This is a genomic window from Paenibacillus thiaminolyticus (genome assembly GCF_003591545.1).
In the GTDB taxonomy this organism is placed as follows: domain Bacteria; phylum Bacillota; class Bacilli; order Paenibacillales; family Paenibacillaceae; genus Paenibacillus_B; species Paenibacillus_B thiaminolyticus_A.
The window spans coordinates 1-57,671 of record NZ_QYZD01000009.1 but is presented as its reverse complement, the minus strand read 5'-3'; the positions used below and the strand labels follow the sequence as shown (position 1 = coordinate 57,671).

The 57,671-nt window shown below is 49.7% G+C and carries 52 protein-coding genes, 1 tRNA gene and 1 pseudogene (1 of these 54 running past the window's edge); 9 read left to right on the top strand and 45 right to left on the bottom strand.

The genetic code is table 11. The annotated features are described in order from the left end of the window. Positions 1-26, top strand: the end of a protein-coding gene (locus DQX05_RS12050; RefSeq protein WP_119793845.1) for a sterol desaturase family protein. 607 nt of this gene lie to the left of the window's left edge; the window shows 26 of its 633 coding nt (coding positions 608-633); the start codon falls outside the window, past its left edge; the stop codon is at positions 24-26. 121 nt (positions 27-147) lie between these two features. On the opposite strand, the gene DQX05_RS12045 is transcribed toward DQX05_RS12050, so the two are convergent. The 3 genes from DQX05_RS12045 to DQX05_RS12035 all read right to left on the bottom strand — a co-directional run bounded on the left by DQX05_RS12045 (position 148) and on the right by DQX05_RS12035 (position 2,537). Further along, positions 148-828, bottom strand: a complete 681-nt coding sequence (locus DQX05_RS12045) for a type 1 glutamine amidotransferase family protein (protein ID WP_119793843.1) — start codon at positions 826-828, stop codon at positions 148-150. 83 nt (positions 829-911) lie between these two features. After that, positions 912-1,874, bottom strand: coding sequence for a helix-turn-helix transcriptional regulator (locus DQX05_RS12040; RefSeq protein ID WP_119793842.1), 963 nt, complete (start codon positions 1,872-1,874; stop codon positions 912-914). 75 nt (positions 1,875-1,949) lie between these two features. Beyond that, a complete protein-coding gene (locus tag DQX05_RS12035; protein ID WP_119793981.1) occupies positions 1,950-2,537 on the bottom strand; it encodes a uracil-DNA glycosylase in 588 nt (195 codons plus the stop codon). A gap of 313 nt (positions 2,538-2,850) precedes the next feature. Here DQX05_RS12035 and DQX05_RS12025 point away from each other — a divergent pair, with 313 nt between their 5' ends. Continuing rightward, complete coding sequence (locus tag DQX05_RS12025) at positions 2,851-3,621, top strand: IS4 family transposase (protein WP_119793838.1); 771 nt, start codon at positions 2,851-2,853, stop codon at positions 3,619-3,621. Positions 3,622-4,064: 443 nt separating this feature from the next. Then, positions 4,065-5,471: a DNA cytosine methyltransferase gene (locus tag DQX05_RS12020; protein WP_119793836.1), complete on the top strand. Its 1,407-nt coding sequence runs from the start codon at positions 4,065-4,067 to the stop codon at positions 5,469-5,471. Between the two features lie 28 nt (positions 5,472-5,499). Here the strand turns inward: DQX05_RS12020 and DQX05_RS12015 are convergent, their stop codons facing one another. The 4 genes and pseudogenes from DQX05_RS12015 to DQX05_RS12000 all read right to left on the bottom strand — a co-directional run bounded on the left by DQX05_RS12015 (position 5,500) and on the right by DQX05_RS12000 (position 15,211). Then, positions 5,500-6,717, bottom strand: a complete 1,218-nt coding sequence (locus tag DQX05_RS12015) for a hypothetical protein (RefSeq protein ID WP_119793834.1) — start codon at positions 6,715-6,717, stop codon at positions 5,500-5,502. Beyond that, complete coding sequence (locus DQX05_RS12010; RefSeq protein WP_182914716.1) at positions 6,717-8,807, bottom strand: ATP-binding protein; 2,091 nt, start codon at positions 8,805-8,807, stop codon at positions 6,717-6,719. Before DQX05_RS12010 ends, DQX05_RS12015 begins: the two co-directional genes overlap by 1 nt. Positions 8,808-8,992: 185 nt before the next feature. Next, positions 8,993-9,472, bottom strand: a complete 480-nt coding sequence (gene rlmH, locus DQX05_RS12005; RefSeq protein ID WP_119793830.1) for a 23S rRNA (pseudouridine(1915)-N(3))-methyltransferase RlmH — start codon at positions 9,470-9,472, stop codon at positions 8,993-8,995. A gap of 364 nt (positions 9,473-9,836) precedes the next feature. Continuing rightward, positions 9,837-15,211 (bottom strand): annotated as a pseudogene (locus DQX05_RS12000) (phosphodiester glycosidase family protein). A gap of 366 nt (positions 15,212-15,577) precedes the next feature. On the opposite strand from DQX05_RS12000, the gene DQX05_RS11995 reads away from it, so the two are divergent. After that, positions 15,578-16,207: a nitroreductase family protein gene (locus tag DQX05_RS11995; protein ID WP_119793828.1), complete on the top strand. Its 630-nt coding sequence runs from the start codon at positions 15,578-15,580 to the stop codon at positions 16,205-16,207. A 506-nt stretch (positions 16,208-16,713) separates the two neighbouring features. On the opposite strand, the gene DQX05_RS11990 is transcribed toward DQX05_RS11995, so the two are convergent. Beyond that, complete coding sequence (locus DQX05_RS11990) at positions 16,714-17,676, bottom strand: DMT family transporter (protein ID WP_119793827.1); 963 nt, start codon at positions 17,674-17,676, stop codon at positions 16,714-16,716. 259 nt (positions 17,677-17,935) lie between these two features. Here DQX05_RS11990 and DQX05_RS11985 point away from each other — a divergent pair, with 259 nt between their 5' ends. After that, positions 17,936-20,086, top strand: coding sequence for a YhgE/Pip domain-containing protein (locus tag DQX05_RS11985; RefSeq protein WP_119793825.1), 2,151 nt, complete (start codon positions 17,936-17,938; stop codon positions 20,084-20,086). Between the two features lie 111 nt (positions 20,087-20,197). After that, positions 20,198-21,511, top strand: a complete 1,314-nt coding sequence (locus DQX05_RS11980; protein WP_119793823.1) for an MFS transporter — start codon at positions 20,198-20,200, stop codon at positions 21,509-21,511. A gap of 774 nt (positions 21,512-22,285) precedes the next feature. On the opposite strand, the gene DQX05_RS11970 is transcribed toward DQX05_RS11980, so the two are convergent. Both DQX05_RS11970 and DQX05_RS11965 read right to left on the bottom strand, forming a co-directional pair. Beyond that, positions 22,286-22,456 carry a CxxH/CxxC protein gene (locus tag DQX05_RS11970; RefSeq protein ID WP_119793820.1) on the bottom strand — a complete coding sequence of 57 codons (171 nt, stop codon included), beginning with the start codon at positions 22,454-22,456 and terminating at the stop codon, positions 22,286-22,288. Between the two features lie 125 nt (positions 22,457-22,581). Beyond that, positions 22,582-23,829, bottom strand: a complete 1,248-nt coding sequence (locus DQX05_RS11965) for a S1C family serine protease (RefSeq protein ID WP_119793818.1) — start codon at positions 23,827-23,829, stop codon at positions 22,582-22,584. 267 nt (positions 23,830-24,096) lie between these two features. Here DQX05_RS11965 and DQX05_RS11960 point away from each other — a divergent pair, with 267 nt between their 5' ends. Beyond that, a complete protein-coding gene (locus tag DQX05_RS11960; RefSeq protein WP_006678707.1) occupies positions 24,097-24,303 on the top strand; it encodes a hypothetical protein in 207 nt (68 codons plus the stop codon). On the opposite strand, the gene DQX05_RS11955 is transcribed toward DQX05_RS11960, so the two are convergent. The 17 genes from DQX05_RS11955 to rpsF all read right to left on the bottom strand — a co-directional run bounded on the left by DQX05_RS11955 (position 24,275) and on the right by rpsF (position 42,367). Continuing rightward, on the bottom strand, positions 24,275-25,096 hold the full coding sequence (locus DQX05_RS11955) for an MBL fold metallo-hydrolase (RefSeq protein WP_119793816.1): 822 nt from the start codon (positions 25,094-25,096) through the stop codon (positions 24,275-24,277). The two genes, DQX05_RS11960 and DQX05_RS11955, sit on opposite strands and share 29 nt — an antisense overlap. Continuing rightward, complete coding sequence (yycI, locus tag DQX05_RS11950; RefSeq protein ID WP_119793814.1) at positions 25,093-25,839, bottom strand: two-component system regulatory protein YycI; 747 nt, start codon at positions 25,837-25,839, stop codon at positions 25,093-25,095. The genes DQX05_RS11955 and yycI overlap by 4 nt, the downstream gene beginning before the upstream one ends. Before the next feature lie 54 nt (positions 25,840-25,893). Continuing rightward, positions 25,894-27,201, bottom strand: coding sequence for a two-component system activity regulator YycH (gene yycH, locus DQX05_RS11945; protein WP_119793813.1), 1,308 nt, complete (start codon positions 27,199-27,201; stop codon positions 25,894-25,896). Further along, positions 27,198-29,051, bottom strand: coding sequence for a cell wall metabolism sensor histidine kinase WalK (gene walK / locus DQX05_RS11940; RefSeq protein ID WP_119793811.1), 1,854 nt, complete (start codon positions 29,049-29,051; stop codon positions 27,198-27,200). Before walK ends, yycH begins: the two co-directional genes overlap by 4 nt. Beyond that, positions 29,052-29,786: a response regulator YycF gene (gene yycF, locus DQX05_RS11935; RefSeq protein ID WP_119793809.1), complete on the bottom strand. Its 735-nt coding sequence runs from the start codon at positions 29,784-29,786 to the stop codon at positions 29,052-29,054. It lies immediately after the preceding gene. 272 nt (positions 29,787-30,058) lie between these two features. Then, the gene (locus tag DQX05_RS11930) at positions 30,059-31,591 is read right to left on the bottom strand and encodes a peptidoglycan DD-metalloendopeptidase family protein (RefSeq protein WP_119793808.1); all 1,533 of its coding nucleotides are present in this window, start codon (positions 31,589-31,591) and stop codon (positions 30,059-30,061) included. Positions 31,592-31,980: 389 nt separating this feature from the next. Beyond that, positions 31,981-32,646, bottom strand: a complete 666-nt coding sequence (locus tag DQX05_RS11925; RefSeq protein ID WP_119793806.1) for a spore coat protein — start codon at positions 32,644-32,646, stop codon at positions 31,981-31,983. 162 nt (positions 32,647-32,808) lie between these two features. Next, complete coding sequence (locus DQX05_RS11920; RefSeq protein ID WP_119793804.1) at positions 32,809-34,092, bottom strand: adenylosuccinate synthase; 1,284 nt, start codon at positions 34,090-34,092, stop codon at positions 32,809-32,811. A 175-nt stretch (positions 34,093-34,267) separates the two neighbouring features. Beyond that, positions 34,268-35,623, bottom strand: a complete 1,356-nt coding sequence (gene dnaB / locus DQX05_RS11915) for a replicative DNA helicase (RefSeq protein ID WP_119793802.1) — start codon at positions 35,621-35,623, stop codon at positions 34,268-34,270. A gap of 1 nt (position 35,624) precedes the next feature. After that, positions 35,625-36,068: a 50S ribosomal protein L9 gene (gene rplI, locus DQX05_RS11910; protein ID WP_087442700.1), complete on the bottom strand. Its 444-nt coding sequence runs from the start codon at positions 36,066-36,068 to the stop codon at positions 35,625-35,627. Next, positions 36,065-38,023 (bottom strand): DHH family phosphoesterase, encoded by a 1,959-nt coding sequence (locus tag DQX05_RS11905; protein ID WP_119793801.1) that lies wholly within the window; start codon positions 38,021-38,023, stop codon positions 36,065-36,067. Before DQX05_RS11905 ends, rplI begins: the two co-directional genes overlap by 4 nt. An 11-nt stretch (positions 38,024-38,034) precedes the next feature. Further along, on the bottom strand, positions 38,035-38,970 hold the full coding sequence (locus tag DQX05_RS11900; protein ID WP_259391928.1) for a YybS family protein: 936 nt from the start codon (positions 38,968-38,970) through the stop codon (positions 38,035-38,037). Positions 38,971-39,088: 118 nt separating this feature from the next. Further along, a complete protein-coding gene (locus DQX05_RS11895) occupies positions 39,089-39,511 on the bottom strand; it encodes a CBS domain-containing protein (RefSeq protein ID WP_119793797.1) in 423 nt (140 codons plus the stop codon). A gap of 117 nt (positions 39,512-39,628) precedes the next feature. After that, entirely contained in the window at positions 39,629-40,606 is a 978-nt protein-coding gene (locus DQX05_RS11890) for an LCP family protein (protein WP_119793795.1), read from the bottom strand. Between the two features lie 623 nt (positions 40,607-41,229). After that, positions 41,230-41,505, bottom strand: a complete 276-nt coding sequence (gene rpsR / locus DQX05_RS11885; protein WP_119793793.1) for a 30S ribosomal protein S18 — start codon at positions 41,503-41,505, stop codon at positions 41,230-41,232. A gap of 20 nt (positions 41,506-41,525) precedes the next feature. After that, positions 41,526-42,032, bottom strand: a complete 507-nt coding sequence (ssb, locus tag DQX05_RS11880) for a single-stranded DNA-binding protein (RefSeq protein ID WP_087442693.1) — start codon at positions 42,030-42,032, stop codon at positions 41,526-41,528. Positions 42,033-42,079: 47 nt separating this feature from the next. Next, positions 42,080-42,367, bottom strand: coding sequence for a 30S ribosomal protein S6 (gene rpsF, locus DQX05_RS11875; RefSeq protein ID WP_119793791.1), 288 nt, complete (start codon positions 42,365-42,367; stop codon positions 42,080-42,082). Positions 42,368-42,647: 280 nt separating this feature from the next. Between rpsF and DQX05_RS11870 the strand changes: the two genes are divergently transcribed. Beyond that, positions 42,648-42,842, top strand: a complete 195-nt coding sequence (locus DQX05_RS11870; protein ID WP_006678725.1) for a YjzC family protein — start codon at positions 42,648-42,650, stop codon at positions 42,840-42,842. A 619-nt stretch (positions 42,843-43,461) separates the two neighbouring features. Here DQX05_RS11870 and DQX05_RS11865 read toward each other — a convergent pair. From DQX05_RS11865 to DQX05_RS11850, 4 genes are all read right to left on the bottom strand, one after another. Further along, a tRNA-Ser gene (locus DQX05_RS11865) sits at positions 43,462-43,552 on the bottom strand. 61 nt (positions 43,553-43,613) lie between these two features. Then, positions 43,614-43,817 carry a DUF951 domain-containing protein gene (locus tag DQX05_RS11860; protein ID WP_087442692.1) on the bottom strand — a complete coding sequence of 68 codons (204 nt, stop codon included), beginning with the start codon at positions 43,815-43,817 and terminating at the stop codon, positions 43,614-43,616. After that, positions 43,807-44,736 (bottom strand): mechanosensitive ion channel family protein, encoded by a 930-nt coding sequence (locus DQX05_RS11855; protein WP_119793790.1) that lies wholly within the window; start codon positions 44,734-44,736, stop codon positions 43,807-43,809. Before DQX05_RS11855 ends, DQX05_RS11860 begins: the two co-directional genes overlap by 11 nt. Before the next feature lie 4 nt (positions 44,737-44,740). Next, complete coding sequence (locus DQX05_RS11850) at positions 44,741-45,016, bottom strand: putative Se/S carrier protein (RefSeq protein WP_119793788.1); 276 nt, start codon at positions 45,014-45,016, stop codon at positions 44,741-44,743. A gap of 106 nt (positions 45,017-45,122) precedes the next feature. Here DQX05_RS11850 and yyaC point away from each other — a divergent pair, with 106 nt between their 5' ends. Then, positions 45,123-45,710, top strand: coding sequence for a spore protease YyaC (gene yyaC / locus DQX05_RS11845; RefSeq protein WP_182914715.1), 588 nt, complete (start codon positions 45,123-45,125; stop codon positions 45,708-45,710). Here the strand turns inward: yyaC and DQX05_RS11840 are convergent. From DQX05_RS11840 to DQX05_RS11775, 14 genes are all read right to left on the bottom strand, one after another. Next, positions 45,707-46,234, bottom strand: coding sequence for a DUF4446 family protein (locus DQX05_RS11840; RefSeq protein WP_119793784.1), 528 nt, complete (start codon positions 46,232-46,234; stop codon positions 45,707-45,709). The two genes, yyaC and DQX05_RS11840, sit on opposite strands and share 4 nt — an antisense overlap. A gap of 27 nt (positions 46,235-46,261) precedes the next feature. Further along, on the bottom strand, positions 46,262-47,431 hold the full coding sequence (locus DQX05_RS11835; RefSeq protein WP_119793782.1) for an aminotransferase class V-fold PLP-dependent enzyme: 1,170 nt from the start codon (positions 47,429-47,431) through the stop codon (positions 46,262-46,264). Between the two features lie 220 nt (positions 47,432-47,651). Continuing rightward, positions 47,652-48,506, bottom strand: a complete 855-nt coding sequence (locus DQX05_RS11830) for a ParB/RepB/Spo0J family partition protein (protein WP_119793780.1) — start codon at positions 48,504-48,506, stop codon at positions 47,652-47,654. Further along, positions 48,499-49,260 carry a ParA family protein gene (locus tag DQX05_RS11825; RefSeq protein ID WP_119793778.1) on the bottom strand — a complete coding sequence of 254 codons (762 nt, stop codon included), beginning with the start codon at positions 49,258-49,260 and terminating at the stop codon, positions 48,499-48,501. The genes DQX05_RS11830 and DQX05_RS11825 overlap by 8 nt, the downstream gene beginning before the upstream one ends. A gap of 194 nt (positions 49,261-49,454) precedes the next feature. After that, complete coding sequence (gene noc / locus DQX05_RS11815) at positions 49,455-50,270, bottom strand: nucleoid occlusion protein (RefSeq protein WP_119793774.1); 816 nt, start codon at positions 50,268-50,270, stop codon at positions 49,455-49,457. A gap of 669 nt (positions 50,271-50,939) precedes the next feature. Next, positions 50,940-51,674, bottom strand: coding sequence for an Eco29kI family restriction endonuclease (locus tag DQX05_RS11810; protein ID WP_119793772.1), 735 nt, complete (start codon positions 51,672-51,674; stop codon positions 50,940-50,942). Between the two features lie 3 nt (positions 51,675-51,677). After that, on the bottom strand, positions 51,678-52,841 hold the full coding sequence (locus DQX05_RS11805; protein ID WP_119793770.1) for a DNA cytosine methyltransferase: 1,164 nt from the start codon (positions 52,839-52,841) through the stop codon (positions 51,678-51,680). 459 nt (positions 52,842-53,300) lie between these two features. Further along, positions 53,301-53,663 carry a hypothetical protein gene (locus tag DQX05_RS11800; protein ID WP_119793768.1) on the bottom strand — a complete coding sequence of 121 codons (363 nt, stop codon included), beginning with the start codon at positions 53,661-53,663 and terminating at the stop codon, positions 53,301-53,303. Beyond that, positions 53,660-53,827, bottom strand: coding sequence for a hypothetical protein (locus DQX05_RS30685; RefSeq protein ID WP_182914714.1), 168 nt, complete (start codon positions 53,825-53,827; stop codon positions 53,660-53,662). Before DQX05_RS30685 ends, DQX05_RS11800 begins: the two co-directional genes overlap by 4 nt. Positions 53,828-53,961: 134 nt before the next feature. Then, entirely contained in the window at positions 53,962-54,219 is a 258-nt protein-coding gene (locus DQX05_RS11795; RefSeq protein ID WP_119793767.1) for a hypothetical protein, read from the bottom strand. 184 nt (positions 54,220-54,403) lie between these two features. Then, complete coding sequence (locus DQX05_RS11790; RefSeq protein ID WP_119793765.1) at positions 54,404-55,270, bottom strand: hypothetical protein; 867 nt, start codon at positions 55,268-55,270, stop codon at positions 54,404-54,406. A gap of 131 nt (positions 55,271-55,401) precedes the next feature. Further along, positions 55,402-55,749, bottom strand: a complete 348-nt coding sequence (locus tag DQX05_RS11785; protein ID WP_119793763.1) for an aspartyl-phosphate phosphatase Spo0E family protein — start codon at positions 55,747-55,749, stop codon at positions 55,402-55,404. Between the two features lie 179 nt (positions 55,750-55,928). Further along, complete coding sequence (locus DQX05_RS11780; RefSeq protein WP_119793761.1) at positions 55,929-56,150, bottom strand: hypothetical protein; 222 nt, start codon at positions 56,148-56,150, stop codon at positions 55,929-55,931. Next, positions 56,147-57,424: a helix-turn-helix domain-containing protein gene (locus DQX05_RS11775; RefSeq protein ID WP_119793759.1), complete on the bottom strand. Its 1,278-nt coding sequence runs from the start codon at positions 57,422-57,424 to the stop codon at positions 56,147-56,149. The genes DQX05_RS11780 and DQX05_RS11775 overlap by 4 nt, the downstream gene beginning before the upstream one ends. Between the last annotated feature and the right edge of the window lie 247 nt (positions 57,425-57,671).

Below are 57,671 nucleotides of genomic sequence, written 5' to 3'. Positions count from 1 at the left end.
GCGATAGTAAAAAGCTCGACCTGTAAAGAAAAACAACCCGCCAAACGCCAAAGTTTGCGGGTTGCTTCGATAAGCGATAATCGCATTTTTCTTCCGAGACAGCCTCACGGAAAAACCAGCTCGTCATCGATGATGCGAAACATTTCCCTAGTCCGTGCCGGGTACCGGGCGTCCAGTTCCTCCTCCTGTTGATTCGGTAAATTTGATAGAATTCATTAACTCGAAGAAGTATTTTGGTTCATGAGTCTGATAGAGATTGAACCATGAATGTAATGTTTCTGGTGCAAATACATCCAGCACTTTCAACACATGCATCGTAAATTCCAACGGAGCTATTCCTGAAGCCGTAACTAAATTCCCATCAGTTACTGCTGGTTCCATTTCATAATATTTTTCTCCAGTATAATTGGGACAGATCATTTTCATATAATCTAGATTGTTGCTTGTATGCCTTCTTGAGTTTAGCACTCCGATCTTTGCAAGTCCCAGTGTTGCACCACAAATCGCCGCAACCACAGTACCTTCTTTTAAAGATGCAGAAGCTTTTTTCAATAAAGGTTCGTGAATTGCTTCTGTCCAAGTATTGCCGCCCGGAAGAACTAGAACATCAGTACGTTCCAAAATACACTCATCAATAGAAATACTAGGCAGTATTTTCAATCCTCCCATTGTAGTAACCGGATTCTTATCAACGCCTACTGCAACCACCTCTAAAGGCGCTAATTCCTCTTTGAAATACCTTCCCGAGTTGAGCTCCGCAATTAAATAACCTACCTCCCAATCTGACATCGTATCAAATACATAAAGATACACTTTCTTTGTATGCATGATACACACTCCTTTTGTAATGGATTAAGCGATATACCCTAATATAAAAAAACTTCACTGACATCCTCCGTCAGTAAAGTTCATCAAGCTTGATAATAATCAATTAACTCATAAAGAACTTCAATAAGCTTTTGCTTCAAACTTAGTGGTTCAAGTACTTGAATAGATTTGCCGTAAGGTAAAAGTAAATACGGTACAAACGTATGCATTGCTTCTTCTTCTAGTAGAAATATCGCTTTCTTTGAAGTCCGTTCTTTGAAATGATGCCCTAAAAACCAATGCTGGCATAAGTTATCCAACGCACTTGTCGTACCACCAACAACGAAAGGGATAAGTACTTGCTTATCTTCTACTTCGGGAAGCAGGCTTTTCATAAAAAATTCACCTGCCGAAAAAGGCTTTGGACGATTGAAGGTAATTTGTGTTTGCATAATATTGATAATTCGCCCTACTCTAAAACTGCGGATTTCATTCCTTAAATGACAAAATGCAGTGACATACCAGTTACTATTCCAATAAATGATTCCATATGGATCAACAATCCTGCGCTTGGGTTGCTCTTCACGACTTGTATGGTATTCAATTTCTACAGATGATTCGTTTACAATACCTTGCTCCAATTCCTTCAATATTGGCTCCATAGATGATTTTCCAGTTGGACTTATGACTTCAAGCCCTTTTACATGTTGTTTGATCATTCTTTCCTGCTCTTGATTGGAGTACATTGTTAGCTTTGATGTTGCTCGGTTTAATGCCTCCCCTAAAAAATAGCCAGCTTCTTGGGCAAAAACAGCAGCATGCAGTAATGCGGTTTTCTCATCAACATCAAAAAGAAGAGGACTTTTAATAAAATTATTCAACAGGGTATACCCCCCATGATGACCTGTGTCCGATATAATCGGCACACCACTGGCAGAAAGCGCATCAATATAACGGTAAACCGTCCTTATATTAATCTCTAACTTTTCAGCTATTTGTTTTGCAGTAATTTTCCTGCCTGAATTCAACATCCATAGAATCGCCATCATATTATCAATTTTAGACATAATGCTTTACCTCAATTCATTTTGCTTAACACATTTTGATACCGCCAACCACCTACCACATAAAATGTAGACCGCTTATGTATGCGGTGTTGATCTTCCCTTCCACTTCTCCTTCAATGCTTTCAAATCCTCTACGAAGAACCTTAGTAAATTGGGTCTCCTTCTTACGGCAAGCGGGTGATAGGTAAAGCTGATCGGGATACCCTGAAACTCGTGCCAGCTCCCTCGCATTTCCTTGACACTGGCATTCTCCTTCTGTGGGAAGACTGCTTCCGCCACGACATTCCCAAATCCAAATAATACCGACGGCTGCTTCTGAAGGATCTGTAGCTGTAGATGGGGAAGACATGCTGCTCTGGCCTCAGGTTTATTGTAAGCACGCATCGGTCGGCATTTCAGCAAATAAGTAACATAAACCGAGTTCGTATCTATACCCGCTTCCCTCATGCCGAGTTGGAGTGTTTCCCGGGTGCCGCACAAAAACGAGCTTCCTTGCCGATCCTCACGGGCTCCCGGGTTATCCAGGATCAACATAAGGTTGGCTTTCGGATTTCCTTCACCCCAGATAACACGAGTCCGTTGCTTAGATAGTTCGCAACATTCACAATGCTGAATACCTTCGGGCGCTTGTTCTTCAGGCAAGATGACAAAGGGATGATCCATTTCCGTGTCATGCAACTCCTTCCTTTCTTTTGCACGCAATGATTTCATTATGCCCACCCAAAGAGAATGTTCATTCTACTCGTCACGAGTATTGGATTACCAGGCCCAAAAGTTGTTTGTCGGCGCTTCGACACTCTTATTTGTAGAGGCACAACTCCAGCAACGAGACTCATACAAAGTCATGTCAGAACATGTAGCGGCTAACCCTGAGTTTCAAGACCTTCTTGGTCTCAAGAGCATAAGCGCTTCTCAACTATCGCGGAAGGCTGAAACGGCTGCCTAAGAAGTATCTTCAGACGCTCTTTTTCTACTCATTGATCGAATCAAGCAACTAACAAAAGGTAAACGGGCCATTACGCCTGGTATTGGCAAACTCAAGCTAATCGATTCATCGGGACTTACACTGCCTCCCATTCTCGCAAAATGGTCCTATTGTTCCAAGAGTAGCCATGGCGTGAAGATGCACACCTCCTTGGTCGTTGTGGACTCCAAAACGATGTATCCAGACAAGATCGTCGCTTCAACCAAAGATGTAGCCGATCATGAAGTCGTGTTGGAATTTACAGTCGATAAGGATGCGACCTACGTGATGGACCGAGGATACCAGGTGTACGACCATTTTCAGAAATGGGTAGAGGATAAGATTAAATTTGTTTGCCGCGTCAAGCAAAATAGCCGATTAACGATTATCAGAGAAAGAGAACTGCCCAAAAGGCGGAATGGATTTATCCTTGATGCCGATGTGACGACGCCGGAGCTGCCAGCGGTTCTGCGTTTGATTGAGTTTAACGATGACCAAGGGCGCACCTATCGAATTGTAACGAATCGATTTGACTTATCCGCACATCAAATTGCCGAGATTTATCGAAATCGCTGGCACATTGAGTTGTTTTTTAAATGGGTCAAGCAGCATATTCGATTGGTAAAACCCCACGGTTATACGGCCGAAGCGATTTGGAACCAAATGTATATTGCTTTAATCGCGTATGCTCTCTGTTTGCTAATTAAATTAACACTGGACTGTAAAAAGTCGACATGGGACCTCCTCCAGTTGATTCGCATCTATGCGGAAAAACCATGGTAAAATCTGATTGCTGCACTCAACCGCAAGCCGACTCGAACATCTAGAGGTCGACCAAAACGAAATGGGAGACGTCCGAAAAGCAACGAAGTCGATGAAACCAAGACTGATTATGAAGTAATGACAAATGAAAAAGATGTTTTGCATATAATGGATAACGCGTCGAGTCTATTTCCATCTCGATTTTTTAGACTTGGCACGGACATTGTAGATTTAAATATATATCATATATTGATGTTAATAGAAATTAGGTTATGAACTAACCGCTCGATGCAACGCTAGTGTTATTTCTTGTTCTTTGTTACGTTTTCAGATATATTGTAGGATGGGGATTTTTTGCATCTGATTTCTTTCTCAACATTATTTAATTGATTATTTGTTTAATTTTTTACTGCTCTGATACCTGAGATAGTTGCTATCCAAAATACTTCAGGTGGTGACACTATATGAAGAAGACTATTAAGGAGTATAAAATACTTGATTTATTTGCGGGTATAGGAGGTTTTTCTCTTGGCTTTAAGAAGTTTCAAATAGAAAAAATGAAAGTTTTCAAAATAGTAGCTGCATTAGAAAAAGATAAAAATGCCGTGAACACCTTAATAAAAGCATTAGTTAAAGATGGTATCCCATATGAACAAGCCGTCAGCATGATTATACAAGGTGATATTTCTTTACCAGAAACTAAGAAAAAACTTTTTGACACATGTAAAGATGTTGACATTATAATTGGTGGCCCTCCGTGTCAATCTTTCTCTATGATAGGACCACGATCAGGAGATAAAACACAACAGGAAAAGTATACAAATGATGATCGTGATAATTTATTCGAGCACTATCTTGAAATAGTAGAGCATTACAATCCTCAAATGTTTGTTTTTGAGAATGTTAAAGGTATATTGTCTAAAAAAAATAATGATGGAATAAAATATATTGATATTATCATTGATCGTTTTGAACAACTTGGCTATCGACTTCAATTTAATAATGATGTAAAAGAAAAAAAATATACTGTATTAAATGCAGTAGACTTTGGTGTGCCTCAAAATAGAGAAAGAGTTATTATAATCGGGAACAAATATAGGATAAACAATTTCAGTCCAATAGTGACACATTGTTCTTTAGAAAAAGTGCCGACTACTGGTTTATTGCCCTACGTTAATTTACAAGATGCAATTGGTGATCTTCCTAAAATCGTTCCCAAATTAACTTATACATTACCAAATCAAAAGTTAGATAAAAAGGTAAAAATCGATATCCCGCAGCAAAGAAAAGAATCCATAGATGTTTTAAATTTATCAAGAAATAATGGTGAAGATAGAACACCTTACCATTGGGACAACTTTAATTATCACTACAAAAATGGAACTATTAGTCGGAGGATATTTTTAGATTTCATTAAACCAAGTGAAAATTCAGAACTTATAGGACATAAAGCACGATCTCAGCAGGAAAGTGATGTTATATTATTTGAAAATATGGCTGAGGGAATGACCGCAAATGATATAGTGTCATCGACAAATGAGAATCTTAAGAAGCTTGCAATATTAATAAAATACAATATGAATAGTTTTAAGGATAAGTACAAAAAACTATCTTGGTCCAAACCCTCAAACACTATCATTGCACATTTACAAAAAGATGGAAATAGATATATCCATCCAGACAGTCAGCAGGGGCGGACCATAACAGTTAGAGAAGCAGCTAGAATTCAATCCTTTCCTGATGACTACGAAATAGACGCAATTGGAAATTTGCGGTTTAAGTATATTGGAAATGCTGTTCCTCCATTGTTAGGATTAGCTGTTGCAGATGCTGTTTATAGAACAATTACATCTGTGAACCCAAAAGAGTAAGGCGAGACAAAAGTCCCGCCTTACTCTTTTATAGGGCGAAGTATCCAGGTCTTGCAATATGCCCAGCGACTTTAGATTGGATATCAACCAAAAAAGGATGGCGGATTCTAAATAACGGTAGCATTTTTGCTACATCCTCAAAATTACGTGTTGTAAGATAACGTAAATCGAATACCAAACTCCCAATATCTCTATTAAATTGAATTAGTTGTGAAATAAATACATAGTCTGCCCTTTTGACATTTTTAAGATATTTTAACGGCACAAAGACACCCGGTAACATTCTAGATAATTGCCATTTGTCCTGAGCATAGTCACAAGTCGGAGTAACTTCCAAAATAATGAATTGGGGCGTGTCCCACTCCGCCTTAATTTCTTCGAATTTAGTAACTAATAAAGAAAGATCCAGCTTAGTCCGATCATTAATATAAACATTACCAGGAGTAACTTCCCTACTCTCTACTTTTGAAAAAAGAAGCTTTGAATTTATTGAAGACATAACTTCTGGAGATAGTCGGTTTTTATTTTTAAAATTTAAACCAGCATTATCTTCTAATAGCGAATTATTTAAAAGTGACTTTTCTATATAATCAAAGTAAATACCAGTAAACGCTCGAAGCGCTGGGCCTAATACATGTTCCTTTAATTGCGTACCTTGTTGAGCTTTGGCCAGATTATATAGTATGTTTTGCATGTTTTCGTCCCATTCATTACCCTGTGGATTTGATAACTGATATGAATCATTAATAGTCAAATTTGCCGCTTGATGAATGATTTCTTCCCACAAAAGAAGTGCCTGAAAAGATCCAATATCTTGCATTATGTCAGTTAATTTTGCTGAGATTAAGTCAATTCTATAATTGCCTTCTTGATCTTTGCAGTCTATTTTTTCCATGTTTAATGTTTTTAAAGGTGGAACCGGCAGTTTAGAAATAACTTCTTCTAACAGTTCAGTATGTTTAGTCCAGGCAATAATTATAAAAGGCGTAGAAGAGGCACCAATTACTCTGTTAAGTACACCTAATATTTTGGATACTTTACTTTTATTGTCTTGTCCATATGTGCCAATTTCTATATCTAAAAAAACTATTCTAACACCCTCTAAAGGCTGAAGTGGTAATAAATCTGGATCACCATTGTAGTATCGAGAGGATATGCCATGATGGGATAACAAGTGAATTAATGGTAATGCCTCTTCATGAGAGTCATCTATTATAACGACCCGTCCTGTTGTTGGAACCTTCACTATTTCTCCTCCTTGAAAGCAAGCCCAATTATTGCCCCATTTTTAAAAGTTTCTGGCAACTCCACATCATCATATTCAGGGAAAATAAGATTCCCTTCATGACCTCTGAGTATTTCATTTGCCAAATATAAGCCCAGTCCCATGCCCTCAGGTCGGTCTGTAATAAAGGGTTTCACTATATCTTCTGTAGGCAGGCTAAAACCAAGACCGTTATCTGCTATGAGAATAGTTATGCGATCTGGTATATCGAAACTTATGGCAATACAAATTTCTTTTGACTCAATATGATTATAGTCCAGCCACCAAATTGAATTATCTATTATATTTACAATCGTAGAAATTAACAGGTTTTTTGTGCAATTAACTTGCACATCACTATATTTAGTGTAACTATTTACTATATTTACATTATGAACCTTAAGCCTATACTCTACATTAAATAACGCGGCGTCAATAATTTTTGCCAAGGACTGCTTCTTCTTATCTTTGCCTTTGAAAAGAGTTGAATATCCCTCTACCAATTGTGAAAGGCGCGTTACTAAATCTGAAATTCTAATAGAAGTTTTTTCAAAATCAGTGGCCTTTACTAATTCTTGAATAATTTTTTGCATTTCATGTATGGCTATACTTAGACTTAAACCTGCTCCTGCACTTTTAATATAAACATCTGTAATATGTTTATAATCATCTTCGATTCTTTTTACATGATTCACAAGTTCTTGTTTTAATTTAGTATCTTTAACATTTTGATTTATTGAGTTTTGTAACAAATTCAAATTTGCTATAACAGGTTCAGACTTGCTTGTTGGACTGTAGTATGTTCTAATTTTTTCTTTGTCAATTCTTCTCTGCTGTTCAACTTTTTCCACAGCAAATTCAATTGCGGCTTTAAATTCTTGATAGGCTTCATTTTCAATAAATCCCTCTCGGTTAGTCTTTTCTATTAGATCAAAGCTCTGTTCCCTGTCTATATCAACTGCTCCTATTACCAAGTTATTACTAATTTTGGTTCCTGGGGAGTTAAATCTTCCATAGTCTAACCGTAGCCAGTCATTCTCTTCTTCACCATAATCATAAACTCTCATTTTATCTCGATATACTCTTATTCCTCCATTTTGATCAAGGTATTCTTTATAACCGGTTTTGTCATGAATTGCCAGTTTAAGGGTAGAACTATCCCGATCAAATATGTATAGTTTTATCTTGACTGTTCCAATATTGTATTTACTTAACATAACATCTCTAAACTCATTCTTTTTCTTTTCTTTCTTTGTTATTATTCTAATAGGCTCCGTGGGATTATGTTCACGTGATGACAATTTAGAAAAAACACTCCAAGGCTTAAATTTGTATAAGAATTTTGTTATGTAGTCTCCTTCGATTGTAATATCCGCCTCGTATAATGCAAACTGTTTAATATTATGAAAGTCAGTTAGATTTTCTAGCCATTTAGGCTGGTCAATATTAAACTCCACTTCAAACTTGTCTATTGAATTAAATGGTGAACAGAGTGAATTAATAGCCCTATAAACACTTCGAATTGCCCCTCTTGTCCACGTATTTTTCAAATCAGAAATAACAATTCTAGTACCCGTTTTTTCTCCAATAAAGAGTTCGGGATCTCGTTCAAATATACTTATTTTTACATCGTCCAAATACTCTGTAGTGGAAAAATCATTCCAATTAATATTAAAAACAACCTCTTTTTGGTTTTCCATTCTAGAAATTAGTTCTATTCGGTTACCCAACTTGTGAACACCAAATCGACCTATGCCCTTTTCCCCGATTGGTAGTCGATTTAATTTAGAACGTTTTTTAGACTTAAAAATATCTTCCTTAAAATTGCTTCCAGGTTCCATCCAAACATTTTCAATAATATTAATATCCATTCCGTTTCCATCGTCCAAAATAACTATCTCGCCTATTTTAGGATCCGTCACTCTAGACATACTTACTTTTACCAATTTAGAATCAGCATCATAAGAATTTTTGACCAACTCTAATAAAGCAACATTCTCATTTTTTATCAATTGATCTCCTAATTGAAGTAGGAGTCTTGCCTTAGGTTTAAATGGTATTTGTTTTCTCATTGAGAGCCTCCTTATCATTAAGGATGATTCTTGTAAAAATTATTATATAGTACAAAAGACACTTATGCAGTGATTTCTGATTATATTGTATAATTTTTCCCTATAAATTCAAACGGGCGCACTATATATTAGAATTTGATTCAATTCATTGCGCCCAGCCAGCGATTAAGATAAAAAATTTCGCCCTACTTATGATACGGTTCCCCCCGATTAATCTTCACCGCCCGGTAAATCTGCTCCACGAGCACCAGGCGCATCAGTTGATGCGGCAGCGTCATGCGGCCGAAGGACAGCTTCGTCTGGGCGCGGCCCAGGATGGCGTCGGACAGGCCATTGGAGCCGCCGATGACAAAGACGATATGGCTTGTCCCATAAGTCGTCAGGCGATCGATATGGGAGGCCAGAGCCTCGCTCGACCAGAGCTGTCCGTCGATGGCCAGCGCCACCACATGCGCATCCGGCTTGATGTGGCCGAGGATGCGATCGCCTTCCCGCTCCTTCACCTGCTCCACCTCGGCGTCGCTCATTTTCTCGGGCGCTTGCTCGTCAGGGACCTCGACCACCTGGAATTTCGCATAGGGCGCCAGCCGCTTGCTATATTCCGCAATCCCCTGCACCAAATATTTCTCCTTCAGCTTCCCAACGCATACCAATTGAATGAACATTCGTCTCGCTTACCCCATTTCGTTCTGTTTACTTTATCCAAAAGAGAACCATCGCCTCTTAAAGTTCCATCCTTGCTTCTAGTGTACCCGACAATTCCTCAGCGCGTCTATTCAACGCCGCCAGATATCCCCTCACGCTCGCGTTGCTATCAACAGCACCCCCATAAGCAGCTATAACTTACACGTCGATTCCGCCAAAACCATACTCGACTCACCTCAAGCTCCATTCCCGTTATCCTGACCGAATGGGATAATGACGATAAGACCTTGAGCATACCCACGAACCCCAGGCATAAAAAAGGCGCCCTCACACAGAGAGCGCCCAATCCAGCAACTTCACTACCCTATCCTGCTACTTAATAGCTCATTCCTGTTCCTGAACCAACGCCAATACCCGGTTCAAGAAGACCGCGACTTCGGCCCGGGTCGCGTATCCGTCCGGACGCAGCTTGCTGCCGCTGCCCTGAATAAGCCCTTCCTCCAACAAGGCGGCAAGCGCCTCCTTCGCATAGCCGGATATCTTCTCATGATCGGCGAACGTGGTCAACACGGCCGGATCGCGCATCAGCTTCAGCTTGCCGACGTGCTCCAGTGCGCACGCTGTCATCGTGAACAAATCTTGGCGGGTGACCGCATAATGTGGCCCGAAGAAGCCATCCCGCTTGCCCCGCCGGCCATCCGCTGCGGTCGGCCTGGGCGATGACGATGCTCACCGTCTTCGCATCGTCCGCCAACGCCCCTTCCGGCACCAGTCCCGACGGTACCATCACAGTCGCCTGCGGCGTCACGATCTCGTATTCTTGCCGCAGGCTCGAATCCGACACCGCCGCCGCAGGCAGCGACAGCGCGACGCCGGTCGCGTCCTTGTCCGCATCCACCTCAATGCGGACCCTCTTCACGCCGCGCCCATCCGGCGCGACGCCCTGCAGCGCCTGCTCCAGTATCGCAGCCGTCACCTCCGCTCGGGCGAGAGCGCCGCCCGGATCCCGCTTCGCCTTCACGCCAATCCGGCCCGGCTCCCCCTTCGCGGCCGGCTCCGGCAGCTTCGGCGTCACACTCGGCTCTGTCCGGGAGCCGCCGCTATCACTCGGCCGTTCCGGCTCCGGCTCTTGATCCGGCTTCGGCGGCTCCACGGCCGGCATCACCGTCAGCCGGAAGCCGGCGTACTTCGACGCATCCGCTTGGCTCAAGGCGCGGATGACCGCCGTCCCCGGCTTCACGGCCGTAATCAGGCCGTGGTCGCTTACCGTCGCCATGCCTTCCGGCGCAGAGCGGTACACCGACCAGATGACCGACGGATCGGCCGTGTCCGGCAGCACGGACGCGTTCAATTGCAAGGTCTCGCCCGCCTTCAAGGTGCCCTCCGTCCGGTCAAGCCGGACCTCGTCAACAATAATCTCCGGCAAGCGGTCGACCGTAATGACGCTGTCGGCATAAACCGCCTCGACGACGCTCGTCGCCCGAACGACGGCCGTGCCGAGCGCATGAGCGGTCACGACACCGTCCGCCGGAACCGAAGCGACGCCATCTGCGGAAGAGCTATAGACGGACCACGTCACCGTCTTGTCGCTCGCCTCGGCCGGGCAGCACCGTCGCCTGCAGCTTCACGCTCTCCCCGACCGCCAGCTTCGGCTGCGGCGGATCCAGCACGACCTCAGCCGGAGGCACCGGCTCCGTCGCGCCCTTGCGCAGCGTGAACTGATCGACCAGCCGGTCGCCAAGCGTCTTCACCGTGAACGTCAGCTCGCCGCCGCGAATTTCCACGACGCCGTAGATCTGCGTCTGCTCGCCGTCCACCTTATACTGCCACTCACGCTCCGTCACAGCGTAGAACTTCGGTCCGGTCGAGCCGCTGACGACATACGTCGTCCCCTCGCCTTCACCGACCGGCTTCCCGCCGCGCATCGGATACGAACGGACATAGACATGGTCATGCCCATTCATCGCCAGATCGACATGGAACTCGTCGAACGTCGACGTCCACGCCTCGCGAATATGGGCGGAATCATAGATGCTGCCGTACGGACCGCGATGGAAGGTAACAATCTTCCACGTCTTGTCCGTGGCGGCCAGGTCGCGGCGCAGCCACTCCTTTTGCGCCTCGAAGTCATATTCGCTGTTCAGCACCACGATATGGGCATTGTGATAATCGAAGGAATAATTGCTGCCTTTGAGACTGTCGATTCCATTTTGCGGGTTATTGAAATGCGCCAGGAAATCATCATTTTTCCGGGTGCCCGTCACCTCGTGGTTGCCGACCACCGAAACGATCGTCGTATCGGTCAATATATCCTGCGCTTCCTTGAACCACATATTCCATTCATTCTCCTTGAAGCCGTCCTCCACCATATCTCCGGCCTGCAGAATGAAATCAAAGTCCGGATGATCGGCGGCCGCTTTGCGAAGAATATCGCCCCACAGCTTGAAGCCGGCGGCATTGGAGGCCTGCGAGTCGCCGAAGAATAAGAACTTGGTCGGATCTTCCGCCGTTCCCGCCGTCCGGAACGAGCCCTCGCTCACATGGCTGTCGCCGTCGCCGACACGATAGACATAAGCGGTGCCTGGCTCCAGCCCATCCACGACCGCTTTGTGCACGCGCACGGTACCGATATCCCAAGTGTGATAAAGGCTGCTCGTACCGTTCACATTGATGACGCCGGCTCCGTCAAAGCCGGAAAATCCGTCCTGCTTCGCCACCTCGACCACCGTCGCTTCCACGTTCGCATGCGTATGCCAGGTGAATCCGCGCGCCGTAGCCGGATCAGCACCCATCGCGACACTGATATTGTACGGCTCGCTGTCGCCCGCAAGCGGCGATACCTTGAACTTCACGACCGGACTGTAGCGCTCATCCTTCATCGCCTGCAACTCATATTCCGTCACCGTCTCGGTCAAGGCGCGGGTTGCAAGCTTGCCCTCCGCATCGGTCACGCCGATCTCCTGCCCGTCCGCCGTCATCAGCCGGGCGCCTTCTACCGGCTGGCCCTGCTCATCGACGACGCCGAACACCGTCTCATTGCCTTGAGCGATGCCGTCCGGGTTCCAGTTCAGCCGCAAATGGTACTGCACCGCCGCCACGAGCGGCAGCCCAAAGTAATCGAAGTCGGCGTCATCCTGACCGGCGAACGCGATCGACCCCGATTGGAAATTCACCCGCAGCTCGCCCTCAGTGTTCGTCTTTACCCGGTACCGGATCTGCGCCAGCATATCTTCGTCCGACAAGGACAGATCGGACAGGCCGGTGAGCCTAAGCTCCACCGCGCCGCTGGCTTGATCCACCGTTGACGCAAGCTGGCCATCCTTGAGTTTGGCGCCAGGCACGACCTCCAGCGCTTCCGCCTGCGCCGAGTCGAACTCGAACGCGATGCTTGCCCGGCGGATGTCGGAAGCACGGAGACCGGTAACATCGACCGTATACGTGCCGCCGGCGTACACATTATCCGGACCGGTATACGTTACTTTCGGAGCACCCGTATCGACCTCGAACATCCACTCCTTCTCTGTCGGGTTGCCAGACAGATCCTTGACCCGCACCTTGACCGTATGCACGCCGTCCGCGAGCGGCACCGACGGAATATACGTGATTTCGCCCATAGGTGGGTACAGACTGTGCGGCACGAGCTTCCCGTCGACCATCATACGGATCGAATCGGGATCGATAAGCGTCGTGCCGGGATGAGCCACCGGATCATACCCGGCATCCTCGGCGTACACATGAATCTCCGGCGTCGCCGTATTCACCGTGCTGCCGTCAGCCGGGGCGAAGTCCTTCAAGATCGGCGGATCCAGATCATCATCAGCAGGCCCGTACAGCGCCCGAATCTGATCGATATAAATAACCCCCGCCGTCTTGTTGTCATTCTTCGTCTCCATATACCGAATCGGGCGATCCATCGTTAACGGCAGCGGCCTTCCCTTCGGCACCTCCGCCTCCAGGTAGCGCCATCCGACGAAGTCAACACCGACCTTCTCTTCCGTGAAATCAAGGGCCACTGCCGCATTATTGCCGTCGCGGATCTGGCCGCGCAGCCAGTGTGCCTTGCCGTCGCCGTAGACCCAGACACTGATCGTCTCCGGATACCCCGGAATCTGGATCCGAGAAGCATCATCCTTCACGGCCAGATAGGCGCCGGATATGCCAACCGTATCGGGGAAATCATATTCCAGCTTGGCCGAGGAAGAACCGAAGCGGATGAAATCCTCATTGGTCTCTTCACTGACGCGGACACTTTGGTAGCGGTCCCCGCTTGTCGTCAAATACCTGTCCATGCCCGATTCGAAATCCTCCAAAATGACCGGAGGCAATCCCACATTGACCTCCATCGAGGCTTCAATACCTCCGTAAGCGACGACAATGCGTCCGCTCTTCTCCGTGTCGCCCGTTGCCGTGAAGACGCCGTCCTCATCGATCGTCCCGATCGGGCCTTCCACCCGCCAAGTGAAGCGGCTGTTATCGGCCACGATCTCCTGCCCGTCCCGCAGGACGCTAACCTGAAGGGTAACCTTCTCGCCGGAAGCGAAGGTGCGCACTGCATCCGGAAAGCGTAGCTCGGTCACGAGCAGCAGCCCGTTCGCGGTCTTCCGCTCCCCGCCGTCTGACGGGCGGTTCAAGATGCGGCGCTCCGGCACCCCCGGCAGTCGCGCCACGAACGTAGAGGAGCCGCCGCCATCGAGACAGAGCGCGTTGACGACACCGATGTCCTTCATCACCTTCGCCAGGTCATCATACGACACGCCCTCGCTGAAGCCCGGCGCCCGGCCGTCAATCTCGCTCATGACCATCGAGCCGTCGGCCTTCGTGCCGATCGCGACACGCGGATAGAGCGCCTTGTCGCTCTGCGGCTGCACCTCGCCGTCCTTCAACAGTTGAGCCACGCCGCCGATGACCATCTTCACGTCGCGCCACGCTTCCTCCAGCTCGAAGTCGATCGTGACCTCATCTCCGACCTGAAGTCCCTGCAGCAACTCGCGGTAGGAACCCGCCGCCGACAAGACCGCCTTGCCCTCGGCGAGCGGCGTATCGCCCGCATGCAGCCGCAGCTCGGACACCTTGAGCTTGAGCGTCTGCCCGCTCTTCACCTCGCCTGACAGCACGTCCAGTACCACCTCGTCCCCAAGCTGATTCGTCATCGTCGACGTATGGAATGCGGACGTGTACAGCATCAGCTTGTCTCCCGGGCCGCGCATGCGGTTGATGTCCGATACTTCCACATCCTTGCCGCCGATATGCAGCGTCCGCTTGAGGGTTGGACTCAACCCGTAGATGGTCGTGCCGTCTTCCTTCAGACCGAAGGCGTACCAGTTGGCGGGCTCGGGCGGACTGACGAGAATCTCGCCATCCCCCATGAAGAGGCCGACCGGCACGCCGGTGGACATATCATAGAAATCGCCGTTGATGGCCGCAATGACCCGATTCCCCTGCTTGTCCGCATCGCTCGCCATCTTGGTCACCCCCTGCATGCCGTACACCTTGCCGTCCGTCATGCCCGGCTGCAGATCGAGCGCCTCATTTTTCGGATCGAATTCGATGAAATGCACCTTCTCCAAGCCTTGCGGAAGCTTCATGTTGTACCAGGTGTAAGTGGCTCCCGGGCCGATCTCCATCTGCCTCCGATCCAGCACCTGCCCGAACTCGGTCTGCGGAAGCCCGGCAGCCAGAGCTTGTCCGGCTGGAGCAAGCAGCGACCAGATCAGGCACAGACTTAGAAGCATGGCCGGCCTCTTTCGTTTCCATTTCACCCCTCATCCATTCCTCCTAAAATAAAATTTCAGAGAGCTCCCTTAAGACCCTATATGTATGCGGCCGAGAGCAGCGATATGTGTTTCGTTCGGCGTGTATGTCCTTCTAAATTGTCAAAATTAGCAGAATATCTCCACCCGCCTTTCTCACTGCAAGCTGGCTGATTCAATTAGCACAAAAATCCGCTCCCGGGCCGTCCGAAGCCCATTCTTATCAAAATCTTATCAATTCGTCGGACTCGGTTTGCATGTCTCAAAATTAAAATAACAAAAATAACGTTAATTTTAATATAATATGCACTTACTTTTTATAAGTGGAGGTGGTAAAATGGACCCTGAACGATTTTCAAAGGAGGCGTGTTGACGATGACACAAGATTTCGAAGCTATCATCAAACAAAGAAGATCCGCCAATAAGTTTATTGAGAATATTGCTATCTCCGAGGCGGAACTGGAAGAGATCTTCTCGCTGGTTAAGTTCGCCCCGTCTGCATTCAATTTGCAGCATACGCATTACGTCACCGTGACGGATGGAGAGCTCAAGGAGCAGCTATACGAGGCAGCGAACAAGCAGTACAAGGTGAAGACGGCTTCTGGCGTCATTGCCGTGTTGGGAAGCACGGAAGCTCATCTGAAGGTACGGGAGCTGAACGAAGGGTTGGTCCATCTTGGAGTGCTGAGCCAGCAAGAGGTGGATACGATGGCAGAGGCTACGCTCCGATTCTATGAAGAGCGCGGAGAGACGTTCAAGCGGGATGAAGCGATTCGCAATGCCAGCCTGTCCGCCATGCAATTCATGCTCGCAGCCAAAGCCAAAGGGTGGGATACCTGCCCGATGATCGGCTTCGATCCGGAGAAGGCGCGGGCGATTCTGAATATTCCTGACCAATACATCCCGGTCATGCTGATCACGATTGGCAAGCAAGATACATCCAGCCTGCGGCCTCGCGGTTACCGCAAGCCGGTGCGGGAATTTGTGACACAGCAGCGCTTTTAACCGGGACTATTCGATCACGAGCCACTGGCGGGAAGCTTTAGTTTCACTACATAGCCACGCCAAAAAGGGACTTTCCCATAGGCATTGAATAATGACGCAGGGCAAGACGGGCAACAGAGAATGTAGAGGTGGAAAAGACGGCGACGGACTGGTGGCGGGACTAGCGGCGGAAGATCGTCGAGGCAGCGAATCCTGCAATTGTGCAGTAATTTACGCTATTTCAGCTGCTATCTGGTAGAATTCGTGCAAAAGTGCATCATTTTTCGCCGATTTATGCTTTCAATCCTTTGGCATGGCTTAAATTGATGCCGTTTTGCAGGAATTTCGGTAACGGAGTAAACGCTATAAGGAAAAACTGTATTTTCGCAGCTTTTTCGGCAAGTCGTGCTGTGTGGAGCAGGGTGGGGCTGTCTCACTGTAGTTAAAACCTAACTTATGGAACAGCCCTTCCTCTGACCTCGTCCGATTCATACTTCCCGCCACCTTCCCGTCTTCCGCCTGAAAGATCAAGAGCCGCTGCTGCAGCCTTTACTCTCCGGCGCCCGATAGCCGCGATGATCCCCTTTCCGCAGACGGTGCTGGCGCAGCCACTCCTCAAGGGCGCCCGAGCCGAAGAGGACGCCGATCAGAATGAGCACGAAGCCCGACATTTGCACGATCGTGACCACCTCGCCCAGCAGGAGCGATGATCCAATCAAGGCGAAGAACGGATTCAGATTGATGAAGATCGACGCCTCTGCGGCACCAACCTGGCCGATTGCGTAATTGTACGTCATATGACCGACGGCCGTGGCGATGACCGCCGAACCGAGGAACACCGCCCACAGCCCGATATCGGTCTGCACCATGCTGGCCATCCCCTCCGGCTCTAGCACCAGACTTAACGCGTACAATCCGAAAGACCCGAAAAACAGCATATATCCCGTCATCAGCCGCGGATCGAGCGTGGCTGACATCTTTTTGATCAGAATAAAGCTTATCGCCTGCGCCAGAATGGCCAGGAACACATACACATCCCCGATCGAGACGCCGCTCATCCCCGAGCTGCCATGCGTAACGATGAAGGCGACGCCGGACAAGCCGAGCACGATGCAGGTCATATTGAACCAGGTCATCCGGGTGCCCAGGAACAGAATCGCCATCAGCGTCGTTAATAACGGCCCCAGACCGAGAATCAAGCCGCCGTTGGAAGCCGACGTATTGGCCAGACCAAGCGACAAAAAATAATGATGCCCCACCACATTGAACAAGGAAGCAACCAGCACATAACCCCATTCCTTGCCCCGCAGCAGCCGCAGCTGACGCATCGGAACGAGCAGCAGGAACACGCTAAGCGCCGCCGTCATAATGCGGAATGCAGTCATCGTGACCGGCATGAAATTCGACACCAGCACCTTCGTCGCGATTACGTTCAAGCCCCATGCGACCATCACACCGACCAGCATAAGATAGATGGCGTATTTTTTCACGCGAACACACTTCTTTCTGTCTGACTTCAGAAGAATCATGAATGTTTTCTTCAGTAACTCATCTATCCTCTCATATCCGCGCCATTTGTCAAGATCGGGGAACGCCTCCCATTTTCCATAAAGACATTCCGTGCAAACCCAGCAAGCGCATACATTTACCACGTACACGGATCGGTTCCTTCGTCCTCGCCTTCCCTTCCGCATGATTGCATTTCCTTTGGCAAATACTGAAAACATTACCTTGGAAGCGGAGGCCATCATGAGACATATTTTTTCCATTTATGCGGACGACCTGAAGCGAATCGGCTCCAATTGGGCCGCCGCCGTCATCATTCTCGGCTTGAGCATTCTTCCCTCCCTGTATGCATGGTTCAATATTGAAGCATCGTGGGATCCGTACAGCAATACGCGCGGCATCAAGATCGCGGTCGTCAGCCTCGATCAAGGGGCAGAGATTATGGATAACCCCGTCAATATCGGCAACGAGGTCATTGAAAATCTGAAGACCAATACCCTTATCGGCTGGACCTTCGTCGACAAGGACAAAGCAATGAGGGGCGTAAGCCACGGCGATTCCTACGCCACCATCATCATTCCGGAGGACTTCTCCACCCGTATCGGGTCCGTCCTGTCGAAGGAACCGATCAAGGCTGAGATTCTCTATTTTGTGAATGAAAAAATAAATGCGGTCGCTCCGAAAATTACGTCCAAGGGCGCCACCGGCATCATCGAGGAGGTCAGCGATAACTTCGTCAGAACGGCCAATCGGACGATTTTCAAAATCTTCAATGAGCTCGGGGTTGAGCTGTCCAATGAGCTTCCGACGATTGAGAAGGTGAAGAGCCTCGTGTTCAAGCTGGAAGCATCGTTCCCGCGCTTCTCGGATGCGGTGAATACCGCGATGCGAGACGTGAATACGGCGAACCGGATCGTCAATGAAGCGCTGAAGAATCTGCCTACCGTCACCCAACTGGCCAAGGACGCGCAGCAATTCTCCTCCAAGCTCGCCGATCTGCTCCAATACAGCCGGCAAGGGATCGAGACTATCTCCCCGTTCATTAAGCAGGACTTGAGCACCCTGCAGCAGGCAGCCGAATCGGTGAACCAGGTTACGGCGATTCTCCAGAACATCACCGCCGATCCGTCGCTGGCCAGCACAGGTCTTGGGCGGCTCTCGGAGAAGCTGGGCGCAGCCGTGAAGATTGCGGACAGCACGGCGGACTGGTTCAACCGGCTTAGCCAAGCGGTCACCGGCGGCAAGCTCCACGGCGTCACCGACAGACTGCGGCAGCTCTCGGACAAGCTTGCCCAGCAGGTCGCGACCGTCAACGAGATTAAGGCGGCCGTCGATCGCGGCGAAGAGGTCGGCGCCGATCTGCTGGACCACCTGAATCGGCTGTCCCAGGATGCGGGAGCGATTGCGGGGGATCTGCTGAACCGGTACGACAGCGAGATTATGCCTGCCATGCTGCAGGGCGTGGACAAGGCGGCCGAGGACATCGCCACAGTGCAGCAAGTACTTCAGGATGCCATCAAGAATATTCCGGACATCGAGACGTTGTTGAAGGATGCTTCGAAAGTGATCGCGATCGGTACCGAGCAGATTCCGGCGATTCAAAAGAACCTGCCAGCCGTCCAGGCCAATATTACGGAATTTGGGGACAAAATTCGTGCGTTCGAGGAACAGGGCGATATTACTGAAATTATCGATCTGCTGAAGAACAACTTCGAGAAGGAGAGCGAGTTCTTCGCGGAGCCAGTCATCCTAAAGGAGAATAAGCTGTTCCCGATTCCGAACTACGGATCGGCCATGTCTCCCTTCTTCACGACGCTGTCCTTGTGGGTCGGAGCGCTGCTGCTCGTCTCACTGTTGACGGTGGAGGTTCATGAAGAGGATAAGCATTATACGAAAGTTCAAATCTATTTCGGCCGATACTTCACCTTCTTGACCATCGCCCTGCTCCAGTCGCTGTTCGTGACGACCGGCGATATTTATCTGCTCAAGGCCTATGTGCTGCATCCGGGCTGGTTCGTCGTCTTCGGCCTCATCATCAGCGCCGTCTTCATGCTTGCCGTCTACACGCTGGTCTCGGTCTTCGGCAACGTAGGGAAGGCGCTTGCCATCGTGATGCTCGTCCTCCAGCTCGCCGGCTCCGGAGGCACCTTCCCGATTCAGACGACACCGCCTTTTTTCCAGGCGATTCATCCGTTCCTGCCGTTCACCTACGCGATCAGCATGATGCGGGAAGCGGTCGGCGGCATTCTATGGGATATTGTACGGCGCGACATCATCGTGCTAGCGGTCGTCGCCGGCCTCTTCCTCCTAATCGGCCTCGTCCTCAAAAGCCCGATCAACAAGGCTAGCGCGGGGCTGGTGCGCAAAGCGAAGGAGAGCAAGCTGATCCATTGACCTGTAATTTCCACCATACCGGGGAGGTCTTTCCCAACAAGGCCTCTTTATTCCCGCATTCCCCCCTGTTACAATGAGAGAGGCAGCAAGAAAAATGGGGGCGTGACACAAATGCGCTTTTTTCATCATGCAACGACAGAGATACGAAGCTCGAACCGGAATATCCAGCTGTTTTTTATTGCCAATCTTCTCTATCAGATCGGAACCGGCATGTTCTCCGTTCTGTACAATCTATATATCCAATCGCTCGGCTATAACGATCAGATGAACGGGACCATCATTAGCATCCAGTCCTTGGCGACAGCGATCCTGTTCATCCCGATCGGACTGCTTGGCGACCGATCCAGCCGCAAGCGGATTCTGATTACCGGGTCATTGGTGACCGGCATCAGCTTCATGCTGCGGGCCTTCGCCGAAGCGCCGCTTAGCCTGCAAGTACTGGCTGTCTTTACCGGCATATTCGCGGCCTTTTTCCAGGTGATCGCGATTCCTTTCCTGGCGGAAAATACGCCGAAGGAGCAGCGTCTGAAGCTGTTCAGCTATCATTCCTCAATGGTGCTGGCCGCGCAGGTGCTGGGGAGCATGGGCGGCGGCTATCTGGCCGATGTCCTGCAAGCGTTCGGCTGGAACAAGATCATCAGCCTCCAGTCGGTGCTGCTCATCGGCGGCGCCGCCAGCTTCGCGGCCTTCCTGCCGCTGCTGCTGGTGAAGGAGAGCAAGCAGGCCGCGCAGAAGCCGGAACCCGCTCCAGCTCCGTCGTCCGTACTGGCCTCCGAACCGGCGCCCGCCGCGGCGAAGCAGCGGGAATGGAAGGTCATCCGCCGCCTGACGTTCTGCCAGCTTCTCGTCGGCCTCGGCTCCGGCTTGGTCGTGCCATATTTGAACCTGTATTTTACGAACCGGTTCTCGGTCTCGCTGACCGCCGTCGGATTACTGATCTCGCTCGGCCAGGTGATGACCATCGTCTCGATGCTCATCGGCCCGACCTTGGTCAACCGTGTCGGTCAAGTGCGCGCCGTCGTCTTATTTCAGCTGATGTCCTTGCCGTTCCTGCTGCTGACCGGCTTCACGAACCTGCTGCTTATCGCATCCATCAGCTTCCTGTTCCGGCAGGCGCTCATGAACGCGGCCAATCCGATTCAGTCCGCCATCATGGTCGACCGCATATCGGATTCGAGACGTAGTATCGCTAACTCCCTTACCCAGACCGCCTTCATGCTCGGGTGGGCCAGCATGGGCTCCGTCCAGTCGTATCTCGTGACCTCGTACGGCTACTATTGGGGCTACGCGATGACCTTCTCTATCACCGGCGTCCTCTACGTAACCTCGGCCATATGCTACTTCTTCATGTTCCGGGAGGACCGCCCGAACCGCACGGGCCGCTTCCGCCGCCGACCCCGCACCGGCAGTGCCCCCGCCTTATAAGCGAGCGAATGTAACCAACCGGAGACCTCGTCTCCGGTTGCTGCTTTTTGGCTCGGGCCGTATTCCCTACCTGCCCTGTCTCTATCCCGTCGGCTCAGCGGCTTTACCAGTGCTGTGGGGCTCTCTTTACCTCAATCTTCAGCTCAGTCTTCAGCCCAGTCTTCACCCCAGCCTTCACTCCAACCTTCACCTCTCTCTTCACCGGTATCTCGGTATTTCTTCTCTTACAGGCACTATCCCACTCACTCAGGCCCGTCTGCCAGCTTTCATTTCGGCAAAATTTGAATTCGCGATGAATAGCCCTGAACGACGGGGAGATTGAACAAAAGGGCTGCCCCCCTTCCCCTTTCAGCTTCGCTTCTCTTGACCTTCACAACTTACCTCTATACCTATCGTCTTACCTCTATACCTATCGTGCATCCCATTCTCTCCATAGGAGATCCAATTCCATTTTTTAATTCAAGCCTGAGCGAGAGGGATATTGCCAATAAGCGCGCTTGCCCCCTGCCTCCCCAATCCCTTCCTTTTCCGACATCTTCCTCTAACCGGCCCAGGCCCATTTCGCGAGCAACGTCATCCGGCATCCTTATTCTACGATGCTGTGGATAACCAGATTCATCGGCATCGGCCATCTTATCCACATGTGGACAACCTCCCTCCGGTTTACTTATGCCTTTTATCCACAGCGATGCGCACAAAAAAACAAGGGCCGCCGACCTCCCGGTTCAGCGCCCTTGCTCTTCCGTGCTGCGCACGATATTCTTCTCCTGTCCCTCACACGATTAGAAACTTGGCCTCCTGATCACAATTCATGCAGCATTTGATCGGCTTCTCCCAATCGCTGAATTCAACCTCGTCCAAATCGACCAGATCGGGTGCATCCTCATACTCATCTACGAATTTATCGATTGCCAATTCTACGTGTTCTTTACAGACGACATACATGCATGTTCCCTCTTTCTTGCCTAACCTGCTGTCAGTATTGGAAAAGTCATTGCTCCGATTCCGGTACCCCCAAACGAATTCACATCGTCGCGGACAGGCCCCGTTCTCTTGTCATTGTGTCCCGATTAGTCCGGCTTATCCGCCAATATCACGGTCACCGTCATAAGCACGCCATCGCGATAGAACTGAACGTCCATGCTTTCGCCAATATGCTTCTTCTCGTACAAATATTTGCGCAGCTCCAATGTCGAACCGATCTCCTGCTTATCGAACCGGACGATGACATCGTTCAGCTTCAAGCCGGCCTGCTTGGCGGGGCCGGATGACTCCAGCACGATTACGCCCTCCCTCACTTCCTTCGGGAGCCGGATGTCTGCGCGCTGTTCCTCGGTAATCGGCGCGTACGGATTGGTGACATCAACCGTATAGACGCCGAGGTACGGCCGCACCACCTTGCCTGCGTCCATAATCTGATTGACCGTATCCATCACTTCATTGATCGGAATGGCGAAGCCCAATCCTTCCACGCCCGTAGTCGCGATCTTCATCGTGTTGATGCCGATCACTTGGCCGTTCAGATTGACAAGCGCCCCGCCGCTATTGCCTTCATTGATCGCGGCATCGGTCTGAATCACCATCTGCTCCCAGTCGTATACCCCGTCCTGGTTCAGCGATACCGGAATCAACCGGTTCGTATACCCGACGATTCCAGCCGTCAGCGACCCGCCGAAGCCGAGCGGATTGCCTAGGGCAATGACTGTCTCGCCGCGCCGAATCGTACCGGAATCACCGATCTCGGCGACGGCCGTCACGCCGGCGGCGTCAATCCGGACCACCGCGACATCCATGACGCGATCCTTGCCGACGAGCTCGGCGTTCTTGCGCTGTCCGTTGTCCAGTACAACCTCCAATTCGTCCGCGCCTTGAACGACGTGCTCGTTCGTCAGCACATACGCCTTGCCTCCGTCCTCCTTGAAGATGACCCCGGAGCCGAGATTCAGATCCTGGGCCACGCCGTCTTCATCGCCGATCTGCTTCTGCTTGTTGACCATGCTGACGACGGCCGGACTGACCTTGTCCGCAGCCTGGACGATCCGCTCGTACGGATCGTTCGTCATCACATTGCCGGCGACGGCCACGGCGGAAGAGCCTGCCTCCCCCGAGCCGATCAGCCAGCTGTACAGCATGACGGCGACGAACGCACTAATGATTGAACTGACCACGGCGACCTGCGCCGTGGACCACTTGCCGCTTCCTGACCGTCTAATCCGCTTCCAGCCGTCACGGGGAGCTGTGGCACGCCGATACCACCATCTGCGCTCGATCCGCCGTCTCACCTTCGGTGAGAAAAAATCATCCTCAAACAAGCCCATCCGAACCCACTCCCCTCAACCCCGGGCTCTCGCCACGTTCGGCTGCTGCTCCGACTCTATGCATCCTACTACCCATTACACAGGAATGCCAGGCTTTCAAACGGTCAACACTATATATGAGATGCCTGCAGCGGACGGTTCATGCATCAGGCATGTCATCATTTCATTTCCTCGTACATATTCTATCATACATCGTTCACGTTGAGAGAAAAGAGACGGCATTGTAACTCTTTACCATCCTATTCCCTTTTGAAGGAGGAAATGCACATGAAAACAGCCTCTTCCGCTTGGTCGGACGTAAATATTGTGGGGCAGCTTGCCGATTTGAAGGAAGACCAGTACCGCCTTACGCTCGCCTTGTCCACCTTGATGGAACTGCTGGTCGAGAAAGGGCTCATCACCGATGAGGACATCGCGCGCAAAGCACACGAAGTCGATCGGTGGCTTACCGACGAACCGGAGACTTCTCGTTAACCTTATCCCATGCGGTCGGACGGTCATAATACGTATCTTTCAACTGGAACTCGCTCTCTTTGAAAAAATGGCCCTTGCCTTCCATCACATCCTGCACCGTCAACCGGGCCAAATCCTGCATATTATGATCCAGGCTCAGATGCGCCAAATATGTACGGCGCGTGTTGCCGGTAACGACCTCGCACAGCGCCTCGCCCGCCGCTTCGTTCGACAAATGGCCGAGATCGCTCAATATGCGTCGCTTGATGTTCCATGGATACCGCCCGACACGAAGCATCTCGACATCATGATTCGACTCCATGACGAGCACATCGGAATCGGCGATCGCGTCACGGACCTTATCGCTCATATAACCCAAGTCGGTCGCCACCGCCAGCTTCGTCTCCCCCTCGAAAAAGCGATACGCTACCGGCTCGGCCGCATCATGCGAGATGCCGAACGACTCCACGCGCAGATCGCCGAAGTCGCGGGCTTCGCCGGTCTGCATGACGATGCGGTTCTCCTCCGCGATATTGCCGACATGCTTCTCCAGCGCGGCCCACGTCTTCTCGTTGGCATAGATGGGGAGATCGAATTTCCGGGCAAACGCGCCCAACCCTTTAATATGATCCGAATGCTCGTGCGTGACGAAGATCGCGTCGATCTGCTTGCCGGAGAGTCCCTGCTCCTCCAGCAGCTGCTCGGTCCGCTTGCAGCTCAGACCGACGTCGATCATCACCGTCGCATCGTCATTTTGGATTACGGTCGCATTCCCCGTCGAACCGCTCGACAACACTGAAAATCGTAAACTCATTTCTCGTTCTCCTTCTTTCCCGCTTCCGAACTGTCCACCGCTCCATTCATCGCGTTCACGTAGTACACCTCGCCATTTTCGAGCAAAATCCGCCAGGAAGGCGCCGCCACCTGGGTATCTGCCTCGAAGAGCTGGCCATGATAGCCCAGCTGAATATCCTTCACGATCGAGCCGGGCGCCAGCACATTGTCGATCACACTCTGCAGCGCTTTGGACGCGGACAAAATCTTTTGCTCCTGATTGACCTTAGGCTCGATCAATTCTACATATTGCTGCCGGTAGGCAGTAATCTTCTGACTGCGGGTGCTCAACTCAAGCGTCACTTCGAATATCGGCAGCCCGTTCGCCAGCCGCTGGTGCAGCCGGAGGGTGTCGACGCTTCCGCCGAACGAATCATATCGGTACATCTTAATCTGGGGAATCTCTCCCTGCAGCCCGCGCACCAGATCCTTCTCCGCGAAAATAATGGTGCTGTCCTGCGGATCCTCGAGCGACACCGGTTCCGGGTCACGCCGGACGAACCGGTACGTAATCTCGCGCAGCGCCGGGGTTTCCGCCGGTATTTTGGACGTTACCTGAATTCTCTTCACATCCATCATCTGGCGCGTCTCCTCGGATAGCGACGTCCAGTCCAGATCGGAATGGAGCTGCTCGCGAATATCCTGCCACAGCTGGTAGCCGAGCACAATATTCAGCAACAGGAACGCGTATATTAAAATATTTTTGGCCCGACTCCAGTCCATGCCGATCCTCCTTTGCGCTTCATGATTCCGGTTCCGCATCGGGCAGGATTCGCCCTATTGCAGCAGCGTTGTCGATCCATCATTGAACTTCACCTGCCACGTAGGCACCAAGTGAATCGTCTCCATGCTGTAATGCGGCACGTAGACGGGATCGACGCTGACAATCTCATTCAGCCGCCCGAGCGTCTTCAGCTTGTCCAGCAAAACGTCGCCGGCCGGAAGCTTGCGAATCTCCTTCTCGGCGGAGCGATTGAACAGCTGAATGAGCGATCGCTCGTAACTAGTAACCGTTCCTTGCTGGATCGTGACCTGCATATAGCCGAAATGGAATTCCGGCGTGCTGACGACCGGATACGAGCCCCAATACTGCTCGAACCGCATGACGACTCCGCGTTCGTTCACCCCGCCGTACAATCCAGCCTGTCTCCCGTTCGGGTTCGGCAGCGTGAAGCGGTATTTCCCGTTCCATCCGCCATGCTGGTTGATGAAGCGGACCGCCGATGTCGCATCCGCTGCGACATCCTGCCTCCCCTCCGTCGTCACCGCCGGATCGGAATAGATAATCCAATGCTCTCCCCGGTTAATCTCCAGGCCGCGCTTGGCGTCGGTATAAATCTCCGAGTTGCCGGCGACGATATTTTTCGTCAAGGTCGGGTCGAAGAACAGGCTGCGCTGCATCTGCTCCACCGTAATCTGTTCGTACGGCAGCTCCACCTCCACCGCCTCCAGCGGTTCCTCCGGCAGATAGAACATGCCGCCGACCATGCGATACGGCGTCCAGGTGCGGCCGAATTCGACCTGCTGCGTGACATCCTGGACCGTAAGATCGGCCCGTGTCGATTCATAGACGGCGTCTCCCTTCGCATTGAAGAAGTACACCCTCACCTCGTTCGACTCGGGATTCGCATACACCCACATCCGCTTGATCGTCTCCTCCAGGAAGGTGGTGTCATCCCCAAGCGGAAATACCCGCTGCAGCAGCTTCGCCGGAACCGGCGAGTTGAATCTCAACTCGATCCCTTCATTCTGCTTCCGGACCCGCTCCCATTCGACCGATGAGACCGGACGGTATTGGAAGCCGTCATACGTCCGCCCCTGCAGGCGCTTCATGATAATATTATAGAACGTCGTTCCCGGATACAGCATCGTATGCTTGTCTTCTCCCAGGTGAAGAATCATCTGTTCCGGGAAGACGAGATTTTCCAGCCGTTCCTCCGGTCCGAGCGGCTCTGCTTTGATGTAGTCGCTGGACGTCTTCTTCTCGAAATTATAATACGGCATGCTGTACATCAGGAAGAAGCTTTGGAGGAGACTAAGCAGCACAAGCACGGTGAGTAATATCGTCTTCAGCCGCTCAATCATACGCTTGGGTCACTCCCTTCGGCCGACACCGGAAGACTAAAGGTCACCTTCGTGCCTTCATTCCATTCCGACTCGATTCGGATATCCCCGCCATGCGCCCGCACAATTTCCCGGGCAATGGACAACCCCAGACCGGTTCCTCCCATATTTCTCGATCGCGCCTTATCGACGCGGTAGAAGCGTTCGAAGATACGCTCCAGATCCTTTTGCGGAATACCCATGCCGTTGTCGCTCACGTTCACCTCAACGCTCGGCTTATCTTCCCGGAAGAGGGCGGACAAGGTGACTTCGCCGCCATCCGGCGTATATTTCAACGCATTCGACACAAGATTGTCGAGCAGTTGATCGATCTGATCGCGGTCGATGACGACCGGAGCGTTGGTTCCCTCGACCGATGCCTTCGCCGTTATCCGCTTCTTGCGGAATTGGAACGAGAAGCGGTCCAGCACATCCTCCAGCATCTCGGCAATATCGGTCGGCTGCTTGCGCATAATCGCCTGCTTCGAATCAAGCCGCGACAGATGAAGCAGATCCGTCACGAGCCGGATCATCCGCTCCGTCTCATTGCGGATGACGCCGACGAAGCGCTCGGAGAGCTCCTTCTCCTCCAGAGCGCCGTCCTCCAGCGCTTCCGCATAGCTCTTGATCGTCGTGAGCGGCGTGCGCAGCTCATGCGACACATTCGCGACGAATTCGCGGCGCGATTGCTCCAGCTTCTCCTGCTCGGTCACATCCTGCAGGACGACAATCGAGCCAGTCATGCCTTCGCCGCGGCGATGAATCGGGGTGAACGAGATACGAAGCACCGTATCGCTGCCCGGCTGGGCCGCTTCATCATCCCCGCGCGCCGGGAGCAGCATCCCGTTGTTCTCACTGCTGACGAGCTGGTCGACCTGCTGATCGGGAATGCTGAGCAGCCCCGCGATCGACCGGCCCAAGGCATCGGCTTCCGGGATCCCCAGCATCAGGCAAGCCCGGCGGTTCACGAGAATGACTTGTCCCGCATCGTCCGTCGCGATAACGCCATCGCTCATATTGGTCAGGATCGAAGCCAGCTTCTCCTTCTCTTCCTCATTCGCATTGAGCGCTTCCTGCAGCCGCCGTGTCATATAGTTGAACGCCTCGCTCAGCTGTCCGATCTCGTCCGTGCCGAGCACCGGGACTTCGCCATCGAAGGTCCCCTCCGCCACCTTCGTCGCCTGCTTCGTTATCTCCTTGATCGGCTGCGTAATCGTATGAGCGAGAATGATGCCCAGCACCGCCGTCAAGCCGAGCGCGATCGCCATCCCCGAGAAGAAGATGCGGTTGATTCCGTTAATCGTCTCGTACAGCTCCTTCATCGACGCGACGATATACAGGGCGCCGACGAGCTTCCCGTTCGAGTAGACGGGTTGGGCCACAATCTGCTTGCGAACGTTATTGTCGTCGATGATGACTTCCTCGTTATAGCTGATGCCCTGCAGCGCGCGGTTCACGACCGGCTCCGTATTTTTACGGCCGACATATTCCATATTCGTCTGGGACGAGGTCGTCAATACCCGGCCCGTCGCATCCAGCACCTGAATCTCCATACCGTTCATATTGATGAAGTTGCGCACGAACCGATCGATCTCTTTAATCGTATTCGGATTGTCTACCGTGTCGTCGCCCTTTAACGTCTGGCCCGTATACAGAGACAGCAGCCCCGCCGTATTGCGCAGATCCCGGGAGAAATTCAGCGTCAACGAATTCTTCATCGAGCTGACGAAGTACACACCGATTAATTGCATCGCGATCAGAATAAGCAATACGTAAATAATGATCAGCTTCGCCTGGATGGTGCGAAAAAAACGGCCGATCCCCCACTTCATTTAGAAGCCCCCGTTACGCGGGTTGCGCATCATATAACCGAGGCCCCGCCGCGTAATGATATATTCCGGCTTGCTTGGATCATCCTCGATCTTCTCGCGCAGGCGGCGAATCGTCACGTCTACCGTACGGACATCGCCGAAGTATTCATACCCCCATACCGCCTGCAGCAAATGCTCCCGGGTCATGACCTTGCCCGCATTTCGAACCAGATAATGAAGCAGCTCGTACTCCCGGTGGGTCAGATCGAGCATTTCCTTGTTCTTGTACACGACATACATGTCAATGTCGATCAACAGCTCATGCAGCCGCATGCCTTGCTTCTCGCCGTTATCCGTACTCTGCTCATCGGCCGCCGCCAGAGCGGACGCCTTGTTCTGCCGCCGTAGATGCGCCTTGACCCGCGCCAGCATCTCGCGCGTGCTGAAAGGCTTCGTTACATAATCATCCGCGCCCATTTCCAGACCCAGCACCTTATCCAGCTCCGTATCCTTCGCCGTCAGCATAATGATCGGCATATGAAGATGCTGTCTAATCTCCCGGCATACATCCATTCCGTCCTTCACCGGCAGCATCAGATCAAGCAGGATAAGGTCCGGCTTCTCCGACAACGCCAGCTCGACCGCCTTACCGCCATCGAAGGCGCAGATGACCTCGTACCCTTCCTTTTCCAGATTGAACTTAAGAATATCCGCTATCGGCTGCTCATCATCCACCACGAGAATTTTGCCGTGCATGAAGCCACACCTCTCTCTATCTTGAAAATGTCCCCTGTTATGATCAGTTCCAACTTGCCATGAATCGATAGAATCAGTCCCACACTATCCATGTCCCTCTATATTACCATATTTGCCGGCACATCCCGAATGTCAACCCCGGATTGGACAAATTTTATAAATTGTTCTCTTTGTCTGTTTTCCTTCTAGCTCTGCCATGGATGCACCAAAAAGAGGCGGGAGTGCTTCTCCCGCCTCGGTATCGTTCATAATAGGTTGTTCAACTACTCGAATTATAAGTATTTTAAAGGATTCTGAATTTCGTCGTTCACATGGATCTCAAAATGAAGATGCGTGCCCGTCGAATTGCCCGTATTGCCCATCACGCCGATATCTTGTCCCTTTTCCACAATATCACCGACATTAACGCCAATCGAGTTGAGGTGGCCGTATAGCGTCTTGTAGCCGTTGTTATGGTCGACGATGATGGCATTGCCATAGCCGCTCTTCTGTCCGGCAAAAACAACGATGCCTTCGTCCGCTGCCATGATGGAGCGATCGGACGATACGAGATCGATGCCTTTATGCGTCCGGCCCCAGCGGCTGCCGAAGCCGCTGGTCAGCGTAGCCCCGTTGACAGGCCAATCGAAGGTTCCTGACCCTTCGCCGCGCACCACCTTCGTTCCACGCAAAATAATCTCGGGAATGGAAGGCTCGATTACCTCCTGCTCAATCCACTCTTCATGAGTCAGCTTGCCGTTATCCTTCGTTAGACGGTATGACATCCGCTTCAAGCCCTGCTTGCCCTTGCGCACGACCTTCGATTCGCCGGCGCGCATGTCCGGATCCTCCTTAATGATCCGCTGCGGCTCCGTCACCAAATATTCGCTGTATGCTTCCACGGTCTTCACCGTAATCATAGGCTTCGCATCGGTCAGATCCAACTCTTGCCCCGGCTTCAGCACTTCTTCCCCGACGTTCGGGTTGTTGCGGTAGATCGTCTCCAGCGGCACATTCTGCTTTTGGGCAATCGTAGAGAGCGTGTCGCCCTCCTTCACCGCATAATTGACCGGCTTGGTTACGCCAGTCGTCAGCATCCGGAGCGCCTCCTCCGGCTGCAGCACCTGCAGCGGATCGGTATTGCTCTCCTCCATGCTTACCCGCTCGCGGAACTCGACCGACTCCACGCGGGACATCGCCTTCGTCGCATTCGCGGAACGGACCGGCGCAGACAGCACCTTGACCTCCTTGGCCGACGTGCCTGCGCCTGCCTTGCCGGAATACTTCGACTTAATCTGGGCGAGAATCTTCTCTGCCGTCGCCTCATCCTTCACGATGCCGATGCTCTTGCCGTTCACCTTGAGCTGGACGCCAGCCGCATACGGCTTCAGCACACTATCCAGCTTGGCAACCGTCTCTTCCGTCGTCGGCTTCGCCTTGAAGCCGGAATCCGGCTCCGTGCGGATATTCTTCGTATCGATCTGGATATGCGCGTTCGGATATTTCTCTTGCTCTTCCTGCTGCTTCTTCGCATAGAACGACTCCAGCTCGTCCACATTGGAGACCGTTCCCAACCATTCACTATTGTTATATACGTGAAAATACGCTACCGTATTGGCATGAACATAGGCGGTTCCGCCCCAGATCGAAGCAGCGATAAGCGCCACCCCTCCCAGAGTCAGACCGAGTTGCTTTTTATAAGCAGCGATCCACTGCTGGGCGGATTCCGGCATCATCCGACGCCACGCTGCCTTTATTTGTTGCCACCGGCTGGCTGAGTCCGAATGCTTCTCATCCGTCCGGTGATCGCTATCGTAACGTTCCATGTCAGTCTCCTTTTTGATTCACATCTGATATCAAGACTTCTAGCGCCGATTACATCGGGACATCGATCGGTGGCCATACATGCCTGTATGCGACGTACCGGCAAGGCTCGATCCCCTGTATCCGTATCCATTCTGTCTCTGCATCATTCTGCGGACCCCGACAAATGGTTAAAGTTTTGTCATCTTTTTTTCACCTTTTCTACTGTAACATAGGTCGAAAGAACAATGCAACTGACGAAAAAAATGGGCAAAATTAAGGAGCTTTCCGGTTTTTAACGAAAAAACACGGTTACGGCGCACCTGCTATGCAAGATGCGCCATAACCGTGTTTTTTATTCATGAATTGGGAAGCTGCCGCTTCTCGATTAAGCAGCCCGGCCCGGTTAGATTTAAGGAGTTCCTTCCGGATCGCCCGCTTGGCCATTCGTCTTCGATGATGAGAGTGGCTCTTCCTCCGTTTCAGGCTTGCCTTTCAACCATTCGAGTATCTGACCATATTCCTCGTCATTCAAATATTTTGCCAATATCTGCTCGGCTTCCGTCAGTTCCGCCGCCGTCAAGCCGTCCTCCATCAGCGTGGACAACCGCTGCATCTCCTCTTGGGGCAGCTTCTTCATCAGAGCCGCGAACAGCTGCTCCTTGTCGGATGCCGGAATCTCCTCTTTATTGCGGGTCAACGCATCGGGGGAGATGACAACCCGCTCCCGCTCAGCCGCTTCGGCGGAAGAGATTCCGCCCATCACAGGCAGTGCTCCGTCACCAGGCTCCTCCTTTGGCGGATCGGAAGTTTCCTTACCTGCTGCCGGGGCTTGCGGAGTCTTCGGCTTCTGCTTGCTGTTGTCCTGCTGCGCCTTGCCACCGCCTCCGAACAGCTCCCCCCACATCGTGGTGAGCGTGAGAGAAGACCGCTCAATCGGAATTTGAAACGTGTTCAGCGCCGATTGAATATAACGATCGACGACAACCGCCGTCGTGGCTATCGTGATGAAGCCGGATAATACACTGACCGTCACGATGATGGCGATCAGTCGGAAAATGCGTAGCGTCATACGCATAAATGATGCCTCCCAGCCAGCTACCCGTCCGTCTAGCAATGGAAGAGAGAACGGGTAGAGTTGCATTTGTCTTACTTCCTAGTATGCCCACAAATGCGCAAAAAAAACCGGCCGTTCCTCTCAGGAACAACCGGTTAGCATCACTTCTCTTCATTCATTAACTTATCGATAGATTGGACGAACTTGGTTCGTCTGTTCGCGATTGCGCCCGACCGAGAAGATCGAGATCGGAATGCCTGTCAGCTCCGATACCCGCTTCACATAGTTGCGGGTGCTCTCCGGCAGATCTTCCATCGTCTTGCATTGCGAGATGTCTTCCATCCAACCCGGCATTTCCTCGTAGATGGCTTCGCATTCCGCGAGCATATTCAAGCTCGCAGGATAATGCTCAATCACCTGGTCACGGTATTTGTAAGCCGTGCAGATTTTGACCGTCTCCAAGCCAGTCAGCACGTCCAGCGAGTTCAGGGACAACCCGGTAATGCCGCTTACCCGGCGCGCATGGCGCACGACGACGCTATCGAACCAGCCGACGCGGCGGGCACGTCCGGTAACGGTGCCGTACTCATGTCCCGCTTCGCGGATGAAGTCTCCCGTCTCGCAGTTCAGCTCAGTCGGGAATGGTCCGTCCCCTACACGTGTCGTATAAGCCTTGGCCACGCCAATAACCTCTTCGATCTTGGAAGGTCCCACGCCCGAACCGATGCAGACGCCGCCTGCCGTCGGATTAGAAGACGTAACGTACGGATAGGTGCCTTGGTCGATATCGAGCATGACGCCTTGCGCCCCTTCGAACAGCACCTTTTGGCCGGCATCGATCGCGTCGTTCAGCACGACGGACGTGTCGACGACATACTTGCGGATCGCATCCGCATATTGCAGATATTCGTTCAGCGTCGCTTCAATATCCAGTTCTTCGCCGCCGTACATTCGGATCAATTCGTTCTTCTCTTTCGCGAGATGGCGGAATTTCTCTTCAAATACGTCCTTGTCGAGCAAGTCAACGATGCGAATGCCGTTGCGCGCGGCTTTGTCCATATAGGCAGGTCCGATCCCCTTGCGGGTCGTCCCGATTTTGTTCGGTCCTTTGCGTTCTTCCTCCAACCCGTCCAACACCATATGATATGGCATAATGACATGCGCGCGATCGCTGATGCGGAGATTGTCGGTCGAGAAGCCATTATCGTGAATATATCCAATTTCTTCGATTAACGCCTTTGGATTGACCACCATGCCGTTTCCGATGACACAGATTTTATCCGTGTAGAAGATGCCGGATGGTATTAGGCTCAGCTTATACTTTTTATTATTGATTAGGATCGTGTGCCCCGCATTGTTACCGCCTTGATATCGCGCTACTACATCTGCGCTTTCGGCGAGGAAATCGGTGATTTTCCCTTTCCCCTCGTCACCCCATTGGGTTCCTACGACGACTACTGTAGACATTTTCATACCCCCGTCGGGTGTTCACACACCAATATTCGCTGCATTCTTCTGAAGGCAGCATTTTAAGTGTATCAGCGTTAGAAGATGAAGTCAATAAAAAAGCGAACGTTACGTACCGGCCACATATCAATGTTCGGAAAAGTAACGCTCGCACGCTATGAATTCCATTAAATGTCTATCCCGTAGGCATTTCATGATGACTGCGTTCGTAGCTTACGAATTTATTGAAATTTTTGAGGAAGACGAGCTCGACGGTCCCAACCGGACCGTTCCGCTGCTTGGCGATAATGATCTCGATGATGTTCTTCTTCTCGGTATCCTGATTGTAATAATCATCGCGGTACAGGAACGCGACGATATCGGCATCCTGCTCAATCGAACCGGATTCCCGCAAGTCGGACATCATCGGGCGCTTATCCTGGCGCTGCTCCACGCCCCGGCTCAGCTGCGAGAGGGCGATGACAGGAACCTCAAGCTCCCTGGCAATCTGCTTCAGCGTCCGGGAGATCTCGGATACTTCCTGCTGCCGGTTCTCTCCCGGCTTGCCGCGGCCATGAATGAGCTGCAGGTAGTCAATCAGAATCATGCCGAGCCCGCGCTCTTTCTTCAGGCGGCGGCATTTCGCCCGGATATCGGCGACGGTCACGCCCGGCGTGTCATCAATATAGACTTCGGCCTCGGACAGCGCCGCAATCGACATCGTCAGCTTCTCCCAATCGTCATCCTCCAGTTGTCCGGTGCGCAGCCGGCCCGCATCCACGTTCGACTCCGCGCAGATCATCCGCTGAACGAGCTGTGAGGCGGACATCTCCAGACTGAAGATCGCCACCGTCTCCTTCGCCCGCACGCCGACATTCTGGGCGATATTGAGCGCGAACGCGGTCTTCCCTACCGAAGGACGAGCCGCCACGATAATGAGGTCGCTTCGCTGGAAGCCTGACGTCATCTTGTCCAGATCGGGGAATCCCGACGGAATCCCCGTCGTCCCGCCCTGATGCTCGCTCAGGAACTCGACCCGCTCGTAGACATCCATCAGCACATCCTTAATCGCGATGAAGCCGCTGGACGAACGGCGATTCGATATTTCCAGAATCCGCCGCTCCGCATCGCTTAGCAGGCCGGAGACATCCTCGCCTCCGGAATAGCCTTCGCTCACGATCTGGGTCGCGGTCCGGATAAGGCGGCGCATCATCGACTTCTCTTCGATGATCTGCGCATAGTAATCGACATTGGCCGCGGTCGGCACCGCGTTGGCCAGCTTCGTCAGATACGAGATACGGCCGACATCCTCCAGCTGCTGCTTCGCCTGCAGCTTGGCCGTCAGCGTAATCAGATCGACAGGCTGATTTTCCTCGCCGAGCTCAATCATCGCCTCGTAGATCATTTGGTGAGCCGGATCGTAGAAGTCCTCCGGCTGAATCCGTTCCATCGCCGTAATCAAGGCTTCGGATTGCAGCAGAATCGCCCCGAGTACCGCTTGCTCCGCCTCCAGATTTTGCGGCGGAATTCGATCAACGAACAAGTCGTTCATCTTATTCCTCCGTGACGTGAACCTTCACTGTCGCCTTTACATCCGGGTGCAGCTTTATGGTTACATTCGTATAGCCGAGCGAACGAATCGGTTCGTCCAGTTCGATCTTACGCTTATCGATTTTGAGCTTCATCTTGCTGAGCGCTTCCGCGATCTGCTTCGTCGTAATCGCCCCGAACAGGCGGCCGCCTTCTCCGGCCTTCGCCGACAGCGGTACCGTCGTCTCATTCAAGGTCGCAGCGAGCTTCTCCGCATCCAGCTTCTCCTGCTCCTTGCGTTTCTGCTCCGATTTATGCTGTTGCTCCAGGGTCTTCAGATTGCCGTCCGTCGCCGGACGCGCAAGTCCCTGCTTGAACAGGAAGTTCTGCGCATATCCTTCGGAGACTTCCTTGATTTGCCCCTTCTTGCCTTGTCCTTTAACATCCTGCAACAAAATGACTTTCATTCGAACAGCCCCTCTTCCGCATCAATTTCTTCGAGCACGCGTCTCAGCGTGGCCTCCGCTTCCTCCAACGGACACGCCAACTGCACGGCCGCATTGGTCAGATGGCCGCCTCCGCCCAGCCGCTCCATCACCACCTGGACATTCATCTGCCCGAGCGATCGCGCGCTAATCCCGATGAGTCCGTCCGGACGTTCGCTAATGACGAACGATGCCAGCACATCGGTCATATTCAACAGCGTATCAGCTACCTGCGCGATGAGCAACTGTGAATATTTGCGTCCTGGCTCCGTTACCGCGACCGCAATATGCCCGTACAGCATTTCCGCCCGCCGGATAATCTCGGCCTTCTCGATATATTCATCGAGATCCTGCTTCAATACACGCTGCACGAGCAGCGGATCGGCGCCTTGACGGCGGAGGAAGCTGGCCGCATCGAAGGTGCGTGAACCGGTCCGCAGCGTGAAATGCTTCGTGTCCACCGTTATCCCCGCCAGCAGCGCCGTCGCTTCCAGCGCGCTCAAGTTAATCCGGTTATGGATATATTGCAGCAGCTCCGTGACAAGCTCGGCCGTGGATGACGCATACGGCTCCAGATAGACAAGCACCGCATCATTGATGAATTCCTCGCCGCGTCGATGATGATCGATGACGACAATCCGTTCCGAGCGCAGCAGCTTCGGCTCTTCCACTAAGGAAGCTTTATGCGTATCGACCACGACGACCAGGCTGGCCTCGGTAATCATCTCCACGGCTTCGCCCCGGGTAATGAACCGGGACCAGAGAATCTCGTCCTTCCGCAGCTGATCCACCATCCGGTCGATAGACGGATTGCTGTCGTCCAGTACGATAAACGCCTCAACCCCAAGCATCCGGCACGCGTGCAGCACGCCGATTGCCGAACCGATTGCATCCGTATCCGGCACTTTATGCCCCATAATGAACACGGCGTCGCTCTGCTGGATGAAGTCGCGCAGCGCATGTGCGATGACGCGGGCACGCACTCGCGTCCGCTTCTCGACCGCGTTCGACTTGCCTCCATAGAAAGACAGCCGCTGGCCCATGCGGACAGCAACCTGATCCCCGCCCCGGCCCAAGGCGATATCGAGGCTCGATTGAGCCATCCGGCCGAGCTCGGCAATACTGTCTGCTCCGGCCGCAATCCCCATGCTGAGCGTAACCGGGAGCTTATTGCCGAACAGCACCTCTCTCACTTCGTCCAGAATCGCGAACCGCGTCTGTTCCAGCGCCTTTAAGGTCTGTACATCCATGACCAGGAAGTACCGCTCGGAAGAAAGCCGCCGAATCAGAATTCCGTTCTCCGCCGCCCATTCTGTAATCTGGCCGGCGACACGCGCGATAAGCCCGGTCCGCTGCTGGTCCTCCATGCCTTGAGTTGACTCTTCCAGGTTATCCATAATGACCGTTCCGACGACGATCCGTTCTTCCTCATACCGCTTGCGGAGGGTCCATATCTCGGTAATGTCCGTGAAATAGACAACCCGCTCCCCCGGCACGATATCCGCATGGACGATGCGTCCGCCGATGAACAGCTCCTGTGAGTGCTCCGAGTCCTTGCCGGACTGGAGCTGAGGGAAAACCTCCCCGAGTTCATCGCCGACCAGTCCGTCCTGCTCCACAAGCTGCGCCACATAAGCATTATGCCATTCGATGACCCGGTTCTCGCTATACAGGAGAATGCCGTAGGGCAGATCGACGATGGCGCTCTCTCCGGCCCGCTTGACGCGAAGCCCCAGCGTGGTCAGATACAATTCGGTTTCTTGCCGGAATTTGTGTTCCGCCGCCAGTGAAGCCACGGCCAATGCGGCAATCCCGGCAAAGGCAAGCAAGCCGACCATCCAGTTGTAATAAGCGAGGACGCTCGTGACCACGACCAGCAGCACGAACGTCCAGATGATATGCTTGAAATACCAGCGTTGGAACAACATTTTAGGCATAGCTTCTCACCCTACGCTTTTGGCTTGGACATGGCCTGTCGAAGCGGAAAGGCCAGATCCACGATTCCGATAATTCGCAAGATGCCATGGAGCAACGGCACAAAGATGACTGCAATGGTAAAAGCGACCGGAATGACCTTGTTCCATTTGCGCGAATGCGCCAGGAAGAACAGGAATCCGATGCCTTGCACCATGAAAGCGATTTGAAGCAGCGGGACCAGGTTGATCAGGATTAGAGTCAGGAAGCTTCCTGACGACTTCTGCACGATCAGATCCAGAATGATCGTAATTAAGTAGTACCAGATCAAGGCGCGCGGCAGCATCCACTGCCGCACCGGCTTCAGCTTCTGCACCGGAATGCCCTGCGCCGTCAGCAGCGCCCGGCTAATCGCATACGTGATCGTACCCATATAGAGCGCGCCGATAATAAGCATGAACGGGATCATTTGGCTGAGCAGGAGAACGAATTGCTCCTTCATCTCCTGCGTCAGATCCGCCGGGAACAGCGAAGTCTGCTGCAATCCAGCCATGCTCTCGGTCATCACTGACATAATGTACTGATACACATTGAAGTCGAATGCGAGCTTGGCAAGCGCCAACAGGAGCAGCGATTCCACGAGGAATGTAGCCGTTCCCGCGACATATACGTTCAAGGCCGGTCGCTTCTGCTTGAACATATGACCGAATACGATTCCCGGAATCATAAAATATACACCCGTCAGCACGCCTGCCATCCCGAAGCCGCCGAGCAGAAAATAAACAATCAATAACAATGCCGCCCCATGCAGAATAAATCCGCGCAGGGATTGTGTTGCGTAGAGCATGACAAACGGCACCGCCATAAGACTCATCGTCAACACCATAATCGGTTGTAGGATGGATAATAACAATACGAGCGCCGCAACCGCCCATGCTAACGATGACCAGCGATATTTCAACCTATTCACCTCTTGAGAAGCTCTTCTTCCCTCTTGGTTCTATCCCGTTCGTCACGCAAGAACCGGGGCTAACTTCCTTATTTTTTCCCTGTCCCCAATAAAACCGTCATTCTTCATTATACCATATTTACTTGATATTCATGGCTTTCGACGTGAACTGCTCGCAATATTCAATAATTTGGCTGCGCCGGACAATGCCGATGAAGCGGTTCATATCGTCAACGACCGGAACGAAGTTCTGCACCTTGGCCAACTTGATCAGATCCTCCATATTCGAATCGATGCGTACCGTTTTATGGCGCACATTCAAGGGCACATCCTTCAGCACAAAGCGCGATGCGTTCTCGAAGGTGATGCTCCCATTCGAATTCTTCATATGCCACAGCAGGTCTCCCTCGGTAACCGTCCCCACGAATTCCCCTTCATCATTCAGTATGGGTACAGCGGTATAGCGATGATGCTCCATTTTTTCCAAGGTTTGACGCAAGGTGGCGCTCACCGTCAAACATACGACTTCATGTTTGGGTGTCAAGAAAAAAGCAATATTCATCCGCGTGGTCTCCTCCTCATGTCAAGCAGGGGCCATTTTTCTCCCTAAGAATAAATTAACACATTTCCCTTATCAAAAACAAAGAGTCAGCCGCAATCACGACTGACTCGATCCGTTTTAATCTTCCTTCACTTCACGCGGTTCCATCAGATCGGCCTTCTTCGTGTTCGGATCCAGCCAATTATCAAGGAGCGTCTTCACATAATCCATATCATCTTCATCGACCATATAGTACCACACATTGCTCATCATCTTGCCGTCGCCATGCAGCATATAGCTGCTCAATTGCGGCGTATCCGACTGCGTGAACATCGTTTTCGCCAGGTCAATCATGAATTTAGGACGAATATCGGTCGAGAAATTATTACCCATAATTTGAATAAGTTCTGGAATTCGGCCGATTTTATCCATTTCGATTGCCCGGTGCATGATGGCATTCAAGAAGATGCGGTGGCGCATCGTCCGGTTCATGTCGGAATCCTCACGATAGCGGACATAGTATAATGCTTCCTGTCCGTTGTAGATTGGCTTATTGGCCTCGATCCGGAATTTCTCATGGTTCGGGTCCTTGTTCACAATGTCTTCCTTAATCGGAAGCTCTACGCCATCCAATGCATCGACGACATCCTTCAAGCCCTCGAAGTTAATGGTCGCATAATGATCGACTTTATGCTTCAGCAGGTTCTCCACCGAGTCCATGCTCATCTTGGCCTGCCCGTAGGCGTAGGCATGGTTCAGCTTCGTCTCGAACCCTTTGCCGATAATCTCGGTGTACGTATCGCGCGGAATCGACAGCAGGAGTACTTTATTGTCTTGCGGCCGCACGACGGAATAAATGATGGTGTCCGAACGCCCGACTTCATTGCCGCGGGCATCGATGCCTAACAGCAATACCGAGAACGGCTCGGTAACCTTCCGGATAACTTCCTCTTTTCCTTCAATCGGTTTGTACGAATTCTCCAGTGTCTCCTCCACATGCCCCGACAGGAACATGTCGAACGCCAAGACCGCGATCTGTTTGCGGAAAAAAAATCCTCCGAAACCGATGATGGCGATGACCAGGAAGGCTATCCACCATTTTTTATATTTTTTCATGCTATCAACTTCTTCCTTTTTGATGAATTTGTAGCGCCCTGCCCGCTGCCTTGTTTTCTCTTTGCTGTACTTTCCTGGGCAAGTTCGTTTGCCGCACCCCTTTGCCGGATGATTACACAACTGATCAACAAATGAAACATCGCTTCTTCCCACCGCGTCTTCCCCATTAAGACGCAATTCGCGCGATGCATTCCTTTAGCATATTATGCTCCGGGACACGCCCTTGATGAATGGCGCATCCTACCGATCGACACTCGTTCAATCCGGTTCCCTCTTCCCGGTCGATCCAAGAAGCTGAAGCCGCCTTCTATTCATGTTCGGCTTACCCCTAGCTGCTCATGGTCCGATTTATCTATTTTTTAGCCTGTCGCATGAGTTGGAACCATGAGGTATTGCATTGGATCTTACCATACATTGTCGAATTACAGAAAACAACAAGTTTTATTTTACATGTATTTGATCAAAAAATAAAATACAGATTCGTCACAGTTTTGGTGTATATATTGAAAATATGGCAATAATTAATAGATTTTTAAGGGGAAATTTATGATTTTTTTGAGGTCAGACATGTAAATGAAGACATAAAAAAACAGCCGAGTCGTCGACCCGGCTGCTCTCTTGGATTACTCCGTTGTGTATGGCAGCAACGCTACTTGACGGGAGCGTTTGACCGCTACAGTCAACAAACGTTGATACTTTGCGCTTGTTCCTGTTACACGGCGAGGCAGAATTTTACCGCGCTCGCTGATGAATTTCTTCAACAGATCCGTGTCTTTGTAATCGATGTGCGTAATTTTGTTCGCAGTGAAGTAACATACTTTACGGCGCTTGTTGCGTCCTTTACGGCCGCTAAAACGACGCTCGCTGCGTTCGCCGCCTTCATTTTGCTTGAAGCTCATTCCATTCAGTCCTTTCCCTATTAAAATGGCAAATCATCATCAGATATATCGATCGGTCTGCCGTCGTCAGAGAATGGATCCGCTGCCGGACCGCGGGACTGGGACTGGGGCTGGTTAGAGCCGCCTCCGCCATATGGCCGTGAGTTATTGTTCGGCTGTCCGCCGCCATAACCTCCGCCCATATCATCACGACTTCCTCCGCTGTCGCGGTTGGACTCCAGGAATCGTACGTTATCGGCGATAACCTCCGTAACGTATACGCGCTTCCCTTCATTGTTGTCGTAATTGCGGACTTGGATTCGGCCTTCCACTGCCGTCAGCCGACCTTTACGCAAGTAATTGGCGCAAGTCTCTGCCAACTGCCGCCATGTAACCACCGGAATGAAATCCGCCTCGCGCTCGCCGCTCTGGTTCGAGAACGGACGATCGACCGCCAGCGTAAATTGCGTCACAGCAACCCCGGATGGCGTATAGCGCAATTCAGGGTCACGGGTTAGACGACCAATCAAGATCACGCGATTCAACATGTAATCCCCTCCTTCGACGTATCCTTACGAAATACGATGGTTGGCAATTAAGCCACGTCTGTTGTTACGAGATGGCGGATAACTTCGTCGGAGATCTTCATTTGACGCTCCAACTCGGCAACCACTGCAGGTTGTGCAGTGAAGTTCACGAGAACGTAGATACCGTCGCGGAACTTCTTGATCTCATAAGCAAGGCGGCGTTTGCCCATCACGTCGTGCTTCGTAATTTCCCCGCCTTCGTTAGAGATGACGCCTTGGAATTTGTCGACTGCAGCTTGGACAGCTTCTTGCTCGATGTCTGGACGAATGATGTACATCAATTCGTATTTGCGCATTTCACGTTCACCTCCTCTTGGACTTCAGGCCCCTGATCGGTGTGTCAGGAGCAAGGAGCGAGAAAACTCGCACTAAATAAATATATCAAAAACAGGGCTATGGTGCAAGCCATTCCTTTGTTGGCTTGGCATTTTTCATCCCGCATTACCGTCACCCCAGTAAGATGGGTTCCATGGGAGCCGTTTCTCTCCTACATTTCTCCACTCATGAATCTGCAACCGGACGCGAACAATACCATTGAAGAAGGGACAATTCTGCCGATGTCAGGAGGTGGCAAGGATGGGTGAACGCACCGAATTCGAGCCGGGAGACAAAGCGCCCAACGACGGTATCTATATGGAGGTAGGCGAAGCCAGCTTCCATACCGAGATTCAGGATCCGAAGCAGATTCGATTGAAAAAGGGCGAAACGTTTCCGGAGACGACCAACAAAGACCGCAAATGGAAAAAGAAATCACACGCTCTTACACACTAAATAAAATCTTCTGCGCATAAAATCGGCAATAACAGCCATAATAACGACTGACGGTGCAAAGCGAGGTGGGTTCCGTTGAACATTGCAGCGAAACAACCAAGTGATGACGCACACTTTACGATAGCATCATAAGAGAAGCGAGGGGATGTGCCAAAGACACTTTAGTCTGAATCACGAATCTTGTATGGTCTGCCATATATGATGAACCTGAGCCATCTGAAGAAGTGAAGTAAAGAAAGTCTAATCATGCACCGTCAACCAGGAAAGGACTCTGCAGCTGCGGAGTCCTTTCATTTGTGTACGTGGCGAGTCCAGAGTCACGGATTCACACAAATGCCAAATAAAGTAGACGTATAATAATCGCTATGCTAGACCGTGTACCTTGTGATTGGGCGGTCTATTTTTGTGTGTAGGTATATCAGCAGCGTCACGACAAACGTCAGTAACGCGAATATCCAAAGTGTAAACCAATTGATCTTATCAATAATAAAATACCTCCTACGCATAATCGCGTAAGAGGTACCGTATCAGTTAGTCGCCAGGCAAGCAGCCAACGGTCTAACGTATGTATTAGCCATTAGTTCCGGTATCCTACCAGAGGGTAGAACTAAAGTGAAAGTGGCGGAAAGGGTGGGATTCGAACCCACGCACGCTTTGACACGCCTAGCTGATTTCGAGTCAGCCCCCTTGGACCTCTTGGGTACCTTTCCACAGCACAATTCATTCTACCACATGGAATTTAAAAATGCAAGATGTTTTACTCCACTTTTTTTAGGTCTCCGTCTCTGCCGAACGAAGCACTTTTTTCATGCTTTTTTCGAACTTGGCCCGCGGAATGAGCACGCTGTGCTTGCAGCCTACGCATTTAATGCGAATATCCATCCCCATACGGATAATTTCCATTTCATTCGTGCCGCATGGATGCGGCTTTTTCATTTGCACGATATCTCCCAATTCAAATTGCTTACGTTCCATTCGTCGAGAACCCCTTTCCTTCAAAGTTTTCGATCACTGCCGTGTCCTCCTCTTTCTGGTGCTGCGACTTTCTAACCTCCAGATTGATGAGTCTGGACACCTGCGCCTGGGTGAACGGCTTGCATTCCGCGATGATGCGTATCGTTGTCTCGGTGCGGGTCATCGTCTGAATGCCGAGCACCTGCGGCTGCCGAATCACATTCGGCTCACGCACCGGCAAGGCTGCCAATATATTCTCCATTCGCTGAACCGCCGCATCGACATCTTCATCCGCGGCGATGACGACGTCCACCACCGCTAATGAATTGCTGATCGAATAGTTGGTTACGTCCGTAATGCTTCCATTGGGGATAATATGTATCTCCCCTGTCCAACTGCGTATCCGCGTAGACCTTAGCCCGATCATTTCCACCGTTCCCTGGAACTGTCCGACCTTGACAACGTCCCCTACGGCGAATTGATCCTCGAAGATGATGAAAAATCCAGTCATCACGTCCTTGACCAAGCTCTGCGAGCCGAAGCCGATTGCAAACGTAACGACCCCTGCCCCTGCCAGCAGCGGCGCCAGATTGACGTTGAACTCCATTAAGATGAACATAATCATCGTGAAATTCAGAGTCAATGAGGTGACATTTTTGAGCAGCTTCACAATCGTGAGCAGCCGGCGCGGGTTAAGCGCAAGATTGCCCCTTCCCTTCTTGTTTATGGTTCGGTCAATCATGCGGAAAAGCACCTTGATTCCAATCCGGGAGATGAGAATAATGAGCACGATCCGAATGGACTTAATAAGAAGCCATTCCCATGTGGAAGGATCCGTTATCCAGTCCATCATCTGATGCTGCCATTTCTGAAATATGCCGACCGTCTGTTCGATGTTCTGCTCCATCATGTTGGTATCTGCCGGTTCTGCCTGCAGCATCGTCTCACTCCTCTACCGATTCTATCAATTGAATATATTGACCCTCTTGCTTATAGAATATCCCGCGAATCTCAACCCGCTCGGTTCGAATCAGCGTGCGGACCGCCTCCAGATCGTCGGGCTGGAACTGAATGGACAGCGCGCATCCTGCCGTTATCTGCGCCGGCGTCGGACAAGTATCAATATCCAGCTCAAGATACTCCATCAGCATTTCCATTCGCAGCGCATGCTGGGTAGAATCAAAGGCCAGCAGCCATTCTTCCGCCTCCATTCCATTCATAACGGTGCACCCTTCCTTAACAGTATGATTTCCTTCTTGCGAGTATAAAACTCCTCTTTCATCCATATACTAGTTACTACTATTTCGTAGAAACGGAGGTTGCGCCGTGAGTTATTCTCTCTTTAATTCTCCCGCTCCAATAGATTGTCCTCCATGCAAAGTGGATTATAACACACCGGAAGCGCTGACGACGCTGGTCCGTTCCTGCCGCGATCACTTGCGCATGCGCGCGCCTTACCAATCGCTGACGGTTGTATGCATTGGGACCGATCGTTCCACCGGAGATTGTCTTGGTCCGCTTGTCGGCACGTATCTGGGCAAAATAGCCACTTCCCAGTACCGTGTCTTCGGGACGCTGCAGCAGCCGGTCCATGCCATGAATTTGCAGGACAAGCTGGATGAATTGCGGCAGGAGGATCCAACGACCTTCATCTTGGCTGTCGATGCCTGCCTTGGCCAGAGCAGCAGCGTTGGCGCGGTTCAGATCCAGCATGGCCCTGTCCGACCGGGCGCAGGGGTGAATAAACAATTGCCCCCGGTCGGCGACATGCACATTACTGGCATCGTCAACGTCGGAGGCTTCATGGAATATTTCGTGCTCCAGAATACTCGGCTTCATCTGGTCATGAGCATGGCCGAACTGATCGGAGAAGTGATTCATCAATCGATCGTAGGGATAACCCCTGTCAACTAATCTCTGTCTGCCTTCGCCGAGGCGGCTTGTCCACGGCTGGCTGCCGCCGCTTCAAGGGCCTGCTTTTCTTCCGGTGATAAGGAATATGTGGATTGGCCTTTCTCCACAGGCTTCGCGTATACATAGGAATGATCCCGGCCATGAATGCCTGTCAGCACAATGCCGTCTTGTTCATCGTTGATCCAGGCAACCGAGAAGCTCAGTTCGCTCCCATGCTCTGCAAAGGCGTTGTAACGCTGAATGCCGACATGGGACTTCATTCTGGCTGCGGCTCCTTCCAGCTGCTGAATGCGCCGTTGATGCTGCTCGATTCCGCTCCGCAACCGGTTCATGTCATCATGCATGCTGGACAGCACCAGATCGAGCTGCTCGACTCCGCTCTCCCCCATGATGGACATGTATTTCCGCCGCAGCTTACGAAGCTTCACGCCCTGAATCCATACTAATAATAGTAACATAAGAGATAACCCTGCCGTACACAGTACGACCAGCGGTAACCATTCATTCCATAATTCATTCATCATAGGTCTCTGTTCTCTCCTGCCTCTAGCTTATCCGATGCATAACCAATGTAGAGCTTCCGTTACCTTTTCGATATCTTCCTCTGTCGTATTCCAACCGACACTAATCCGCAGAGCGCCGGACTCCAACGTCCCCGCTGCCCGGTGGGCCGCAGGAGTGCAATGGTATCCCGCCCTCACCGCAATGCTGAATTCGCGATCGAGACGATGGGCCAGGACGGAACTATCGATACGATCACTGATCAGGGATACGATTCCCGTCCGTGGCTGCCCGAGCGCAGGACCAAGAACATGCAGGCCTGGCAGCCGTTCGATCGATTCCATCAGCTTCTGAGCCAGTTCCCACTCCTTCTTATACCTGGCCTCCACCGTCTCCTGCAGTACATATCGTACCCCTGCTTCCAATCCGGCGATACCGACCGTATTCGGCGTCCCCGCTTCATAACAGTCCGGCCGCGTGGCAGGGTGAACCGCTTCATCGGAATAGCTTCCCGTGCCGCCCTGTACGAGAGGATGGACATCGAGATAAGGGTCAATGTATAGCCCGCCGGTTCCCTGTGGTCCAAGCAGACCTTTGTGGCCGGGAAAAGCAAGCATATCAATCCCAAGCGCCGCCACCGATATGGGCAGCAGACCTGCCGACTGGGCAGCATCCACAAGCAGCTTCGCGCCATAATCATGCGCAATGGCCGCAATCTCCCCTACCGGCTGAATGGAACCGAACAGATTGGAGCTATGATTGCAGATGACGAGCCGGGTATGAGGCTTCATGGCCTGCCGAATCTGATGAAGATCAACCGTTCCGGATGCATCCGCTTCGACATAAGTGACCTGAACCCGATGATGGCGTATCAGCCACTCCAGTGGACGAGTAACCGAGTTATGTTCCACACCGGTTGCTACGACATGATCCCCTGGCCGGATGTAGCCATGAATAGCGGTGTTCAACGCCATCGTCGTATTGGCCGTCCAGGCAATATCTACCGGATTGGCCACCTGGAACAGCTTAGCGACCGCCATTCTCGCATGAAGAATGCGCTTGCCTGCCTTCACGGACATCCGATGCCCGCCTCTCCCCGGATTCCCTCCTTCTTCCAGCATCGACCGCTGCATCGCTTCCATGACGCATGCTGGCTTGGGCCACGAGGTGGCTGCATGATCCATATAAATGATCGGAGGCGCATCCTCTCTTCCGCGCATCTCATCCACCTCATTCTACCTATAACTTTACCTGATCCCGGCATGGACAAATAGAACATTTTTGTAACCTTTTCTATCCCAATATTTCCCTGGAAATAAGCTGTTTTTAGCCGAAATCTGTCCGGCAAAACCTCGTCTCAAAAAGAAAAAAACTGGCATTCTTAGTTTAATCCTTTGGGCAAAGGATGACAACCAAGTGTCCAGCTTTTTGCAAAAATTATTATTTGGAAGAAACGGTCTGCAGCAATTCCAGCAATCGCTCCAAATCCTGCTTGCTGAAATACGCAATCTCAATTTTTCCTTTGTCTTTATTTTGCTTAATCCGGACCGTGGTGCGGAATTGTTCGCGCAGGTTCTCCTCTACTTCATGCAGATATGGATCATGGCGAACAGCCTTTGGCTTTTCTGCCGGCTTGTTTTTCTGATGAAGCTGCTGTATCGCCTCTTCCAGTTGTCTGACGCTCCAGCCTTGCTCAATCGTCGACTTCGCAAGCTGCTTCACTTTCGTCGTATCTTTTACACCTACGATAGCTCGTGCATGTCCCATCGATAGTGTTCCACGTGAAACATATTCCTTTACTTCTTCCGGAAGCTGAAGCAATCTTAGGAAATTAGCAATATGCGAGCGTGATTTCCCTACCTTTACAGATAGCTCCTCCTGCGTAAGCGAGAATTGATCCATCAGACCTTGGTAGGCGAGCGCAAGCTCAATTGCATTCAGATTTTCCCGCTGCAGGTTCTCAATGAGGGCAATTTCCATCACTTGCTGATCGGAAAAGGTGCGAATCACCGCCGGTATCGTTGCCAACCCGAGCAATTGCGAAGCCCGGTAACGCCGCTCTCCTGCAATGATTTCGTAGCCTTTGACGACGCTCCGAACAATAATCGGTTGGATGACACCATGCTGCTTAATCGACTCGGCCAACTCCTGAATCGATTGTTCATCGAAGTTTTTGCGCGGCTGATAAGGATTTGGGCGCAATTGCTGCAAGGAGACTTCCGTAACCTTATCATCGTCGTTCACGGATAAGGAAGGAATGAGTGCATCCAAGCCGCGTCCTAAACGCTTACTCATATGAAATCACTTCCTTCGCAAGTTCCAAATATACCTCGGCGCCTTTCGATTTCGGATCATACGTCATAATCGACTGTCCATGCGACGGTGCTTCGCTCAGACGGATATTCCGAGGAATGATCGTTTGATACACCTTTTGCTGGAAATACTTTTTCACCTCTTCGATGACTTGAATGCCCAGATTCGTACGAGCATCCAGCATCGTCAACAGCACGCCCTCAATTTGCAAGGACGTATTGAGATGTTTTTGCACCAGTCTTACTGTATTGAGCAGTTGGCTCAATCCTTCTAAGGCATAGTACTCGCATTGAATCGGAATAATGACGGAATGAGAAGCCGTCAGCGAATTAATCGTCAAAATCCCTAATGACGGCGGACAATCAATCAATATATAATCATACAAATGGGCCACAAGCTGCAATGACTTCTTCAGCCGGACTTCCCGTGAAATCGTCGGCACCAGTTCAATCTCGGCCCCTGCCAATTGAATTGTGGCCGGTATAATATGCAAGCCTTCGACCATCGTAGGAACGATCGCATCTTTGGGATGGACGTCATTAATGATGACATCATAAATGCAGTTGGCTACATCCGCTTTATTAATCCCTACTCCGCTTGTCGTATTGCCCTGCGGATCGATATCTACCAGTAATACCCGCTTACCTTGCAACGCCAAACCCGCACCCAAATTCACCGTCGTCGTGGTCTTCCCGACGCCGCCTTTCTGGTTGGTAATGGCAATGACCTTAGCCATTCCTCTTCACCTCAATGTTGATTCTTTCTGCCTTATCCAGCTGCATCGAGACTTCAATTGCTTTCCTATGCAATAAAAAGAGCGGCGTCTTGGCTGCCGCCCTAACGTTCCGCCATGCGAACAACACCAACGTCTTCATCCGATTGTAAGCAACGGTAGACATGCAGCACATGATTGGACTTCAAGACGTGATTTTATCGTTTCGGAATTTTAATCACAATTTCATAATGGTCCTCATGATCCGTCTCATCCGTTTTAATCTTCAGACCGGATCCGGATACCATATCAATCGACTGGCGAATCGTGTTCAAGGCCAAGCGTACATCTTTCGTGAACGAAATACGTTTCGTCTTTTTGGCCTTATTGACTTCTTTATAGAAAGCGACTCTCGCTTCCGTCTGCTTCACATTCAGTTCCTTCGTAATGATCTCATTCAATAGCTTGAGCTGCCATTCTTCCGAATCGAGACTCAACAGTGCCCGGGCATGACGTTCCGTCAACTTGCGTTCCATCAGAGCTGTCTTGACTGCTTCAGGAAGTTGAAGCAACCGAATCTTGTTGGCTATTGTCGATTGGCTCTTGCCTAATCGCTGCGCCAGGCTTTCTTGTGTCAGATCATGGAGATCAATCAGCTTCTGGTAAGCAACCGCTTCCTCGATCGCGGTCAACCCTTCACGCTGCAAATTCTCAATCAGGGCGATGGATGCCGCTTGGGAATCGTTAATCTCTCGAACAATCCCCGGGATGGTGTCCATATCTAGCTTTTTCACGGCCCGCCAACGCCGCTCCCCGGCAATAATCTCGTACTTGCCGTTACGCCGCCGAACCACGATCGGCTGAATTACACCATGGGTCTTGATCGTCTGACACAATTCATCAATTCGTTCATCATCAAAAATGGTACGCGGCTGATAAGGGCTGGTGACAATCTCGTTCACCGGAAGCTGTTTAACCTCATCCAGCGCTCCCCGCTCTGCAAAACCGAATAACCGAGACAGTTGTTCTTTCATATCCGATAATACCACCTAACTTCAAAATAATGCCAGACACTTGAAGAAGCGGCAGTTGCTCTGCTCCATCGGATTGTATAATCCGTAATCCATACCTACATGAAAAGCCTACCCGTGCTATATCCATGCTGATGCATAAATACAGCTATCCTCTATCCTATCTATTCTCCAAGCAGGCACCTATTTCCTGCAAGTAGAGAACATAAACGAAAAATTTGTTCCACGTGGAACAAATCACCAATTCCATTGGCACCCATTTCTGCTCTACTTTACATGATACCATGATGTTCCTGCGTTTCATAGATATTCTCGGAACGTTTCATTCCCCTTCCAAGCCCAAGATGCTATGACTGCACGTAACACCATAATCTTTACTAAGAAGTCTTCACGTTCCCGCCTTCATAGAAAATTCCTCCTTATTTTATTGTCCAGGGACATCTACCCATAATCAGTTGTCTACCACTGTTTTCATTAAACCATCAATTGATGGATCGTAAGACCGCTTACTTTTAAATCCGCAATTTGCGTCTCCCATTTATGACGACTCTGTATCTTGTCCATTTGCCTCTTTCGATTATACTCATTTTCTTGTGAATCGACCTAGTGCGAGAGGTATTATTTTGCTTACGATGAGGAAAAAACGGGGAGGCTATTTAAGCCTCCCCAATTTTATGAACGAATAATTAATTGATGAAATGGATAGTTTTTAATTTCGCGGTATAGAATGACTCTCCCTAATAGGACCGTAGCTTGCCATTTACCTTCTGGTAGATTCTTTAAAATCAATAATAGAAGGTCTCTAACAGTCATGTTCTCATGGGGAATAGTTATAGGTATATCGAGTTCTTCCTGATACTCTTTTTTTTCAAATCTGAATGTATAGGGCAGATTTACAGACAATATTCTTAGCAACTCATAACATCTGACAGTTTTTTCGGGCACAAGAGCTAATGGAATATCGATATCAATTGGATACTGCTTATCAAAGTTGGCCGGCTCCTGTGTATCCCTCTTTCTTCCAGGGTCATTGCTTCCAAATCCAGAGTAATTCCAAGGAGCTTCAAAGTGTTGAATTAACATCCCTTCAAGATCGGCGTTTTTAAAAACGGGTATAGAAATAGCTTTAAAAGAAATGGAATGAGGGTCAAGGTTTTTACGATGCTGAATATGAATTGCATGGCGTGTTAATCGATTTTGAAAGCCTGCTTGCGAGTCAGTTTTACCTACATACATAACATTATCATCCTGTAAAAGTAAATAGACTCCATTTCTCTTCACGGGTATTGTAGCAATATTTACGTACGTTAGAGGCGCCGCACCTACACTTTCAATGAATGGAGGTAAATCTCTTTTGAAGGCACGCTCTAGATCAAGTTCGAATTCGTCAAAGCCGGGTATCAGCAAAATCTATACACACCTTTTTAAACTCTTTTTTTGTAGTTCAGCTTGCTTTAAAGCATCATATATTTGCTTGGCGACTTGAGCGGCTAAATCCATCGGTACCGCATTGCCGATTTGTCTCATCGCCTCACTCCAAGAGCCTTGGAAAATGTAACTATCGGGAAAGGTCTGTACTCTTGCTGACTCTCTTACCGTCAGATACCGGTATGTACCATCGGGAAAAGCAATCATATTTTCCCCTCCTGGCACCCCGTGTGCACCGGCTTTAAGTGTTTTCGACGGTTCGTCCAGAACACTTCCAGTATGTCCGGGGTAAGGTTTGGCACCTGGTTGATAAATATGATTAGCAATACTTGTTTCTACTAAAGGATCAGGCAGATCACTGATTGCATCTCGCAGAGTCATCCAGGGAATAAGCGGATCGTCCATGGTCACCTGAACTAAGCTTTCCAACATTTTAGAAGAAGGTGGCGCTTGCGTAGGAGAAATAGACCTTGAAGACCAGTAGTCACCAGTGACCCACTTTGCTATTTGAAGAGCATACTGTGAATGTGTAGCTTCAGGAAAACTCCACTGAGCATCTATATCAGCACGAAAGCCAACAAAAAAGATACGTTCTCGGCGTTGTGGGATACCGTAGTCTGCTGCGTTCAAGACTCTAGGAGGGATTACCTTGTACTCTAGTTTATTGCCTCCAGTACCTGTATGATGTCTCTCGAGACGACTCAAATGATCTTGCCAAGATTCCTTGTCCTTTCGGGATAAAGAAGGATAAGTAAGTTGTAAAACAATGTATTCAATATAGGTCGAGAAAGATTTTCTAGCGAGTCCACGAACGTTTTCAAACAAAAATGCCTTTGGTCGAATTTCACGCACTGCTCTAATCGCTTCGGGAAACATGTCCCGATCATCATTCCAAGCTTGGTGTCTCCCGCCCAAAGAAAAGGGTTGGCATGGCGGCCCCCCCGCCACTAGGTCAAGATCATGACCAAAATCAGAATATGCAAGGTGGCGAACATCGCCCTCGACAATATTCCACCAAGGTCTATTTAGGCGTAATGTTGAACATGCATCTGAATTCCACTCAGCAACTGCCACATGTTTAAAACCGGCTTTTTCCGTACCGAGAGCCAGTCCGCCAGCTCCAGCGAACAATTCAAGTGCTTTCATTGTTTCCTCCAACTGAAAAATATTAGATATAATTTCATTATATCATTCGAATGAAGCAGATGCAGTATTTGAATTTTATTGTTATGAATTGCAGGTAAATGAGAGCTTTTGTCGATTATTAATTATGTTATGATTGAAGCGCGGTTGCCCGATATAAATATCCGTTCAAAGTAACTGAACTTATTCGCCAATCACCACTTGAAGTGGGCAACTTGTCTTTACAAGTGCACCAGTGATACGCATCCCTCCTGTTTATGGAAACGGTTTAGTCCATCCAAATGTTGCAATAAATGATGATAGGGATTAACGCTAGAGATCGAATCGAACCTTCAATGACAGAACAGGTGAATACTCATCCTTGCGAATAGCCGAAGCTCACGGCATATTGGGTGGTACATTGAGCTTGGGTAAATCATAAGAGCCGCAAGACTACTCCTGCGACTCTGTCATGAGAATAAATCATTCTTTTTCTAGCAGCTTTCCTTCCCTCGCTTTTCTTAACAAATCATAATAATCCAATCCACAGACCATCACGGTTTCAAAGTAGAAATACTTCATGTCATCTTCCTGTTCTTCTGGAGATTTTACCTTGAACCATTCTTGCTCCATCTCTTTTTCAGTAAAGACATTAGACCTGTAGAAAGAAAGACCAACCTCTGCAAAGTCATAATCAAATCCTAATTCGGGCTCACTTGTTCTTAATGCCGTTATTTTATCAATTATTTCGATCAACTTTTCGGCCTTTGTATTGAAAACATCGATTCCATAGCATCTAAAGTTTGCAAATTCCATTAAATCTCGTAATACCTGGACTGCAATCAATTTTTGATTTTCATCACCGGAAAAATAAAACGTTTAAAACATCGTTCCAGTTCATCATCATATCGTTGCATGTACATTTGAATACATTGATTAACTTCATCTTTGGTCATTCCCAACTTAATCGTTCCAACCGCGTGACCTGGTTCAATGATTATTTTATCCATTGCAGTTCCCCATATTACAGAATTGTTATATGCCAAAATACACGAATGCATAATCTATTAAAATAGATAGTTCGGGAGCATAAAGCGGAACATTTTCAAGAGCAAGGATCTATAATCTTGTATGAAACCACGCTCTAATGACTTTTATTGAAATATTCAATGATTAACACGAGTAACCCTAAGAAAAATAACATGAGTCCAATTACGAATGGGATGCCTAGAAACAGGCTTTGTGCATTACTGATATCCAATGCACCAAAAATTGCAAACCAGAGCTTTGTTCCTCTCCAAGTGTCAATACTAGATGAAAATTTTGCAGCAAGAGTGATTATTGTTAGGCAAATTAAAGTTCCATTAAATAGTAGCACACTTCCAATGATCGATTTTTTCATCCCAACTCTCCTCACAGTACCGATTCTTTTTTATTTTTAAATCATCTCTCATCATCGTTATTAAATGGACTTCCATTTACACAGATCTATTATAACCTAAGGTGTAATTATTTGGATGTATTTAACAATACCTTTTGACAAAATCCCCCCAATTCTATATGAATCAGGGGAAACAGTCAGAGTATTAAGCTTTAGGGGCACCAGTTGGAGGGGATGGTGTTCTTGCAGATGTACTTTTACTAGTGTTTTGTCTAGACCAATATTCATTAGATTTTGTTAAGAGTACGTTGTTAGATCCAGTCTTTGTATAGTAATAATTATTCAGAGATCCACCCGCATAAATAGTAAGAACATATTCCCCTGAGTAGTTATCCGTTCTATACTTTATATAAGGTCTAGTTCCCCAAACAGTCCAAGCTGGTACCGTTGCACCTTTGGAAATTGTGGAGGTTTGTTCAACACCTTTAGAAGTTGAAAAGCCAAATTTATTTTTAATCTCTACAGCTCCGGTAAATCCCATGTTATATGATACTTTTAAGGTTTGTGTGTACGTAGCTGTTATTTCAACATCCGAACGATAGTTGTCCTCTGTAATCCAAGAAGTAGAATAATGAAGGTAATATTGAGATGATGTCAATTTTGGTTCCTTGCTCCATCCCTCTTTAACTACCTGTCCATCACTATACATAGATGCCACATTTCTAAAATTTTTATTGGATGTTTTAATCTTGGCAACAATGCTATCAACATTTTGAATGTCTTCAATATGATTATTCCTGTCTGAATTATAATATTCTAACAATGATTCTTTAAGAGCTTGTTCATTGATAACTTCTCCAGTAAGCTTGTCAATTCCTCTTAAATCAGCGACTTTTTCTACCCTAACCAGTTTATCAGAGGGAGGAGATTCTCTATAAATTGTTGAAGACTCTAGCATCGTAATAGGTTTAGGATCAATAATTTTAACCTTCCCACTTTCAGCTAAAACGGTACTACCTAAAGCCATTACTGACATCAAAAGTAGAAACAATGCTTTTTTGACAATCCTCATTTATTTATTACCTCCTAAAAAAATTTTAATCATCATTTGGGCTATTAATTTTTCTTCCCTATGAACTCCGTTCAACGTAAAACTACGATTTTTTTTAATAAAAAATAAGCCCTTTAAGCTCAATTTTCGAATTACTCTAAACTTTCAGAAATATTTCTAATTTCTCTCCTAATCAGTCTCTTCTTCTGAATTTCCAAGAGGTACTCATCAAGCTTCTGACTAAGTTGCACTACATCGTAATCTGTAAACTTCTTTCCGCTTTGAACGGCTTGTTTCAGCATATGTCGCGTTCTTTCAATCTTAACTTCATCAGCATCGCTTATTTCGTTTATAGGGCTGTCAAAATAAAAACGCTCAATAGGCTCTACCACCTTTCCTAACGATCTGTCATTTCTAGTACCTGCTCCATATCCTTGATCTAAAGATGGCAGCCCGGTGTTTGTTCTATTTTCTAAGGATAAAAAGCAGGTTGCTGTCATCAACAAATGCTGTTAATTGTCATTGTATAGAAGCCTTCTTAAATACTAGATTCTGCAATTTCGAGGAAGTTTTCGACTATTGTCGACATATTTGTAAAACAAAGAAAAATAAAAAAGAGCCTTTAATATCTAAGGCTCATCAGAATCCAATATATCCTCTCCACTGTTAATCAGAATTGTTACCATGGAACGTAAACGTCATCACCACCACCGTAAAATGAAATATTCTTTTCTTTATACGCGTTGTATTCATTTGAGTGTGACCAGGGAACAATAACGTTACCCCTGACAGAGGCTATAGTGATTTCCTGTTTATTAAGTTTATAGCCAAATGATAAAGGCATCAAAAACAGAAAAACTGCCATAACAGTCAGAATCAGTTTAGTGACTGCTTTTTTCATTCCAACCCCTCCTCATTTTTTAATTCGGCAAAGAGTTTCTTTATGTTATCTTCCATTTGGGAGCTATGATTATCTTTTGATATTTGAAAAATGAATTCCAAGCATTCATAGGTATGTTTAGGCATACTAATTTTTGAAAAGATGATCGCACTCTTTATAAAGCAACTCAGGGCTTCATAGCTTTTCCCAATCATGATCATGTATTTTCCTTTATTAAGGAAGTAGTGAGCATATCCTGCCTTTGATATAGGGTTACTTAAATTCTTAGGGAGAAACTCCGGTTCGTGATGGATTAATATTTCTACAGGGCTTACATCGTAGGAAGAAAGATACAGCTCAATAAGTGTGTTAACGATATTAATTTTATAGAAAGACGTTTTCAGGCATTCCTGTAATTGAGTAATTGCTAAATCTGTTTTTCCCTTGCGCTGATTAAGTTTTGCTGTCATAAAATCAACATTCTCTTTAACAAAAGGAAAGTTGAATAAGCTGAATGTTTTCAAGTATTTTTCTGCTAACTCGAACTTTTCCTGATGGAAATAAGAAGAACAAATCAACAATGTTGAGTAAGCCTTAAAGCTGCTCTCCGATTCATCCTCAATGATAGCGCTCTTGCATAGCTCGATACATTCGTTGAACTTACGCAAGTTATAGGCATGCACGCCCAACTTATAGTACAAAGTTATTCGCTCTTCGGTGGACAAAAACTCCGTATAATGCAAAATGTATTTTCCCGATTGAAATGTTTCTTCCAACTTGCTGAAATCATCTCGTTCCACTAAATACTTTTGAAGCGACCCTCGCGCTACAAAGGACTGCATGCCGTGGCTCCTGGCATAGGCGATCACCGTGTCGAACAACGCGAGTTTTATTTCGGTCTTGTCAGTGAGCTGCTGTGCATTGAGCAATAGTTTCGCTGCTATTGCATCGCTGTTTTCATCTTCGGATTCTAACAAGCATGAAGTGATCTTTGCGCTTAGGGATGCATTTTGGAGTGAAAAAGAGTCATAAAGCAGTGTAAATAATGTATCGGAGCGGGGGTTTGTTAACATGAATGGATCCAGCATTTCGTCGAGGGGAATTTCCAAAGCCGCTATGATCGGCTGGATGGTTTTAAAGTCGGGCCGCCGAATTTCTCCATTCTCGATCTTGGAAATACTCCCGCTGCTCACTTCTGACAATTCGGCCAAACGAGCCTGCGTCATCCCCCGCTCTTGTCTATAGCGTTGAATCAGTTCCCCCAAGGTTGAGAACTCCAGACTGACGGAACTCACGCCCTCACCTTCCTTATAATGGAATTATTCATATCTATACATTACCATTTCATGATTGTTTTGTAAATGAAATAGGCATAACGACAATTTAACCGATTTTTACTGAAGACATATTTAACGAAGATTTAACCCAAGGGCAACTAAAGGGGAGTCCGTACACTTCGGCAAAGCGATGGCTGACTTGCAGATTAAAGCACATCAAGGCAATTACACCGCAAGCCAAGGGACGGGTGGAACGTCTCTGGCA

What these genes read in the sequence shown, in the direction of transcription:
- DQX05_RS12045 (WP_119793843.1), bottom strand. Translation starts at nt 828, where the DNA reads ATGCATACAAAGAAAGTGTATCTTTATGTATTTGATACGATGTCAGAT.
- DQX05_RS12040 (WP_119793842.1), bottom strand. Translation starts at nt 1,874, where the DNA reads ATGTCTAAAATTGATAATATGATGGCGATTCTATGGATGTTGAATTCA.
- DQX05_RS12035 (WP_119793981.1), bottom strand. Translation starts at nt 2,537, where the DNA reads ATGGATCATCCCTTTGTCATCTTGCCTGAAGAACAAGCGCCCGAAGGT.
- DQX05_RS12020 (WP_119793836.1), top strand. Translation starts at nt 4,065, where the DNA reads ATGAAGAAGACTATTAAGGAGTATAAAATACTTGATTTATTTGCGGGT.
- DQX05_RS12010 (WP_182914716.1), bottom strand. Translation starts at nt 8,807, where the DNA reads ATGAGAAAACAAATACCATTTAAACCTAAGGCAAGACTCCTACTTCAA.
- rlmH (WP_119793830.1), bottom strand. Translation starts at nt 9,472, where the DNA reads ATGTTCATTCAATTGGTATGCGTTGGGAAGCTGAAGGAGAAATATTTG.
- DQX05_RS11995 (WP_119793828.1), top strand. Translation starts at nt 15,578, where the DNA reads ATGACACAAGATTTCGAAGCTATCATCAAACAAAGAAGATCCGCCAAT.
- DQX05_RS11985 (WP_119793825.1), top strand. Translation starts at nt 17,936, where the DNA reads ATGAGACATATTTTTTCCATTTATGCGGACGACCTGAAGCGAATCGGC.
- DQX05_RS11980 (WP_119793823.1), top strand. Translation starts at nt 20,198, where the DNA reads ATGCGCTTTTTTCATCATGCAACGACAGAGATACGAAGCTCGAACCGG.
- DQX05_RS11970 (WP_119793820.1), bottom strand. Translation starts at nt 22,456, where the DNA reads ATGTATGTCGTCTGTAAAGAACACGTAGAATTGGCAATCGATAAATTC.
- DQX05_RS11965 (WP_119793818.1), bottom strand. Translation starts at nt 23,829, where the DNA reads ATGGGCTTGTTTGAGGATGATTTTTTCTCACCGAAGGTGAGACGGCGG.
- DQX05_RS11960 (WP_006678707.1), top strand. Translation starts at nt 24,097, where the DNA reads ATGAAAACAGCCTCTTCCGCTTGGTCGGACGTAAATATTGTGGGGCAG.
- DQX05_RS11955 (WP_119793816.1), bottom strand. Translation starts at nt 25,096, where the DNA reads ATGAGTTTACGATTTTCAGTGTTGTCGAGCGGTTCGACGGGGAATGCG.
- yycI (WP_119793814.1), bottom strand. Translation starts at nt 25,839, where the DNA reads ATGGACTGGAGTCGGGCCAAAAATATTTTAATATACGCGTTCCTGTTG.
- yycH (WP_119793813.1), bottom strand. Translation starts at nt 27,201, where the DNA reads ATGATTGAGCGGCTGAAGACGATATTACTCACCGTGCTTGTGCTGCTT.
- walK (WP_119793811.1), bottom strand. Translation starts at nt 29,051, where the DNA reads ATGAAGTGGGGGATCGGCCGTTTTTTTCGCACCATCCAGGCGAAGCTG.
- yycF (WP_119793809.1), bottom strand. Translation starts at nt 29,786, where the DNA reads ATGCACGGCAAAATTCTCGTGGTGGATGATGAGCAGCCGATAGCGGAT.
- DQX05_RS11930 (WP_119793808.1), bottom strand. Translation starts at nt 31,591, where the DNA reads ATGGAACGTTACGATAGCGATCACCGGACGGATGAGAAGCATTCGGAC.
- DQX05_RS11925 (WP_119793806.1), bottom strand. Translation starts at nt 32,646, where the DNA reads ATGCGTATGACGCTACGCATTTTCCGACTGATCGCCATCATCGTGACG.
- DQX05_RS11920 (WP_119793804.1), bottom strand. Translation starts at nt 34,092, where the DNA reads ATGTCTACAGTAGTCGTCGTAGGAACCCAATGGGGTGACGAGGGGAAA.
- dnaB (WP_119793802.1), bottom strand. Translation starts at nt 35,623, where the DNA reads ATGAACGACTTGTTCGTTGATCGAATTCCGCCGCAAAATCTGGAGGCG.
- rplI (WP_087442700.1), bottom strand. Translation starts at nt 36,068, where the DNA reads ATGAAAGTCATTTTGTTGCAGGATGTTAAAGGACAAGGCAAGAAGGGG.
- DQX05_RS11905 (WP_119793801.1), bottom strand. Translation starts at nt 38,023, where the DNA reads ATGCCTAAAATGTTGTTCCAACGCTGGTATTTCAAGCATATCATCTGG.
- DQX05_RS11895 (WP_119793797.1), bottom strand. Translation starts at nt 39,511, where the DNA reads ATGAATATTGCTTTTTTCTTGACACCCAAACATGAAGTCGTATGTTTG.
- DQX05_RS11890 (WP_119793795.1), bottom strand. Translation starts at nt 40,606, where the DNA reads ATGAAAAAATATAAAAAATGGTGGATAGCCTTCCTGGTCATCGCCATC.
- rpsR (WP_119793793.1), bottom strand. Translation starts at nt 41,505, where the DNA reads ATGAGCTTCAAGCAAAATGAAGGCGGCGAACGCAGCGAGCGTCGTTTT.
- ssb (WP_087442693.1), bottom strand. Translation starts at nt 42,032, where the DNA reads ATGTTGAATCGCGTGATCTTGATTGGTCGTCTAACCCGTGACCCTGAA.
- rpsF (WP_119793791.1), bottom strand. Translation starts at nt 42,367, where the DNA reads ATGCGCAAATACGAATTGATGTACATCATTCGTCCAGACATCGAGCAA.
- DQX05_RS11870 (WP_006678725.1), top strand. Translation starts at nt 42,648, where the DNA reads ATGGGTGAACGCACCGAATTCGAGCCGGGAGACAAAGCGCCCAACGAC.
- DQX05_RS11860 (WP_087442692.1), bottom strand. Translation starts at nt 43,817, where the DNA reads ATGGAACGTAAGCAATTTGAATTGGGAGATATCGTGCAAATGAAAAAG.
- DQX05_RS11855 (WP_119793790.1), bottom strand. Translation starts at nt 44,736, where the DNA reads ATGCTGCAGGCAGAACCGGCAGATACCAACATGATGGAGCAGAACATC.
- DQX05_RS11850 (WP_119793788.1), bottom strand. Translation starts at nt 45,016, where the DNA reads ATGAATGGAATGGAGGCGGAAGAATGGCTGCTGGCCTTTGATTCTACC.
- DQX05_RS11840 (WP_119793784.1), bottom strand. Translation starts at nt 46,234, where the DNA reads ATGATGAATGAATTATGGAATGAATGGTTACCGCTGGTCGTACTGTGT.
- DQX05_RS11835 (WP_119793782.1), bottom strand. Translation starts at nt 47,431, where the DNA reads ATGCGCGGAAGAGAGGATGCGCCTCCGATCATTTATATGGATCATGCA.
- DQX05_RS11830 (WP_119793780.1), bottom strand. Translation starts at nt 48,506, where the DNA reads ATGAGTAAGCGTTTAGGACGCGGCTTGGATGCACTCATTCCTTCCTTA.
- DQX05_RS11825 (WP_119793778.1), bottom strand. Translation starts at nt 49,260, where the DNA reads ATGGCTAAGGTCATTGCCATTACCAACCAGAAAGGCGGCGTCGGGAAG.
- noc (WP_119793774.1), bottom strand. Translation starts at nt 50,270, where the DNA reads ATGAAAGAACAACTGTCTCGGTTATTCGGTTTTGCAGAGCGGGGAGCG.
- DQX05_RS11805 (WP_119793770.1), bottom strand. Translation starts at nt 52,841, where the DNA reads ATGAAAGCACTTGAATTGTTCGCTGGAGCTGGCGGACTGGCTCTCGGT.
- DQX05_RS30685 (WP_182914714.1), bottom strand. Translation starts at nt 53,827, where the DNA reads ATGGATAAAATAATCATTGAACCAGGTCACGCGGTTGGAACGATTAAG.
- DQX05_RS11795 (WP_119793767.1), bottom strand. Translation starts at nt 54,219, where the DNA reads ATGAAAAAATCGATCATTGGAAGTGTGCTACTATTTAATGGAACTTTA.
- DQX05_RS11790 (WP_119793765.1), bottom strand. Translation starts at nt 55,270, where the DNA reads ATGAGGATTGTCAAAAAAGCATTGTTTCTACTTTTGATGTCAGTAATG.
- DQX05_RS11785 (WP_119793763.1), bottom strand. Translation starts at nt 55,749, where the DNA reads ATGACAGCAACCTGCTTTTTATCCTTAGAAAATAGAACAAACACCGGG.
- DQX05_RS11780 (WP_119793761.1), bottom strand. Translation starts at nt 56,150, where the DNA reads ATGAAAAAAGCAGTCACTAAACTGATTCTGACTGTTATGGCAGTTTTT.